Below are 57,671 nucleotides of genomic sequence, written 5' to 3'. Positions count from 1 at the left end.
GTTCGCAGCGACGTCCACAAACCGCTGGTGACCAACAATTCGGTCAACGCGGCCGCGTCCATCGAATTGACGTCACCGACTTCAAATTTGACCGCGTCGGATTCCGAAGGCGAGGGATCGACGTCGATCACCACCGCTTCGAACTTGCGCTTTTCACCGCGAATCACGTCCGCAACCGTGCCGGCCGCGGGAGACGTGTAGGTCACGCCCTCGGTTTTTTTGTCGGTAAACAGCGGCTGGCCCAGCTTCACCTTGTCTCCCGGGGCCACCAACATCGTGGGCTTCATGCCGATGTAATCGTCGCCGACCAACGCCACTTTCGTGACCGGCTTGGCAACTTCGATGTGCTGGGCGGGGGTGCCGAGGATCGGGAGATCCAATCCTTCTTTGATCGTGATCATAGGCTTCGAAAAACGGTTGGACGCGCACGGAGACTAAAAAACAAGCGCCGAAACAAGCTCAGGCACTGAAAAACCAAGCAGACAATATCCAGCTGACGAAAATCGAACTGACAAAGATCTCACCGACAAGGGACACTTTGTGATTTTTTTCACAAGCAAGCCGCGAGCAAATGCCCACATCAGTGGGCGACGAAAACTGCCATGTCTTTGGTCAGGGAATATTACATAGCTGACCATAACTCGCAACGGTACACCGATCAGCGGAAGGGCGAGCGACCCTGGCGATCTGTTTAGGGTCCACGAAACGCCAGTGCGAACGCCTAGCGAAGCTGACAGACACACGACGGGAAAGGTCTAGCGAGAAATCGCCCAACCGTATTCACTATCTGTCAGAAAAGGTCTTTCTTTTCCTCGCTGCGACTCCAACGGTTGTTGCAAATCTTCAGATCGTACTGAGTTGTCTCCCACCCCCTGCAAGTGTTATTTCGTGACCCAATCCACTTTGGCCGATCGCCGCACCGATATTCGAAACGTTGTCATCATCGCCCACGTTGACCACGGAAAAACCACGCTCGTTGATTGCTTGTTGCGGCAAAGCGGGCAGTTCCGCGATGCCGAATTGAAGGGCGAACGGATTTTGGATTCGAACGACTTGGAACGGGAACGTGGGATCACGATTCTGTCCAAAAACATTGCGATCCCCTATCGCGACGTGAAGATCAACTTGATCGACACCCCCGGGCACGCGGACTTCGGCGGTGAAGTGGAGCGTGTGGTGACGATGGCCGACGGATGCTTGGTGTTGGTCGACGCGGCCGAAGGCCCGATGCCGCAGACACGTTATGTGTTGGAAAAGGCGTTGGCCGCCGGTGTCAAACCGATCATCGTGGTCAACAAGATCGACCGTCCCGACGCGCGCTCGCCCGACGCGTTGGATGAGGCGTTGGAGTTGCTGGCCGATCTGGGGGGGGAAGACCAACTGGATTCCGTCGCGTACGTGTTTGCCAGTGCGAAAGAAGGCTACGCGACAACCGACCCCGACCAGCCGACCGAGAACATGCGGCCGCTGCTGGACTTGCTGGTCGACCACCTGCCAGGTCCGGAAATCGACGCCGAGTCGCCGCTGCGGATGTTGGTGACGACGTTGGACTGGAGCGAATACGTCGGCCGAATCGCGGTCGGACGGATCGAAGCGGGACAAATCCGCGCCGGACAGACGATCGAGCTGCATCAAAAGGACGGCCCGGTCAAACAGAAGGTCGCCGGCTTGTACGTTTTTAATAACTTGGGCCGAGTCAAAACCGACGTCGCCAGCGCCGGCGACATCGTGGCGATCGAAGGGCTGGAAAACGTCGAAATCGGTGACACCGTTTCCGCAGTCGACGCGGACAACGCCTTCCCGCGGCCCGCCGTCGATGAACCGACGCTGGAAATGGTGTTCGCCGTCAACTCCTCGCCGATGGCCGGCCGCGAAGGCAAGTACGTGACCACACGGCAGATCAAGGCTCGGCTGGAAAAGGAACTTGAACGCAACGTCGCCCTGCGGGTGGAGATGATTCCGGGGACGGAGGCCTATGCGGTCAAGGGACGCGGCGTGCTGCACCTGGCGATCTTGATCGAAACGATGCGCCGCGAAGGGTTCGAGTTGAGTGTCGGCAAACCGCGGGTCATCAACCGCGATATCGACGGAAAGCCCCACGAGCCCTTCGAATCGCTGCGGGTGGAAGTTCCCACCGAAGCGATGGGCCCGGTGATGGAGTTGGTCGGGTTGCGACGCGGGACACTGGAAGAAATGAAGCAGCGCGGCGAATACAGCTTGCTGCGATTCACGATCCCCTCGCGCGGTCTGATCGGGTTGCGAACGCGATTGCTGAACGCTACCCGCGGGACCGCCGTGATTCACCATCGTTTCGACAGCTATCGGCCGGTCGAGCCCGAAGTGCCGCGGCGCGCCAACGGCGTTTTGATCTCGATGGTTTCCGGAAAAACGATGCCGTTTGCCCTGTTCGCCCTGCAGGACCGCAGTGACCTGTTCGTCGGCCCCGGCGTGGAGGTCTATGAGGGCATGATCGTGGGCGAAAATGCCCGCGACAACGACATGAACGTGAACCCCTGTCGCGAAAAGAAACTGACCAACATGCGGGCCTCGGGAAGCGACGAAAACGTGATCCTGAAACCGCCACGCGACATGTCGCTGGAAGCAGCACTGGAATACATCGAGGATGACGAATTGGTCGAAGTCACCCCGGAAAATATCCGCCTGCGCAAGATCCTGCTCAAGGAATCCGACCGCCGACGCAACAACCGCAAATAGTTTCGACCGGGTCAGGCAATCTGGGAAAGAAAGAAGGCAGAATGATACGGGGCAGAATGATCAAGTCATGATCCTGCCCCTCAGTTTCCCAGCCGACACGATCTGAACGGCAGGCGAAAATCCTACCATTGTCTTGCCCCCATCATTCTGCCCCGAATCATTCTGCCTCCCACCCGATTGCCGCACACGCAAACCGGCGAACCGATTGGCCACGGCGGCGTAGTACGTGATAATGTAAAAGGCACGCGAGGCCGCCCCCTCTTTACTCCCCGGAACCCATTTCCATGACTTCCAAATCGTTCTCCCTGACACTGGGACTTCTTGCCGCTTTCGGTTTCGCCGTCCTGCCGGGCTGCCAAGACAAATCGACAACGACGGTGACCGAGGCGTCTGATGCCGATCACGATGGTCACGATCACGGCGACCACGATCACGGCGACCACGATCACGGCGACCATGATCATGGAGACCACGACCACGGCGATCACGAAGGCCACGACCACGGTGACGATCACGCCGATGATCACAGCCATGATTTCGAATCACTGGCCGAAGCGCTCGAAGAAATCGAATCGTTGCGTGACACGATTCGCGATGAGTTTGCCGACGGCGATGCCGACGCGGCCCACGGCCCGCTGCACCACATCGGCGAAGTCCTGATCGCGACCGAGAACATGATCAACGCGATGGACGACTCCGAACAAAAAACCGCGGCGGCCGCCGCCGTTGAATCGCTGCTGGATGATTTCACGGCCGTCGACCAAGGGATGCACGGCAGCGAAGAAAGCAAGAGCAAAGGCAAGACGTACGACGACGTCAGCGAGTCGATCGACAAGGCGATCGAAACCTTGAAAAAGGAAGCCAAGTAATGTCTCGATTTTTCTCCACCGCGATCCTGCTGACGTGTGGCGTCTTGATCTGCGTGCTGGCGACCGGTTGTGGCGACGCCCCTGACCCGGTTTCCCAGGACACCACGATGACCAGTTCGCAGCCCGCGCAAGCGACCGAGACGTCGTTGGTGCTGGCGGAAATGCCTGAGGGAGAAATCTCGACGCCGACCGAGGTCATGGAATCGGGACAGCAAGCGGTCTCGGTCATCTTGGGTGGCCGGATTGACGCCGGCGACGCTGATCCGTTCCAGCCGGGACAATTGTCGTTCATGATTTCCCAATTGCCCGACGAGGGACACGGCGAAGGCGATCCCGACCATGCCGACAATTGTCCGTTCTGCAAACGCAAGCTGGAAAACGCGCCGCGGGCGATCGTGCAGTTCAAGGGCAGCGACGGGAACGTGCTGGAAGGCGATTCGCGGCAGAGGCTGGCTCTGGAAAAAGGCGACATCGTTTATGTCACCGGAATGGCCCAGTACAACCCAGCCGTCAACACCGTGATGGTCAACGCCACAGGCGTGTTCCGAAAGTCCGACCCGTAAATTTTGGTCTCTCCGATCGGGTTTGCTAGCCAGAGAATTGCGAGCGGCCGCGGACGCTGCTAATCTACAGCGGCTGGACGGGGGCGGTTTTCACGACCGGCCGTCCGGCTTCTGCTCGTCACATCCCTCTCAGAACCACGCGCAATGTCGGCCACCACTACGGAAAACAACGGCGAAATCTTGGTTGTCGGATTCATGGACAGCAAGATTTTGGACAGCCAACGGATCGAACAAGTCGGTCGCGAGCTGCAAGACGCCGTTCCCCAAGCCATCCACAAAAAGTTGTTGCTGAACTTTCGTGGCGTCTCCTTCATGTCCTCGGCGATGATCACCAAACTGGTGATGCTGAACAAAAGCTGCAAAGCTCAAGGCGTGGCACTGAAGTTCTGTGAGGTGTCCCCGAACGTCTTGGAAGTGTTCAAGATCACCAAACTGAACAAGCTGTTCGACATCCAGGGCAGCGAAGACAAGGCGATCGCGAGTTTCGAAAAGAAAGGTTGGTTCGGTTGAATTCACCCGGCGACGTGACAGGAAACGGCGACTCGACGGATCCCCAATCGCAATCCTCGGGTTTGACCGCAGCCCAGATCATCGACCTGGAACGGGCCCAGATCGGTCACGATTTGCATGACCTTCTGATCCCGTTGATCTTTGCCGCGTCGGCTAACCTACAAGCCGCCCTGCGGACCTCCGGTGACCAGCCCTCCAGCGCCGAAGACGTGCCCGGGCTGCTGGAACGGATCGCCAAGTCGGACGATTGGTTGCAACAGGCGTTAACGCTCAGTCGCAACCTGCTGACCCAGATCTATCCGCCCGAGTTGAACAACCTGTCGTGGCTGGCCGCGGCAAAGGACACCGCCGGGCGAATCGGCGGCGAGGACTGCGAGGTCACCTGGACGATCGACGATTCCAGTCCGGTTTGCGATCCGAATTGGGATCACGACGTGGCAACGACCGCCTATCGCGTGATGATCGAAGCCTTGCGAAACGCCACCCGCCACGGCAAAGCCAAAACAATTTCCATTCGCTGCCGGCCCGACCGACTGGAGATCGTCGACGACGGCAGCGGGTTTGCCCCCACCGCAATCGATCCCAGCCGTTTCGGGATCCGATCGATGCAAGGCCGTGCGATCCTGGTCGGAAAAACCGTGACGATCCAATCCGCCCCCGGCGGCCCGACCACCGTCACGATGACGCTGTAGGGTCCAATCGGACCCCACCGATCCACCGACGGGCGGTTTCCCAAAGTCACCCTACCTGGCAGGCAGCATCGCGGAGACGTTTACGCCCATCCCCCTCCCTCTGGGAGGGTCGCGGAGGAGTCTGCGACGACGCGGGGAGGGTTGCCTGTGGCTCAAAAGCACTTAAACACCACGAACCGACCCTCCCCTCGCTGCGCTCGACCCTCCCTGCCAGGGAGGGTTAATCTCAGCTGCGCGCCGATGCCCCCGCCGCACTCACCTGGCGGTCGGGACGGAATCGGGTTCCAGCAGCGGGCCGCGTTGGGGATAGCCGCCGTCGACGTTGATTTGGACCGTCAGATGGCGTCGCCACTGGTCATCGTTTTTCGCCGGATGATCGCTGCGGAAATGCACGCCGCGTGATTCGGTCCGCACCAGGGCCGAGGAAACCATGATGGCGGCAGTCGTCAGCAGATTCTGCAATTCCCAACCCGCTTCGTCTTCGAATTGATGGTTCATCGCATAGGCGGCAAACGAGCGAATCGTGTCGGCCGCTTTTTGCAACCCTTCACCGTCGCGTTCGACCCCGACCAAACGTCCCATCAAACTTTTCAGCGAAATCCGCACGTCATCGATGTCAAATGATTCGGTGGGCGAGGTGGCGGGATGGCGAATCTCCATCGCCCGCATCTCATGATTCCCCTCGCTGGCCGACCTGGACGCGGCCCCGCCGGCCGCGGCGCCGTAGACGAGGCCTTCCAACAAACTGTTGCTGGCCAGTCGATTCGCTCCGTGCAATCCGCTGCTGGTGACTTCGCCGGCCGCCCACAACCCCGGCAAACTGGTGCGTCCTTGCCGGTCCACCGTGACACCGCCGAGCATATAGTGTGCACCGGGACGCACCGGGATTCGATCACTGGTGATGTCCAATCCGAACTTGCCGCAGAGTTCGGCGATGCCGGGAAAGCGGGACACGACGTGCCGTCCGTCCAGGTGCGACAGGTCCAGGTACACACAAGGATGTGAGGTCGCCTGCATCTGTCGAATGATCGATTGGCTGACGACGTCCCGCGGGGCCAACTCGGCCCGCTCGTCATAGTCGGGCATGAATCGGTGGCCGTTGGAATCGACCAAGTGGGCACCTTCGCCCCGGATCGCTTCGGTGATCAATGATCGCGACGAGCCGGCGATGTACAGCACCGTGGGATGGAACTGCATGAATTCCATATCGCTCAGTTGAACGCCCGCGCGATAGGCCAACGAGGACCCATCGGCGGTGGCGACCGGCGGGTTGGTCGATTCACGAAAGATCTGGCCCGCCCCACCGGTGCACAAGATGGTTTCCTTGGCCCAAACCATCATCGGCGGGCTGCCATTTTCCGAAACGATCGCGCCGCGACACTGGCCGCCGTGGGTCAGCAAGTCGATGGTGAAGGTGTTTTCCAAGATGCGGACGTTCTTCAGCGAACGCGTCCGTTGGATCACCGCCCGCATGATCTCCGCACCGGTCGCATCGCCCTGGGCGTGGACGATCCGCTCGTGCGAATGGCCGCCTTCGCGACCGAGTTCCAATTCGCCTTCTTCCAGATCAAACTGGGTCCCCCAGCGAACCAGTTCCTCGATCCGCCCCGGCCCCTCGCGGACAACCATGTTGACGACATCGGCGTCGCACAGGTTTGCACCGGCGACCAGCGTGTCGCGGATATGGTTTTCGAAGCGGTCCTCGGGATCCAGCACGCTGGCGATCCCGCCTTGGGCATACGTGCTGTTGGATTCACGCAGCACATCCTTGGTGACCACCAGCACGCGTTGGTGCGAATCGACCGCGTTGGCCGCCCTCAATCCCGCCAGTCCGCCGCCGATGATCAAGACATCGGTGAATCTGTGAACCGCATGACGGGTGTCAAAGGGGACCAGATATCGCGGCGTCATCATCAGTGCAGGGTCCCGGGCGGGCGTAAACGAACCGGACGCCCAATGCGTCCCAACGGGCTAGTTTACGCCGACCGAGCCGGTTTTGAAACAACCCCCAAACGCTTCGTCCCGCCTAAATCTCCGGGTAAGTCGTAGTGGACGACGCGAACACCACGCTGACCGGGACGACTAGAGCGACTTGAGAAACCACGAGACTTTTTTGGCGAACTGGTCAATGTCGGTTCCCACCCAGCGCTCGAAGTCATTCAGCCGGGCCAGCCGATCATAGGGCTGATAGGTCCCCCGCGACGACGTCCCCGACAAAACCGCCGCAAATTGATCCGGTTCACGCTCGGCCAAATAGAACATCATCGCCCAGGCAACCGCGTACGCGTCGCCGGTGGTCTGGGGGTTGTTGAACATTGCATTGGCGCCCACCAGATCGCGAACCGCATCGGCAAATTCCGGCGATCGACCGCCGTCGTAACGCACGCGAATTTGTTGCAAACTGCCTTGGTTGGCACGGTCGCGGGTGTGCAGCCCCGATTGGCCACGCACCATCGCCTCGGGTTCGAACATCTGGCCGATGCCTTCGGTGACCCACCGCGGCGTGATCACGATTCGGCTGTGCACGTTGTAGTTGTACGCCGATTGGTGAGCCGCCTCGTGCCGGACCGTGTCGGCGATGAAACGCAAATGGCCGCCGTCGTGCGTGATCACACGATTGCTCTCTCGGGCATAGATCCCCGCCACGCGTTTGACGTCGACGTTCATGCGTTCCAGTTCCGAATACATCGCCGCCGAATCGGGCATCACCACCGCCACCATCGGAAACCGCCCACGGCGAATCTTGACGCCGCGGCGCGACATGTAGGCGATGAAGGCACGGTGAGACCGCTCGAACAGCTCGGGCCAGCGCTGACCGCGACCGCGGGGCTGGACCACCAGAAAATGCTGTGTACTGACAACCTCGAACTCACGCCCATACTCCTTTTGCAACGACACCTTCATCTCCATCGTCGTCGCGGGTTGGTACGCGGCGTCAAGCGTGCGGATGCTCTCTTTCGCTTTTCCCGTCAACGTATGAAGTTGTCCGTCGCGTGCCAGCACGATCAGTTCGGAGGGAAAGTCCATGATCGGGATTCCCAACAACGCGTCGCTGCCCCGGGTGAACTCGATCAATCCCGGCGCGGCGGCAGGGCAGTCTTTGGCCGGTGAAACAACGGTGGCGGCCAAGCCCAACAGGAGCGACATTGCGGCAGTCCGTTTTGCCGTGAATCTTTCAATGCATGACGAGAAGGCTTGGTGGCGCGCGAGGGTTCGATTCATCTTGGCGGCGTGATTCGACGTGTTGTGAAGCAGGGTTCGGCGAGCTCTGGTAACATGGAGCCTTCCAACCCTAGCTCAAAAACGCCTTCGTTCCGGGCCGGAACCCGTCGTGGAGAACAGATGAATCGAACGGTCGAAACGATTTTTCCGGCGACACTGCGTCGCCGCGCTACCGCCGCGGCCTTGGCGGCGCTGGTCACCGTTGCGATCCCCGGCATCCCCGACGCCGGCGGACAAACCGCTGTCGACGAAACCGCTGTCGACGAAACCGCTGTCGACGAAACCGCTGTCGACGAAACCGCTGTCGACGAAACCGCTGTCGACGAAATCACCGATGACTCGGCCGATGCTGCCACGGTTTCCAAAGACGATGTGCTCGATTGGGTCGATCAGCTGGACGCGCGCAAGGCCAGCGATCGCAGGGCGGCCGAAAAAGCGTTGATCGAAGCCGGCGCCGATGCCTTGCCCTTCCTACCCGAAGCACGCCCCGAGTTTTCGATCGAAGCCAGCGAGCGACTTTCACGCGTCAAAGCGGTGCTGATGACGTTGAAGACGAAAACGCAAGCCAAGGCGATTCGGATTCGGCTGGGCGACGCCAAAACCCTCGGCGAGGCCTTGGAGGCGATCAGTCGTGAAAGCCGGATCGAATTCGAACACGCCGCCGATGAGTCGCTGCCGATCCAATGTTCCAACGCCCCGCTATCGTTCTGGCACGCCGTCGACCTGGTGCTGGACCAAACCCAGCTGGACATCAATCACTACGGCGGCGATCGCGAAACCTTGCAATTGGTCCCACGCCAGGAGAATCGCCAATCCCGCGTCGACTCGGCCGCCTACAGTGGCGTTTATCGAATCGAGCCGACCGCGATCAGCGCCCGACGTGTTTTCAATCAACCCGGACAAAGCGGATTGAATCTGTCCATGGAGATCACCTGGCAACCCGGCATGACACCGATCGGGCTGACCATCCCCGTCGCACAGCTGTCGGGCAATCTGGACGACGGGCAAATGCTGAAACCGCAAACAACCGAAAACACCATCGACATCGCCGCCAACAGCGAATTGGCGTTCAGCGAGTTTTATCTGCCGCTGGAATTGCCGACCGAAACACCGATCAAGATCGATTCGCTGCGTGGAACGATCCAATCGCTGTTGCCCGGCAAACGCCACTCGTTCGAACTGCCGCTGTCCGACGTCGGCGCCGATCAAACCGTCGACGCCATGACCGTCAAATTGGAACGTGTCGCACGCAACGGGGGACTCTACGAAGTCCGCTTCTCGGTCGAACTGAAGGACGCCGACCGGGCACTGGAAAGCCACCGTCAATGGATCTTTCAAAACCCGGTCTATGTCCTGGATGCCCAAGACAATCGTGTGGAAAACCTGGGCTACGAACTGTATCGCCAAACCGAATCCGGCGTCGGCATGGGGTACCTGTTCGAAATCGAAAACCTTGAAGGCGCGAAACTGGTGTATGAATCTCCGACCAGCGTCGTTCGCAACGAAGTCGATTTCGTCCTGCAAGACATCCTGCTCCCATGAATGCGTCGCGTTTCGCTACATCGCTGGTTGCCGCTACCGCCGTCCTGGTCCTGGTGCTGCCGACGTCGCGGAGCGCCGCGCAAGAGTCCCTGCGGCCTTCCGACCCGATCGCCGCGATTGATGGTGCCCCAATCTTTCTAGGCGAACTCAATTACTTACTCTCGTCCAAACTGAAGGTGAAAGACCTTTCGGATGTCAACTTGGATGTCCAGCGGGCGTCGAGCGCGCTGCTGGTCCGCCAGCACTTGGCCCTCAAAACACTTCGCCAGCAAGGTGGGGCGGACTTGCAGGTGTTGCTTGACCGTGACTGGGAAGAATTCTTGGCCGCATTGCGCCGCAAGGGTTTGAGCCTGGACGACTATTGCAATCCGTTCCGATCGGATCAGCGCAGCGTTCGTCAATCACATGATTGGGACTCGGCTTGGCGACGTTATCTAAAAAGCAAGATGACCGATGCCAATTTAAGACGCTATTACGAACTCCATCACGAAAACTATTCCTCGGCCCGTTGGAACGTCTCGCATCTGTTCATCGCCGTGGACAAACAGAGCCGCGATTCCCAAGCCATCGCCGAACAACGAATCCGCGACATCACCTCACAACTGCAACAGGCGTCGGGTTCGGCGGAATCGCTGAAGACAAAATTCGCCGAGCTTGCGGTCCACGAAAGCGAAGGGGCGACAGCCGCTCGTGGCGGCGGCATCGGCTGGGTCTCGGGCCCCGGCGATCTGCCCGCAGCGGTCATGAAAGCGATTCGTGAAACCGAAACAGGGTCGGTGACGCAGCCGGTCCTCAGCCCGCTCGGCTACCACCTGGTCTTGGTGCACGAAAAGAAGGTCGACCGCGTGGCGTTTGAAGACGTGTCGGACTTAACACCGCTGCGCCGCGATGCGGCGACCGCCCTGTTCGACGCCTTGGTCGCTCGTCAAAGCAACGCCAAGGTGGTCTGGTACGCGAAGCAGCTGCAGCCGCCGACACAGTGATCGGCGCAAAAAAAACGCGTTCAGGGGGTTGGGGCAAAACCACCTGAACGCTAACGGTGGCAACGGGTTGCCCTCGCTGGTGGAAAGGGTAATACGCGCGCCCACACTCGTCGAGTGGAAACTACTCATCTTTCCTTCAGATGTCCGTTTATTCTCGGGGCACGGACAACCCCGCCGCCACACAGTGCGGTCTGGGCACACTTTCCGGGCATTTCGCTGGCGGACAGCCGCCACCGATGGTGTCTACTAACGGTCGTGGACGACGCGAGAAGTCCTTGCAGCCGGCAATCCGAATCGACTCGTCGAATCGTCCACGACCAAAAGATCACGCTGCGGCGGAACACTAGCTGGACAGCGCCACTTTGCTCAAGAAACACCGTAAATCGCCAGTCGAACGTAGCTACCTTCGCCAGAAGGTGGATCCCCGGGGTTTTCCACGCTCGCATCGAGCGTAGCTACGCCAAAGTGCCGCTTTCCTGCTAGGCCATCAGCCCGGACAAAGCGCCCTCGCCACAGAAATCCGGATTGCCGAACGTTTCCTCGGGCATTCCCATGCCCTCGAGCAGACTGAGCAGCAAGCGGTTGTGGGCGACCTTGCCAAAGTCGTACGCCTGGCCGAATTGGAAATCCAATCCGCCGCCGACCATCACGAACGGGATGTCGTTGCGGGTGTGCGAGTTACCCTTCCCCAGTTCGTTGGTCCAGATGATCGTGGTGTTGTCCAACAGCGATCCATGACCGGACGGATCCGGCGTTTCCTTCATTCGTTTGGCCATGTACGCAACCTGTTCGGCATACCAAGTGTTGATCCGAATCAGTTTCTCATAGGCTTCTTCGTTGCTGTCGGGTTCATGCGACAACCCGTGGTGCCCTTCGTTGATATCCAACCACTTCATCCGCGGTTGCCCGACGCTGTTGGTGATTTGGAAACTCGCCACGCGGGCAAAATCGGCGACGAAACTGTTGACCAACAATTCGGTTTGCATCTGCGTGATCTGGGGCATGTTGTCATTCTGCTCTTCGATGTTCGGAGGCAGCTTGGGGACGGCATGTCCGGCGGAATCATTCTTGGTCGCGGCGGCAAACTCCGTCTTCAGGTCCTTTTCAACACTGCGGACCAGATCCAGGTGAAGATCCAGCAAGTGACGGTCTTCGCTGCTGAGCGCCTTGCCGACACGTTTGAAATCGCCGGCCAAGTCGTCCAGAACGCTGGCAAGCATCTGACGGTTCTTGGTTTGTCCGTACAGCTTGTCAAACATCTGGTAGGGATCGCTGATCGGCGCGACGGGTTGGTTGGGGCCGGCGTAAGACATTCGGGTCCAGGTGTCGGCGCGGTCGGGCACCATCACCCCGAATTCCAACGACCCGAATCGTGTTCGCGTCGCCGCATCGGCTTGCAAGCGATTCTTAATGTGCTGGTCGACCGAGATCCCCATCGACCATCCCGCCGGCGTGTCGCTTCCGCCCTGGATATCGCCGGGGAACAATTCGATCCCGGTCAACAGACATCCGATCCCGCGCATGTGGCCGTCGCCGTCACCTTGGATCCGGTTGCAGATCCCTTTGACGGTCAGCATCTGGTCTTTGAACTCACCCAGCGGTGCCAGGATACGTTTCAGGTCGTAATCCTTGCCGGCCGAATCGGGCCAAAAGTGTTTCGGGATCACACCGTTGGGGCTGAAGACGAACACCAATCGTTTTCGCCGCGCCGACGCATCGGCACCCGACGAAAGACTGGGAAGCCCCATCAGCAGGCTCGCTGCGGCAGAACTGACACCCAACTGTGCAAGAAACTCACGTCGATTCATTGAAGCTCTCCTTATTGAACTCTTCTGTCGCAACCACAACCGCGATCTCGACAATCAGGCGGCGCATCTGGAATTCGTTCTCGCGAAATCGTCTCACTAATTCATCGGCAACCCCTTCACCGTAGGCGGCGAGCGGTTGTTTTGCAAAATGTTCGAACACGCGTTCGACAAACGCGCGGTGGGCGTCGTCGTTTTCTGCCAAAAAGCGTGCCAAGTCGGCCGGCGAGGCAAACTCCACCTGCCGACCGTCCCGCGTCACGTAACCGCCGGAGGCATCGATCGGATTGCCTTTTTCGGTCTCACGATAACGGCCGACCGCATCAAAGTTTTCCAGCGGAAAACCGAGCGCGTTGATCTTTTGGTGACAAACCTGACACTTCACCTCGCCGGTTTGAAGCTCCACCCGCTGTCGCGTCGTCAAATCCGGATGCAGCTCGGGATTGATCGGCGTGAAGGCCTCATTGGGCGGCCGCAGTGTACGGCCCAGGACACGTCGAATCAGGAACACGCCGCGATGGATCGGCGACGTCGTGTCGTAGTAGCTCAGGTGCCCCATGACCAGCGGATGGGTCAGCACGCCGAACGACTTTCCCTGGGCCGGTCTGCTGCGGACCATTCGGTTGTCTTGCGTCTCTGATTCGGGTTGCCAACCGTCGCCGTAAAATTCGGCCAGGCGCCCGTTGGTCCAATTCCAATCACGCAGAAACAATTGTCGATAGTCACTCGAATCAGACCAGAACACGTCGCTGATCGCCAACTCCAAGGAGCGACGCAAATCCAGCAACAACGCGGCATCGAACCCGGCGTATTTCTCGGGGTCCTTGGACACTTCGGCCGCCGGGTCGACGTCCAGCCAATCGAAGAACATCTCCATCGCTTTGCCGTGCAGCCGTGGATCATCGGACATTCGCAGCGCGGCTTGACGGACACGCTGTTCGGCTTGCTGCCGGGCCGTTTTCGGATCGGCTTTCGGATCGACGGCAAAATTTCCCTTGTCGGCTTGATCTTGCAACCAGGCATCCGAGGGCAATGAATCGTACAGCGTCAACGCCAACCGATTCGCCACACGCCGGCTGACCGGGGCTCTTTCATCCAACGTCGGGTACAAGAACCGCGGCGATTTGATGATCATCAAACACGCGCGTGCGATCGCCATCTGATCGTCTTCGACCGCGTCCACCTGGGCGTCCACGTACAACCGTTTTGTTTCTTCGTCGATCGCCCCGCGAAAGGCCACCGATGCCAGTTCCTCCAGAAACCCACGCAACCGGCCGCGGTTTTCGTCAGAATCCTTGCGGTGTTTGCGTTTGTATTGCGGCCACAATTCTTTTCCGGCGATGTTGCCAAACTCCAACGCCGCGGCCGTGATCGCGTCTTCCCACTGGCGATCGACCCGCGTTCCCCGATCGTAACCGTAACTGCGATCATCCGGCGGCAACTTGGTTTGCAAGGCGAAACCGCTGGGCAACGTCGACGGCAACAAGTACTCGGTGGGAATCACCGTTTCCGTCCCGCCCGGCGGAACCCAACGCAACGCAAATCTTGCCGGCGGTTGTTCCGTCTTTCGTTTTCGTTGGGTGAAATCGATTTGAATCGCGTATTGCCGCCCGCCGATCAAATTCAACGTCCGGCGAAACTCCGTCTTTCCCTCGGACTGGACATGGTTGTCGATCAGCACGCTCTGGTGATGGCCGAATCGGACTTTCATTGAACACGTCGACTGCACGACGATTTCGTACCGCCCCGAATGTTCGACCTGCAGCGAACCGGACCAGTTGATGTAAAACTCTTCCGGCGTCACTCCCTCGACCGGCGCCTCACGGCCGAAGTCAAAGTCCAAGACCGGGTCGATGCGTTCGACTTTCAGATGCTTTTTGTCCCAGCGGCCGCTGTTGAAATAGGACGCACTCAGCCCCCGCTTCTCGACTCGAAACGGCGATCCGAAAAAGTGCTGGTACAGATCCGCCAAACTCTGTTGCAATTGTGTCCCGGTGAGCCGCGAAAACTGCTGCTTGGCCGGCCGATTGCGCAGCTGGGCCGCTTCGCTGTAGAACGATTCGTAGATGAATTCCGCAACGGCCTTCGCATCTTCGCCGACGCATGCTTCGGGGTCTTCCTCCGGCATCGTGTCCGAGATGATGTCCGATAGCTCGCCGATCGAGGCATCGCCGACCAACGCGTCCGAGTAGCCATCCGTTCCGCCCCGGCCGCCTTCGCCGTGACAGGACAAACACTGCTCGGCATAGATCTGTTTGCCGCGTGCCAACGCATCAGCGGACGATTCAGCCGCCGATCCGTTCGACCATGGGGCAACCAACCCGATCAGAAAACTCCCCAGCCAAATGAGACCGGCCGCACCAGACGGCTTGAATCGCCCGAAGGACGGCCGCACGCCGGAGCGACGCGCGGCAGAAATCGCTTGAAAGCTCTTCATAAATGACGCTAATCAGGGTGTGGGACCAGTTTCAGATCCTGCCCAACCGTTTCGAATCATGAACGCATGATTCGGCGTGGGAGGATACCTCGGCGTAAACCGATCCATTGGAAATCGAGTGCCTACCCGTGTCGTGGCCGGACTGCGGAGGGGACCGATCGCAATTGGATCTGAATGCGGAGAAAACTGAATCGGGTCGCCGGCGTAGCTAGGTGGGTGTTTCACTACGCGCTAGGGGGTGGGAATCGAGCCTTAGCGACCCGATACCGTCCCATTAAAACAGATTGCGGCACGGAATTGAATGGTTTCCACCAGAAATCTCGCAAATTACGACGTGAAACGCCCCTTGGCTGATTTGGGGTGATTCTGCGATACTACGCGGCCCAAGTCGCAAACCAGTCACTTTCACCACTCTTTTTTTCAGGCTGCCAGACCACCCACGGTGACCACCCTACGGCGTCATGAGATTGCCGACGCGTCGCTGGTCCCCGGGGAACGAACGTCATCGGCAAACCATTGACAGGATCACGAATGCTCAAGAATTTCTCGCCCAAGTCTCTTGGAATTAACGGACGCCAAAGCGAACTGATCGAACTGGCGTTGACCTATGGGTTCGCGTCGATGGACATCGACATGTACGAGATCCTGCGTCGCTCGCAGCGGACCACGGCCGATGACGCCGCCAAATTCTTGAAAGCCGCGATGGGCGAAGGCATGGGCCGACTGGAACAGATCGGCGGATTCCAATTGGAAATCAACCTGGACGCCGACGACGACGCCTTCACCAGCCAAGTCGGTGCATTGCATCCCCTGACCGATCTGGCCGCCGACCTGGAAGCCAAACGAGCCTACATCACGCTGCCGGCCGCAACCGATCGCCTGCCGTACCACGAGTACTTCACGACCCAACAAAACCGTTTGGCTCAAGTCGCCGAGGTGTTGTCGGCCAAGGGAATCCGCCTGGGTGTCGGTTTCAATGCGACCAAAGAGCTCCCGGAATCCAAAGAGTTCGATTTTGTCCGCAACGTCGAAGGCTTGATCGCGATCGTCAAAGCGGTCGGCAACCCCAACGTCGGCTACATCGTCGACACCTGGGACTGGGCCGTCGGTGATGGCGGTTTGGATCAGTTGAGCGAAATTCAGGGCTCGGAAATCGTCGCCGTCCGTCTGGGATCGCTGGCCGAGGACGCCGATCCCGCCAAAGCCACCCGCGTGGACTGTGTTCTGCCGACCGCCGAAGGTGGGTTGAACCACGTCAACGTCGTCAAACACCTGATCACCAGCGGATTCGATGGGCCGATCAGTCCCTCCGCCTCGCCGACCCGCTACAAGGGCCAAACTCGCGAAAACACGGTCAAGGAAGCCCAAGAGGCGATCGATGCGATCTGCACCGCCGCCGGTGTCGAAGTCAAACCGCTGCCGATGGATCTGATCGAAGACATCCCCTACGAACCGACTCCGGTCGCCTAGTTATCGGGACACGCTACGTCTCTCTCGAAATGCCCCAGCGAGCGAATCCCCACCGCCGCGAGGGGCATTTCATCATTCTGCCCCGAATCATTCTGCCATCCCTCTGCTGATCCCCTGCGACATGCAGGGACGCGTTGGCACTGGGGAGGGGGTAGGAAGATTTTGGAGGTAAGAAAATTGATTCCATTTTTCAAATTACCCCTCCCTGGAAGAGGTCGTGCGGTTTCGCAAATTAACCCTCCTGGCAGGAGGGTCGAGCGCAGCGAGGGGAGGTCGATTGGTGGTGCTTAAGTGCTTTCGAGCCACAGCGAACCCTCCCCGCGTCGTCGCTCACTCCTCCGCGCCCCTCCCAGAGGGAGGGTGAAGTCGTAGACTCCCGTAATTTCAGAGGTTAAACACCGCACGACCTCTGCCAGGGAGTTTTTTTTCTAAACTTGATGCGCATGGCCCCATGAATTGCCGAGCAAGCATTCGTCGGGTCGGATCGCGAATCGCCCCCGTGATCAACACGCTTGGAATTCAAGCACCGCGTTCGACAACCGTCAATTTCCGAACAACCACTATCGGCCGCTTTGATCCGCCGCGACCGATCGCGAGGAAACAGACAACGGGATCGCGCCGAATTAAAGCGCTCCTAGGGTTGGGAGAGATTTCCGCCCACCCTTCGAAAAGCATGCCATGTCCGCTGCGCCGATCCCCTGGAAACACATTCGAAACGTCCTGGTGCTGTTTGCCCCACTTTGGATCGGTGCCGTCCTGGTCTTTGGCCTGATCGGGGTCTCCTATTCGTTCCTTTCGTCCGACATCTATGCGGCGCGCCAGCCGCTGGTCGTCAGAGACGAAGCGACTCGGGCGGTCGACCGGTTGGGCCGATTCGCCAGCCAGACGGAACTGAAAGCCGCCCAGGAAACCATTCTCGAAATGGCACAGAACCGCGAAGTGGTTGCGGCGGCATTGCGAGAGATCGGGTCGCCGGACGGTGGCCTGGACGAAAATTGGCCGCCACTGGCCGCGATCGACGGCGCCAGTTCTTCCTGCGTCAACATCCTCGCTCCCCAAGGTGCCGAATTCGGGAACACCGAAGTCGTGTATTTGGAAGTCAAGTCGGAATCGCCCGACCGCGCCGTCCGGTTTTGCCACGCCATGTTCGATTCGTTGACCAAGCACCTGCGCGATGTGCGTCGCGTTCGTGCTGACAGCGTGATCGTCGAATTGACGCACGCACGCGATCTGGCCAAGAAGAACTTGGACGAAGTGTCCGACCGCATGCGCGAGATCGAAGTTCGATTCGGGGCCGACCTGGGCGAACTACGCAACTTGAACGACACCTACGCCGGCGACAGCGGCTACCGCCGATCGCTCGCGACGACCAAAGAACAACTGCAGACGGCAGAACTGGAACTTGAGAAACTTCAATCGCTGCACGCCTTGCTGGTCGCCGGGGCAGAAGACCCCAACAAACTGTTGATCAGCGGCGGCGATCTGCTCAACAGCCAACCCTCGCTTCAACGGCTGAAAGACGGATTGATCGACGCCCAACTGCGTGCCAGCCAATTGTCGGGCGTGTACACGCTGCAAAACCCGAAACGCAAAGCGGCGATCGCGACCGAACGCGAGATTCGCGAACGCATCATCCAAGAAACCAACGCCGTCATCGCCTCGATGCAGCCCATGCTGGAACTGCAAGTCGCCCAGGTGGAACGTTTGACACAGAAAGTCAAGGAACTGTCCAGCAAACTGCAGATGCTTGCCGAGGCTAGGACCATGTATTCGGAAATCGATTCCGAACTCACACAACGTTCCGAACAGTTGGCCGAAGCGGAACAGCGGTTGGTCGATGCACGTGCCAGCCGGTCGGCGGCACTGTCCACCAACCTGGTCGCCGCGCTCGGTCCGCCGCAGGTCTCTGACAAACCGGTCGGCCCGGGCACGACAACGATGACCTTCGGGTCGATGATGGCCGGCCTGATCTTCGGACTGGGAACCGTCTTCTTGATCGCCCCCGGACCCACGCACTCGCACGGACGGCGTCGCTGGACCGACCACTTGGAAGGCCAAAATCGCCGGGCTGAGGACCGGGCCCGATTGGCTGAGCAGAAACGACGCAGCAGCGATTTCCAGCCGTCCCGAAACGAGCCGCCTCAAAACGAGCCGCAGGCCTCACCGTCGCAACATCGCGATCAATCTTGACCGGAATGCGGTGACGTTCACGACCGATCTTCCGGTATAACGGTTGTCGATAGCTTTGCGTTCTCACCGCCGTTCTTGACCCTTTTTATCTTGCCATGCCGGAGCAGTCGGATCAGACAGAGTCCATGCGCCGGATGGCACCTGGGCGGCGGCCGGTCAATGGCTTGTACGCGAAATTCGTCCGCCGGGTGGATCTGTCGACCCAGATTCTGATCGCACTCGCGCTGGGAGTTTTTGCCGGCTTGTTTGCCGGCGAACTCTGCGCCCCATTGGCGATCATCGGCGAAGCGTTCGTGGGTCTGCTGCGGATGACGATCTTGCCGTACATCTTGGTCACCCTGGTCGTCAGCTTGGGTCGGCTGCGGCTGCGGAATAGTCGACGATTGGCGCGGATCGGTGGCACGGTGCTGCTGGGTCTGTGGGCCAGCTGCCTGGCCGTGGTCTGGGTGTTGCCATCGGTGTTTCCGGCGTGGAGTTCCGGATCATTCTTCAGCACCGCGATGATCAAAGATCCCGAACCGCTGGACGTGCTGTCCTATTTCATCCCGGCCAACATTTTTGAATCGCTGACCAACAACCAGGTTCCGGCCGTGGTGTTGTTCGGAATCTGCTGCGGTCTGGCGCTTTCCCGGTCGCGTAATCGCGGGATCGTGTTGGACCAACTTCATGTCGTCGCCGACGTGTTGCTGAGTGTCAGCAAGTTTGTCACACGATTGGCTCCGATCGGCATCTTTGCGATCGCGGCCAGCACGGCGGGAACGGTTTCGCTGGCCGATGTCGGGCGTCTGCAAGCCTACCTGGTCGCCTACACCGCCGGCGCGGCTTTTCTGGGGTTCATCGTCCTGCCGCTGTTGGTGACGACCTTGACACCGTTGAGCTATCGCCAAGTGCTGTTCGTCGTCAAAGAACCGATGCTGACCGCGTTTGCAACCGGCAAACTGATCATCGTCCTGCCGATGCTGATCGAGAACACCGAACGGCTGTTTCAATCCCAAGTGCGGATCGATGGCAACGACGAATCACCCGCGATCGACCTGCTGTACGGCACGGCCTATCCGTTCCCCCACGTCGGCAAGCTCTTGAGCATGCTGTTCATTCCCTTTGCGGCCTGGTTTTTGGGGGCGCCGATCAAGCCGTCGGACTACCCGACCTTTCTGGCGTCGGGCTTGTTTTCGTTTTTCGGCGGCCCGATCGTCGCCATCCCGTTTCTGCTGGATCAAATGCAGCTTCCCCACGACATGTTCCAGCTGTTCCTGGTCTCGGGAGTTTATGGGGAGCGACTCGGGGACGCCGTCGGCGCGATGCACCTGTGTGTGCTGACGTTGATCTCGATCTTCGGCTTCAATCGACTGCTCCGATTCAATCTGTTGGCGATCCTCAAGTACATCGCAATGGTCTGCATCTTCGGAGGCATCCTGTTGGTCGGCGTGCGACTGGTTCTGTATCGTGTGATCTCGATGGCCGACAACAAATACGACGTCATTGAACGCATGCAGTTGCTCGAAAAACCGGTTCAAAGCGTCGTCATCAAACAGCCCCTTCCCAATCCCGAACCGCGTCGCGAGGGTGAATCGCTGCTGCAACGGATTCGTCGCCGCGGTGTGATCCGCGTAGGCTATAACGAAGACAATCTGCCGTTCGCCTACTTCAACAATCGCCGCGCCCTGGTCGGCTATGACATCGAAATGGCCCACTCGTTGGCCCGCGACCTGGGTGTCACGCTGGAACTGGTCCGATTTGATCGCGCCACGCTGGTCGATCAACTCAATGCCGACCACTTCGATCTCGTCATGTCGGGTCTGGTGGGAACGCTGGAACGCGCCCAAGCGATGGCCCACACCGAAAGCTACATGGACGTGCACTTGGCCTTAGTCACACGAGACTATCGATCCAGCCACTTTCGAACACGCAAACGCATCTTGGCCCTGGACGATCTACAAATCGGATTTGCCGACCTCAGCCGTGGCTTCGTCAACCGCATCGAAGCCGCCTTGCCCGACGCCACGCTCGTTGAAATCGCCGACAATCGCGATTATTTCAACGACAAGCACCCCGACCTGGATGCCTTGTTGATCAGTGCCGAAAGCGGCTCCGCGTTCACATTGATGTACCCCCGATTCGAAGTCGTGATCCCCAACGAACTCAACGCCAGCCTGCCGCTGTTTTACGCCGTCGGAAACCGCGACGCTCAGATGCGAGATTTCGTGGAATACTGGGTCGGTCTGCGGCAGAAAGACGGCACCGCCCAAGAGTATTACAACCACTGGGTGCTGGGCAAAACCAACGGCGAAAACGAACCACGCTGGTCCATCCTCCGCGACTACCTGCACTGGATCCCCTAGCCCGGCGGCCTATTCGGTCGGTTCGTTTCGTCGCACCATCGCATCCGCGATTTCAATGCGAAAATCTTGGTTGGGATTACAGACGTCGACATCGCCGGAAAAGTGTCCTTCCTTGACGGCAAGCAACGTAAAGCGAATCTGCAGAGAAACTCCCAGATCGAGTTCGTCGCCAAATTCCCAACTCCGCATCACAAACACGTGCATGGTGCCGCTCGGCTGGGGATCAACGAGGACGTCTAGACATCCAAAAAGGTGAGCGGCTCACTGCCGGAAAAGAGGCCCCCGCGGAGGCGCGCCCATTTGCGTGTCCCATCGGGGAACACGACGAGAGCCCAACAGTCACCCTTCCGATTCTTGAACCAGTACTTCAGCGGTGGCATCCCTGACTTCTCGATCTCGACGTTGGTTCCATTTTGCTCGTTGTACTTCGCGATCGCTTTGTAAATATACTTTCGTTTCAGCCGAAACATAAACGGCACGAAAACAACAACGAACAACACAAATCCGCCTACGGCTACGACGCCTTCCATTTGCTTCCTCTTGAGTCAATCGTTACTGCCAGTCGGTGACTAGTGAAGTCTGAATTATCATGAGTTTTGGAAACGCCGCAATCTCCGGGGCAACCCACGCCCCTCCTTTGAAGAGCTCTTGGAGGGCAGCGTGCTGTGGATTCAGTTCCACTGCGAGGCGATGCCAACACGAGGTGGCGGTGGAATGTCCGGTGCCCGCTGCGCGGACAACGCAGAACAGCTGAGGACAGCGGTTACATTGGCAGTGTAGAACCGTTGTCCTCAACTGTTCCCCCCTCAGCCGTCCCGGCTGAGAGGATCTCACAGTTGACCGCTGCGCGGACAACGCAGAACAGCTGAAGACAGCGGTTCTACATTGGCAGTGTAGAACCGTTGTCCTCAACTGTTCCCCCCTCAGCCGTCCCGGCTGAGAGGATCTCACAGTTGCCCGCTGCGCGGCCAACGCAGAACAGCTGAGGACAGCGGTTCTACATTGGCTGAAACGACGTCGTCGTTATTCACGGGCCCCGCGGACGACGAAGTAGATCGCCACCGCGACCAGCGCGATCGCGACAAAGGTTTGAAAACGCCGCGTCGAAAGACGACGGCTGAACATCGCCCCGACTTGGATGCCGACGATCGCCATCGGCGCAAGAGCCGCCGATTGCACCAACGTCTCCTGATCGATGAACCCCCGCACCGCCAGCCCGGCAACCTTGTACGACGCGACGGCGCAGAGAAATTGATTCAGGAACGCTTTGAATCGAGATTGTTCCCAGGGCTGTGACAACGCGTACGCGGCGACCGGCGGCCCGGCGATCGTGACCGCACCGGCCAGAAAGCCGCCCAAAGCGCCGGCGATCCATGACGACCCGGCTCGCGCCGGAATTTCTGATTTTGCCCTCCGCCGGTTGCGAATACTGATCGCGACCATCAACAAAATCGCCAGCCCCGTGCCTCGGATCAACCAATCTGGCGAAACCCACTCGAATGCCAACAACCCCAGCGGCATGCCGACCGCCGCCCCAACAAGTGCCCGCCACAGCGCCGACCAATCCGCTCCGTCGCGGTACGCCCAGGCGGCCATCATCAAGACCGGGACACTGGCCGTGGAAATGACCACGTGCGACTGGCGGACTTCAACAAACAACGGCAACAACGTCACCGCAACCATGCCGAATCCGAATCCAATCGCGCTGTGCACAAACCCGGCCGCCAGCGCGATCACGCCGATGTAAAGAAAGACGCTCGGGTCGTCAATCATCCTCCGTCCTCGACCAAGTCCCGCTGCTTCGTCTCTGGCAGCGTCAGCATCACGACAATGCCGACGATGAACAACGCCGACAACCACCAGACCGCATTCTGGATCGCAACGTCGTCACGCCCCTTCAGCCATCCCGAAAACAACAGCACCGGAACCGCCAATAAACGTCCGCCGTTGAAACAAAAGCTCGCCCCGGTCGCTCGAATGTGGGTCGGAAACAATTCGGGGAAGTAAATCGCATAGCCCGAGTGCATTCCCAAGGTCAGAAAACCGAACACCGGCAAAATGAACAACATCTGGGTGTACGTTTGCGGCACGAAGCAGACCACGGGAACGATCAACAACGCCAGAACGTGATAGGCGATGAACGTCGGCTTGCGTCCGAACCGCGCACACAGCGGGCCGAACGACAACAATCCCACACCGCCACCGGCCGCCTGGACGATGCCATACGCGAACTTGCTTTTCGCGCCCGCGGTCTCGGGATCCGTTCCAATCGACAACAACAACGCCCGGACCAGATCCTGCCCGGCGACCGTGACCGACCAAAACGTGCCCAATCCGACTGCGGCCAACAGCATGCCGCGGATCGCCAGCCCGTTCCATTTGGGGTTGAGTAGCAGATCCGCAAAACTGCCTGATTTCTGCCCCAATGCACTGTTCCGCGTCGCCTGCCATCGCTCCGGCTCTTTCACACTCGCCCGCACCCACACGATCAACAACGCGGGCAGCACGCCGAGCAGGTAGGCATAGCGCCAGTTCGATCCGACCAGAATTCCCGACAGCGCGGCCAACCACGTCCCCAGAATACTGGACGCATGAAAAATCCCCGCCGCCTGGGCGCGGGCCTTTTTGGGAAACACCTCGGCCACCAAACTTGCCGCCACGGCCCATTCGCCGCCGATCCCGAGGGCCACCAAAAAACGCAACACGCCGATCACGTAGATGTCGTTGGCGAAGTACGTCAGCCCTGAGAACAGCGAATACATCAAGATCGTGGCGATCATGATCGGTCGCCGGCCCAGCCGATCGGCCAACGATCCGAACAGCAAGCCGCCGATGGTCCCGCCGGCTAAGAAGATCGCCAGAAAATTGTCGCCCCACGCCTTGGCCGCGGCCTCATCACCGTCCAGCACTTCCAACAGCATGTCGCTGCGGGTGATGTTGAAAATCTGACCTTCATAGACGTCGAACACCCAGCCCGCGCAGGCGATGATCAAGATCAGCCACTGGTAACGCGTGACGCCGCTGTACCAGCGACCCGACGAACTGTCCCCCGGATCAAAATGAATCTCAGGCCCGGACGTTTCTGCTTTCGCGGGCTGGTAGGGATTCGGATTGTCGTCATCCATGTCGATTAACCCACCGCGTCAAAAGCATGGGTTCGCATTTCCGCCAGTGACGCGAGCACCTTGCGTGTTCCCGTGAACGGTCGCCGTGCGTGCATGGCGACGGTGTTGTCCAACAACACAATGTCACCGGCCTGCCATTGATGGTCATAGGCAAGCTGTTCGGCCAATTCGACCGCCACCTTGACTGCTTCCGGATCAAGCTTGGTGCCGTCGCCATGACGGATCGCATCGGACGGATCGTTGCGTTCGTCCTTCCACCCGCAATAGGCGGCGATCAATTGATTGAAAAACGTTTTCTTTCCGGGCGACGTTTCCATCACCGCCGGCAACTGGGGCGTCGTCGCTCTTAAGCAATCGTCGGCCAGCCACTGGAAACTGTAGCCCAACTCGCCCAGCCGAGCTTCGGCTTCCGCCTTCGTCTTCACACCCAATGTGCTGTGCCAGCTGCGTCCCATCCCCGACTGGGCGTCGTCGATTCCCGGCATCACATTCGTGTAACGCAACCCCGTCGATTCACACTTGGCGGCAAACTCCGGACACTGCTCGGCCAACTTCGCATACAAGATATCGCTTCGGCAAAGCGGCGTCGCGCCACCGGACTGCGGTGCGATCTCGCAGTAAAACAGAATGTACTTCGGGTACAACGGGGTCTGCGCCATCTCGTGATGAAAAAAAATCTTGACGTCCGGCGGGGCTTCGTTAGCGGAAAATACCCGCGGCGTCCGGTTGATTCGCACCGCGTTGGACAGCGACTTGGCGTACGGAAAGTTGTCGAGATTCAATGCTTGGATAAACGCGTCAAAGTCTTCCACCGTCGGCGTAGGAAACCCACGGAACGCCAACGCGCCGTGCTGACTGGCCAGTGCCAACAGATCATCACGACTTTCGGACACCCAGCCGGTGAACTGGTCCAACGTGACCGTGTCTTGGTCACAACTGTATGCCAAGGGAAATAACGAATCGCCTTCGTTTCGCTGGCCGTCGATCGACGCGCGACGCATGCCTTGTAAAGGAGTCATGGATACCGATGTCGGGAAGGAAGGGGAGGGAGAGGTGGGAGCAGAATCAAGTCGACTTTCGCATCAGCTTAGCGTATGACGACCAGCCTGTGTGCCTGTCCGATGTTACACTGTCGTCTCCGACTCGCCGTCACTCCCCCGGCGTTCGAATTCCATCTCCCCCCTCCTTCTGACCGTATCCCCACCATGTCAACGACACGACGTACGTTTTTGGCGAGATGCGTCTCCGGTCTCGCCGCCTCCACCGTTGCCTATCGCTGTGGTGACGCGACGGCGGCCAAGAGCGATCGCCCGATATTCGGATTGATCGGGGCCGGTTGGCAACCAGACACCAAACGCCAAGGTCGCGGTATCGCGATCGGCAGCCAGGCCGCCCGACTTGCCGACATCCCCGTGATCTGCGAACTCGACACGGTCGCGGCCGAGTTTGCAAATCAAAAGATCTGCGGCGGCAAAGCGACAATCGTGGACGATTACCGGCGTGTTCTGGATGATCCGTCGATCGAAGCGGTGTTGATCGCGACGCCGGATCATTGGCACGCGAAAATCGCCATCGAAGCGATGCGGGCGGGCAAGGACGTGTACTGTGAAAAACCCGTCGCGGTCACGATCCAAGAAGGCCAATGGCTGCGCGCGGTCGCGGCGGAAACCGGCCGCGTGTTCCAGGTCGGAACGCAGCAGCGCAGCGAATACGACCAGCGGTTTTTGAAGGCGATCGCGATGGTACGCAGCGGCCGCGTCGGAAACCTGCGGCGCATCCACATCGGGCTCGGCGCCGGATGGAAAGGCGGCCCGTTCGCGACCGCCACGCCACCACCGTCTCTCAATTGGGAGCGTTGGCTCGGCCCCGCACCGTTGACCGAGTACATCCCCCAGCGGACTCATCGCACGTTTCGCTGGTGGTTTGAATACGCCGGCGGACAACTGTGTGATTGGGGCGCCCATCACGTCGACATCGCGCAGTGGGCGATCGGGCAAGAAAACGGCGGCCCGATCTCAATCGGCGGAACCGCCACGATGAATCAACCCCTGCGATCCGGCATGCCGACCCGCAGCGACACCTACAACACGCCGATCGAGTTTTCGGTGACCGCCAACTTCCCCGGCGGAATCGAAATGCTGATCGATTCCTCGCGTAACGGCATCACGTTTGAAGGCGACCGGGGACGTTTCTTCGTCAATCGCGGAACACTGGAAGGAACCCCGGTCAGCCAACTGGACGATCGACCGCTGGATGACGATGCAGTCACGTCGCTCTACCACGGCAAACAACCGACGTCCCACATGCAGAACTTCGTCGATTGTCTGAAGTCGCGCGAGCAGCCGATCTCGGACATCGCCACCCACCACCGTGTGTTGACCACGTGTCATCTGGCCAACATCTCGCTGCGATTGGGGCGAACACTCCACTGGGACGCTAAAACGGAACAGATTTCCGGCGATGACGAAGCCGTCGGGCTGATGTCACGCGACTATCGCTCGGGTTACGAAATCAACGGCGTCTGATACCCTGGCGATCGCTTCCATGTTCGCCCTTCCTTCCAACACGCTACCTTCCCTCGATAAGCTCACAATGAATTTGGTTCGATACGGATTGATCGGTTTCGGCGCCTGGGGAAAACACCACGCCGATGCGATTACCAAAGCTCACAACGCCCAACTGGTCGGGGTTGCGGCGCACAGCGAGGCGACGGCTGCGGACGCCGCAAGCGCCTACCCGGACGCGTTTGTCACGACCGACTACCACGCATTGCTCGCCCGCGAAGACCTGGATGTCATCGATGTCGTCGTGCCCAGTTACTTGCACCACGAAGTCGCCACGGCGGTGCTGCAATCCGGCAAGCACCTGCTGCTGGAAAAACCGATGGGAATCGATTTGCCGCAATGTGACTCGATGATCGCGTCGGCCGAACAGCACGATCGGTTGTTGTGCGTCGGACACGAACTGCGTTTGTCGTCGATGTGGGGCAAGGTCAAGGAGATGATCGACGACGGGTTCATCGGCACGCCGCAGTACTGTCTGGTCGAACTATCCAGAAACCCCTATCGCCAGGGCGCCGGCGGATGGCGTTACGACATCAACCGCGTCGGCAACTGGATTTTGGAAGAACCGATTCACTTCTTCGATCTCGCACGCTGGTACCTGGAACCGGCCGGATCGCCCCAATCGGTCTACGCGACGGCCAACTCTCGCGATCCGTCGCGGCCCGAATTGCAAGACAACTTCAGTGCGATCATGCACTTTTCCGGTGATGCCTACGCGGTCGTTTCCCAGACACTCAGCGCATTCGAGCACCACCAAACCGCCAAAGTCACCGGCAGCAAAGGCGCCTTGTGGGCCTCCTGGAGCGGCGCGATGGATCGGACACGGCACCCGACGTTTAAACTGCGCGCCTTCGACGGCAACGAAGTCGTCGACGTGCCGATCGAGAAGCCTACCGGGGAATTGTTCGAGCTGGAGGACCAGATCGTGCGGGTGGCCGAGGCGATTCAGAACGGTCGACCGTTGCACTGCACGGCCCAAGACGGTCGTTGGTCCGTCGCGATGTGCTTGGCCGCGTCCGCGTCCGTCGCCAGCGGCGCCAAAGAACCGATCGACCAAGGATGAACCAGCAGCCGGACATCGTCGGCATCGGCGTGTCCGTTTGGGACAGCGTCATGTTGGTCGACGTGTTGCCCGAGCGGGGAACGGTCGTGCGGGCCAAACGACACGTCGAAGGAATCGGCGGCGGCATCACGGTCGCGGTGGCCACCGCGGCACGCTTGGGTTCAGCAACGGCAATGATCGATTCGCTCGGAGACGACGCGGCGGCAACGCGAATTCTGGACGTGTTGACGCGTGAAGCCGTCGACACGCGGTGCGTCGTCCGCCAAACCGGCCACTCCAGTTCGCTCGCCTCGATTTGGTCGGAAACCCAGGCGGCCGAGCGGACGATCGTGTTCTCACCCGGCTCGGCTTGCAACCGACTCCAGTGGACGCCGCAAATCGAAGCCCTGATTTCCGGCGCCAAACTGCTGCATCTCAACGGACGTCACCCCGAGGTGTGTCGGCGGGCGATCGAGGTCGCCAACGCCTCGGGCGCGAAAGTCTCGTTTGACGGCGGCGCGTACCGCTACCGCCAGGAAATTCTGCCGCTGCTGGCGACGGCCGACATCGCGATCGTGGCCCGGCAATTTGCCCAGTCGCATTATCAGCGGCAACGTCGATCCGACTCGCCAAAGAGTTCGATGGAACTGGCCGAGTTTTTGATTCAGGACCTGGACTGCGAACTCGTCGGCGTCACCGATGGGGCCGATGGCAGCTCTCTGGTCGGCCGCGACGGCGCTCGTTTTCACCAGCAAGCGATATCACCCGAGCGGGCGATCGACACGACCGGGTGCGGAGACACGTATCACGGCGCGTTCCTGCACGGATACGTTCGCGGACTGACGATTCAGCAAGCGGCCCGATTGGCGGCTGAGGTCGCATCGGACAATGCGCGTCGGCTGGGGGGATTGGCGTTCGACCACACGCCATTCGGATCAGCACACGACGGATCGGACAGCCCTTCGTCGAGCGGTACTACCAACCCATGACCATGTTGGATTCGATCATCTTGCGGGCCTGATCGAGGTCGCTACCGGTCTCCATGCGGTACAACCGAATCGCGTTGACCTTGTCGCCGGCGGATCGATTCAGACATTCACGGGCAACCATGCAAGGGTCGAGCGTCGTGTTGGTCAGACCCAGGGCGCCTTTGCTGATCACCCAGGTATCGCGGGGACGTTTGGTCAACCGCACCAGCTCGTCGTGCGGATACGCCTCATGCACAACATTTCGCGCCGCGTCTTCGTCTTCCGCCCACGTGATGATGATGTGGGAGTTCGTTTCGATTTCAAAAAGTGGCATTTCCAGTTCTCCGTGCGAAGCGGTTTCGCCGGTGGTGGGCCGACCGAACCGGTCAAAGGTCGGACCCAGCAGATGTCTCGGGGGTCTCAGGTGATACTACGTTGCCAAGGAGTTATCGGTTTATTCCGGTCCCCTTCAAGCACAAAAACCCGAACGCGACGGCGCAACCGGCGACAATTCCCCAGTGGGTGGTCGTCATTTGCGAGGAATACGCAGTCAATTCGTTGCCGACGTCTCGGATCAAGTCGCTGACCGAACCCAACAGGGGCGGAGGGGAGTCAAAAAACATGGCGATATTTTCTAGGGCTAGAGAACGGGGGAGCAACCGTCAAAAATTAGATCCCCGGTACAGGTCGAGAGAAAAATTCCGCCCCGAGCGGGGAAAACCACGGCCCGGGGGGCATGCTTTTTTTGGCAAAATGCGACCAGCAGAAATAATCCGAACCAGAAGGTTAAAGAAAGATCTGCGAATGAGCCGAAGGATGGTCTTGCGGCGGGAGAGACCGTCGATATAATTCCGCCTCCACGAAGGATGGAACGCAACATTCAGCGAACCAAACTTCGGCGCGGTAGCTCAATTGGTTAGAGCCCCGGACTGTCGATCCGGAGGTTGCGGGTTCGAGTCCCGTCCGCGTCGCTACCCGAAAAATCGCCCCGTTCATCACGGGGCGATTTTTTTTTTGGGGCGTAGGAGTTCGAATCGATTGTCAACGCAAGTGCTCGGGTGCCTAAGCACATCGTTGCCGGCCCGGCGAAATGGAGACGTCGGTGCAACACTTTGCTGCAACGAACCAATGCGAACGCGGAGGTGATTGTGATCGACGTTTCCAACACCGTACCGCTACGCCTGGTCCTCTTTGACATAGGGCTGCCAAGCTCACGTCAAACGGCTAACCGTCGCGTTGACGGCGCGACCGAGTTTGTGCCTTCGATCAGTCCTTCGACAACAGCGGAAATCGAATCACGCCGACGTTCCAGGGAGCCTCGATCACCGTCGCCCCCGAAACATCCGCGATCGCGGTTCTGTGCGCCGCAGGCGGAGCGATGATGTTCCTGCGACGCAGACGCAAATCCCACCGTTGAGAAGACAGTTGAGAAGATCGTCGTGGTTGCGCGCTCCGCGGCCGGCAAAGGACAGCGGTTCTTCATTGGCCAGCAGTGTCGGACCTTTGTTCCAAAGTGTTTCGTTGGCTGCTTGCAGCTGAGCCGCGTTGTCCTCTGACCGCGGGGCGGTCACGGGGAACAGCCGGGGACAGCGGTTCTACAATGTGACGATTACCCCGCGATGTGGCCTCGTCGGGTTGCGATGGCCAGTACCAGCACGGCACCGAGGATCGATCCGATCCATCCACTCGCTTGGAATGCGTTTCCGCCAAATAGCAGGTACCCCAAGAAGCCTCCGACAAACGAGCCGACGATCCCCAACAAGGTCGTTCGCAACAGCCCGATGTCCTGACGCCCGGGATATGCCAAGCGGGCAAGAAGACCGACGATCAGACCAAATAGGATCCAGCCAATGATGGGAATCAGCATGAAGTTTCTCCCTAGGAAATCAGAGTTTGCAATCGAAAACCGGTAGGGTTCCTTTGCGAAGACCGTGCCAATTCGAAATCGTCTGGACCTGGCGTTGGAGAAACCGCGGGAGCAACCGCTATCGCGATCGTAACGCTCGGCAAAACACGACCATGTCGGACGACAGTTTCGTTGCGGACGGTTGAACGAAACCCTGTCGCGTTGACCGCTTACCGACCAAATGCCGGTTAAACGGGCGACACATCCATCAACGGATCAAGTGGGCGCCGGTTGGCGCGATGTTTGCATCGCCGAACGTCTTTCGACTTCCACGATGTGTTCCCCGCTTCGACCACCACCATCACCAGTTCACCCGCCCATGGCAACTCAGCTCATTCAGCCGCAACGGATCAACCACCTCAACGACCGCGACGTTTGCCAGGGTGACTATGTGCTGTACTGGATGGAGCAGAGTCAGCGTGCCCAGTGCAATCACGCCTTGGAGTTTGCGATCCGTCGTGCCAACGAGATCCAGCAACGACTGCTCGTTCTTTTCGTGATCGCCGATGATGACGAACAACTCACCCTGCGTCAGGCGACCTTCATGATAGAGGGGCTTCGGCAAACTCAGACTGAACTACAGACCCGCGGGATCAAACTGGTTGTTCGTTGCGGAAATCCCACCGACGTCGTCTGTGGCGTCGCCCGAAACGCTTCACTCGTCGTCTGCGATCGAGGCTATTTGCGGCATCAGAGATCCTGGAGGCAATCCGTCGCGTCCGAAGCACCGTGTCAGGTGGTGCAAGTGGAATCCGACGCCATCGTTCCTGTCGATCTGGTGTCGGTTCACCGAGAGTACGCCGCACGCACCCTCCGGCCCAAACTCCACGATCACCTGGACGAATTCCTGGTCGAATTGTCAACCACTCCGATCGAGAAAGACTCCATGAACGTTTCCGTTCAGGGAGAAGACGTAGCGGAGTTGGATTCCGAAGCTGGAAAGTTCCAGGTTGACCGAAGCGTTCCGGCCGTGCCCGAATTGTTTCGGGGCGGAACGTCGCAGGCCAACGCGAGACTGGAGCGATTCATCGAAGACAAATTGAGTCAATACGAAGACGATCGAAGTCGTCCGGAACTTCAATCGCTGTCTTACATGAGCCCCTACCTGCACTTCGGCCAAATCTCTCCGCTGGCGATCGCACTGAAAATCCAAAACACTTCCGCGGGGACTCAGAGCGATCGAGAATCGTACCTGGAAGAGCTATTGGTTCGACGTGAGTTGTCACAGAACTTCACTAACTTCACTGAAGACTACGATTCGTTTTCATGCCTGCCGGATTGGGCAACCGAGACGCTTGAGCACCATCGCGACGACCCCCGCGAACACCACTACACGTTTTCGGAACTCGAAAATGCTGAAACACACGATGACTACTGGAACGCCGCGATGCGCGAGATGCGTTGCACCGGGTACATGCACAATCACATGCGGATGTATTGGGGCAAGCAAATCTTGGCGTGGACCAACACGCCGGAGTACGCGCACCGAGTCGCGTTAACATTGAACAACAAGTATTTTCTGGACGGTCGCGATGCCAATAGCTTTGCCAACGTCGCCTGGATCTTCGGCAATCACGACCGCGCTTTCGGGGAACGGGACGTCTTCGGAAAAGTCCGCACGATGACGCGATCGGGACTGGAGCGCAAGGCGGACCCCGACCAGTACGTCCGCCGGGTCAACAAACGCTGTGAAACACTCTCCGAATCGTGATTCCGTTTCAATCGATGCGAACGGCCCACACCCGAAAACTCGGATCGTGAGCCTTGGTGCCTTCCAAGACGCGCCCATTGGGTGAAAGCGAGACGCGATCCGGCGGAATCCGTTTCCAGCGAAATTCGTAGGTTCCTTTTTCAGGATCAATCAACCGCCAAGTCCCGGCTCCGTTGGTTTGTCCGTGGTCAAGATTCTTGATGTCGACACCGTTGTTCCAACGCCATGTCCCCAAGATGGCTTTGTCTCCGGCAACCGTGGAAAGAGTCTGTTTCGTTGACTGCCGATTCGGGGGAACGATTTCGGTCGCTCCGATGCGTTCCATGTGATCGCGAAGGGTAACGGCGCTGTCCAGTTCCCCTTGTTCCATGTGGGCCTTCTTTCGCTTGCCCAACCGCTTCATCAGCGATTCGCGAAGTGCCTTTCGTTCTTCGATGTACGATTCCTCCAAGCGGGTCCGCGCGTCCTGGTACCGTCGATCAATCGACCGGATATCGGTCGCATGTTGGTCCAGCTCGCTGGCAAGCTGACTATCGGAAGACTGCGTCTCCGGGAGATTCTCCTCCGCGAACGACGTGCCCATTGGAAGCAGAATAACAACCACACTCGCGAGGATTAAGAGGGTCCGCCGACTCACTGTCCATCTCCCTTGTTGCGTTCACGCTCGACACACGAAAGCCTATTCAGGCCACTTTGGGACCAACATTCTAACAGAAAACACAACCAAGCAACGAAAAGAACGTCGTCAGATCGACCCCATCAAGGCCTGGTCGGCCTATTTTTCCTAAGCGGCCGCTCGATCGCCGCCCCCGCTTCGCCGCTTGGGATTGAGCCGACCGCCAGATCCAGTGTCACTCCCCCGCAGTCGCGGCGATAGGCCGGTTCGTCCCATCTCCAAGCACCGTTTCGATGATGCTGGCCGCCTGGCCGACTCCGTCTGTCGATGCAATGGTCCGCTGAAATGTCTTCGCGTTTTCGGTGTACAGCGGGTTTTGCAACAACGTTTGCAGCCCCTCGCGGATCTTGCCGGCGGTCAGCTTGTTCAGGCCGATCACCTGGCCCAGACCGTGGTGCCGGATCCTTGCGGCGACGCCCGGCTGGTCATTGGTGATCGGAATTGCCAACATCGGGACTCCATGGGCGATGGACTCCAGCGCCGTGTTCAGTCCCGCGTGCGTGATGCACACCGAGGCCCTCTGCAGCAGTTCCAACTGCGGGGCGTAGTCGACGACGATCGGATCGCCCGGCAGTGCTGCGAAGTCGTCGGCGTTGTCACCGCCACCGAGCGAGAGGACCAGCTGCACCGGTAACTCTCGACAAGCCTCCGCAATCGTCTCGAACACGTGACGGATCTGGTTTTGCAATGTTCCCATCGATGCGTAGATCAACGGGACATCGTCCGACAACCGCTCCCAAGGAAACTCCACCGGAGGCCGTGAATTGCGATTGTGGAACGGGCCTGTGTAGTGAAAACTCGGCTCGATCTGACGGCGGGGAAAATCCAGTGCCGCCGGTAGTTGAACCACTTGGGCTAGATCGGACCCCATTTCCGACACCGTGTTGTATCGGGGCAATCCGTTCTGCCGCTGGTATCGGTTGGCGATGGCCAACAGTGGCGTTGCCAAACGATTCTGCAATCCGTTCAGCATTCCGATCGCAATCCGCCCCAGCGGACCACGCCCCGGGCCAAGATTGCTGAATACCGGGGGGACGATGGCGTCCAGATTCAACGGCAGTGCGTTTGACAACGTCACGTAAGGGATCTGTTCGGCTCGGGCGACCACCGCTCCGGCGGGCACGACTTGATCAATGATCAACCCGTCGATTTGATCCGCTTCGAAACACACCGGCAGGTCACGCAGCCCGACGGTGATGCGACGCTTTAGCAATTCAACGGTGAAACGCACCGCAGCCAACCCGGCCAGGTTCCCCAGCTGGCGATAGCTTTCCTCGATCGCGTCCGCTCCCAAGTCGTCCAAACCATAGGGTCGCACGCGAAAGCCGGCCGCCCGGATCTTCTCCACGCCGTTGACCAGCGTGTAGAACGTGACTTCGTGCCCCCGCCGATCTAACTCAGTTGCCAGCGTGATCGACGGGTTGATGTGCCCCGGCGATGAAAACGTCGCGATCCCGATCTTACTCACCAAGTGGCCCCCGTGTTGATGTCCAGCAAGGCCGCCCAGTTTACACACCTGAGCCTCCTGTCAGCAGGTTTCTGCGAAGCGAAACTTAGCTGAACAGCGCCATTTTGCACAAGAAACATCGTGAATCGCCGGTCAAACGTAGCTACCTTCGCCAGAAGCCGGGTCCTTGGGTTTTTCCACGCTCGCATCGAACGTCGCTACGTCAAAGCTTTCATGCGTGACGCCCGGCCAGCGGTTACACTTTGCGGGACGCCCGGGTGGCAATCGCAGAAAGCAACACCACCTGCATGTCACACTGGTCTGATCAACCGTTCCCTTCCCTCAACTTCTTGCCAAATCCATCATGAAACGCCGCGTGTTTTTGTCCGCCGCCGCTTCGGCGGGTACCGTTGCCTGCCTGACCCCGTCCCCTCTGTTTGCCGCCGAGAAACTTACCTTGTCCCAAGGCGACGTGATTCTGTTCCAAGGCGATTCGATCACCGATGCCGGGCGGAATAGAAAATCGCCCGTTGCCAACGAGGGCCTCGGACGCGGATACCCCAAATTCATCGCCGAATCGTTGCATCAGGATTACCCCGACCTGGACCTGCAGATCCACAACCGCGGGATCTCCGGCAACAAAGTTCCCGACCTGGACCGCCGCTGGCAACAAGACTGCATCGACATCAAACCCAAGATCCTAAGCATCCTGATCGGAGTCAACGACATCTGGCACATGCTTAACGGTCGCTACGACGGAACGTCGGAAACCTATCGCGACGGTTTTGCCGCGTTGCTGGAGCGGACGCGGGACGCGCTTCCGAAGACGACCTTTGCAATTTGTGAGCCGTTCGTGTTGATGAGCGGAACGGTGAAAGAAAACAAAGACAAGTGGTTCCCCGAATTCGACGTCCGCCGCCAGTATGCCAAACAAGTCGCACAGAATGCCGGCGCCATCTGGGTCCCCTTTCAATCCATGTTCGACCAGGCGGTTGCCGAGGGAACCGAACCCGAATCGCTTGCCGGCGACGGCGTGCACCCCACGCAACTTGGACACCAGCTGATGGCCAAGACCTGGCGCCAGACGGTGGGCGTTTGACGCACCGGGCGGCCGAATTGATTCGCATTCGCCGCACAGCCCTTGACTGACGGCGTTGCAATGTGATCATCATTCCGCCAGTGTATTTTTCTTTGGATCGCCCCTGATGAATTTTCGCCGACGCATCGCGGAATCTGTTCTCCGCCAGACACTCCTGTGGGGTGTCTTCGTCGGCTTTTGCGGCGGCATCTTCGCAACGCCCTGGGCGGCGTTGCTGCCAGACGACCACCATCCGACCTCGCTGGTCGTGGCGGCACTGGACCAACCGGCCCTGCCGTCCGAGTCGATCAGCAGGGTCGGTGGCGAGGGCTCCCAACCGCTCCAGCCGACCGCGACGGCTTTCCTCAATGCCGATCGGGTTGGTTCTGGCGCGGTGGAACGCTGCGGCCGAGTGTTGGGTCCATCCAACACACCGCCCGCCCCATTCTCTCTCGTCGCATGCGGAGTTCGTTTGCAGATCTAGGCGCGACGACGTCGGTCCGTCACGCCCATTTGTTTCTGCAACTCTTTCCGCCCAACGCTCCGGTGATCCGCACGCATCGTGCCACCGGTCTGCAACGAGATCCCTATGTCAAACTCAAAAACATCCAATCCCGTCATCGAATCGGCCGTCAACCACGCCGCCCCCTCACCCTCGGCCGATACACTTCCCGATCGCATCAGCCAACAGATTCAAAACGGAAATTACGCCGCGGCCTATGACGCCCTGCGGACGATGCCACGCTCCCCCGGGAACCTAAGCTGCCTTGGCGTGCTCGCGATGCGGATCGGCCACACCGACGAGGCCATTCGAATCTTTCGCGGCATGGTGCTTTGCCCCGGAACCACGATCTGTCGCCGCGACGCCGACGACACCTTGCTGATCAATTACGCCACCGCACTGCTGTTGGGCAACCTTCCCAGCGGTGCGATCGACGTGTTGGGAAACTTGAACAACCGCGACGCGTTGCCGGCGATCCAGATCCGATCGGCGATTAAACGCTGGGCTTCCGGGCTGTCGTTCTGGAGACGGCTGGATTGGAAATTGAATCACATCGAGCCACCAAACTGCTCGGTCCCGATCGATTTCGCCCCCGGAGTGTTCCCGATTGCCATCCAGTCACATGGGGTGACTCTCGCTGCAGGGGAACTCAGCCGCCCGACTGATCCAGTTACCCGTCGCTCCACGACGCATTCGCGGAACGATTGACAGCAGACCGCTTACCGCAACCGGCCATGGCGCCGGTTGCGGACAAGCCCCGATTCATTCTGCCCCGATTCATTCTGTCATCCCTTCCCGACCCTCACCCCCACGACAGCACACAACAGCCGGACAGAGTAGCAGCCCCCCCAACTCTTCATCGTACAACGCCCGATCGCACACCCCCAAAAAGAGCGCAAGGCTCAGGCGGGACGTCGATTTGCCGCACGTTGGTTTTACGACCCAAGTTGCAACCACGCAGGACGAAGAAGCATGACCAGACCGAGCAACAGGATGACCGCACCGCTGAGCAGCTTCAGCCAACGCCCCTCGCGTTCCTGCAATCTGCGATGCGATAGTGTCGCGACCACCACCGTGACCAGCAGCGCGTCGTCAAACATGTAGGCCACGATGTAAAGCAACAGATAGGAATAGTTCTTCCACGCCGGATACTCCTGGATCGTCAACACTTGTGTGTACAGCGCCGGCAGTCCCGCGGTACACAACAGCTCAATCATGTTGACGATGACCGCCAAGACCACGGCGCCGGCCAGTGCTACCGTCAAGTACTTGGCACCGACGATCTCTCGGACGCGGCGATACAACCCCGGCTTGCGCGACTCGGGAATCGACAGCGAAATCCCTTTCTTGAACGCGAAAAAGTCTTTGACGTTGACCGCGCCGATGAACAACGCCAACAACCCCAACGCGATCTGCACCGGGCGGGCGATCCCGATCAATAAAAACAGACTCAGCCAAGCCGCCATGAACGCGAAATAGGCCAGCCCGCTGATGAAGACGAACGTACCGGCGATGATCAGGATTTTGCGTCGATCCTTGATGTTGACCAACACCGAAAGCAAAAACACCAACACCCACATTGCGCAGGGATTGAACCCGTCGATCAAACCGACCGCCAGCGTGAACAGCGGCATGCCCAGCTCCGAGGCACTCAGCGGCCCCAGCATCGGAACATCGATCGTGTCGCTCGTCACCACTTCCAACGGCACCTCGCTCGCCCCCGTCTCCGCCGCAGTGGCCTCATCGGGAAGCTCCAACATGTCCAGCGAGATCTCCGGCGGGGAATCCACCTGGGAATCTGCGTCCGCTGAATCCAACTGCACCGAATCCTCCCCCGGCGGTGGTTGCGCCGCCAGTAAGACCGTCGGCAACCACACCGCTCTCGGCAGCACCAAGGTCGACCACCACGCTGCCTGGGCGTTCAGCGTGCGATCGGCGTCGCTCACCAGTCGATCGCCTGCGCCCTCAGGACGTGTCCAACCCAACGGTTCGTCCGATTTCACTCCGGACACGTCTCTGATCAGTTGGTCCAGTTGCGCGCCCGTAACGTCGTCGCCCTGGTATCCGATCAGGATGCGTCCGGCGAAATCGATCGTCGGCAATCCCGGCGGGCTGCCCGCTTTACGACACAACGCCTCCCATGCCGACCTTGCTGTCCCAGAGCGGTCAACATCATGAATGACAAACCGAACCGCCGGCCAGCGTTTCTTCAGCGTCGGTAGAAACGATTTCAGTTTCTGGCACTTGGGACAAGTCGTGCGGGTGTAAAGATTGGCGGTGAACAGTTTTTCGATTTCCGGTCCGGTTCGAACCGCATCGTCGAACCCGAAAAACATTCGGTCGCAAACAAAAAACGCGGGCAGCACCGGCGTCGGCCGTCCCGATCGCTTGGACAGCTGGTACAACCGCAACAATTGCGATTTATCTTTCAAGACGTCATGGATTCGAATCTCAAGCCCAGTGGTCCGTTGTTTCAGTTGTCCACAGTAGGCATCGACGGCTTCGGCGGAATCACGGTCGCTGCGGACGAACACGTCCATTCGTATGACACCGACCGCCTCGCTACCGCGAAGTTCTTCGGCGCGTACTATGGTCGACGAACCGGTCCACCACACAAGAACACTTAGTAGCAGAAGTCGTAAAAGCATCGTCGCATGCCCTGTTGTCCACTCAACGGAAGACAGGCTGGAAGCCTATCCCACTGTATTTCCGCTCGGTCTGTCCCTCGGCAACAAGTGCACGAACCATACCAATGCCATGCAACGAATCGTCACAGTCTCACGCCGACTCTTCTGCTTGGCCGCGGAGCTGGGTGACCGAGTAGCGGCGTGACGGCGTCGAGTAGGTAGTCGGCCAACCACGCGTCATCATGCGAATCGTGGATCGGAGCCCCGACAATCACCGCGTCGTACGCATCCAGCGCGATCGGTGTTTCGGGGTCAACCGCAAGATTGTGGCGATCCGATCGCAAATCCCTACTTACGAGGCCGCTTGCTGATTCCAACAGCGACCTTTTCGGTTTGACCCTCATCGCTGGCAACGAGAATCAATGTCCGCATCCGATCGGTCCTGGCTGGAACATCGGATCATCAAAGTAAAGCGTGAAGGGTTCCGGCCACGGTTTTGGCAAAAATCAGCAGCGACATGATGGCGATCACAATCACCGAAACCCAGAAGATTTTCTCGTGTGGGGAGTCCTTCCAATTGATACGGCTCATCGTTCTGCCTCGTGGTTTGGAGAGCGACGTGATGACGGAAGCACGACTCAACGCCTTGGATCGTCCGTGCAGACCGTAAAATGCACTTCGCGTGCCAATTTGGAAGTGTCACGATTGCCCGTCACACTGTGCGGCAGCGTCTCGCATGTCGCCTTCCACAGCCGTTTTCGCACACCCAACGTTTGAGTTCAGTATGTTGCTCTGGTTTCTCGTCTTTGCCCAATTTCTTCTCGCCGCGGCGCTGGTGCTGTCGGCACGGTGGTCGCCGCTGCCGGTGGTGGCCCTCGCGGCCGCGGCGCCGGGGATCGTGTTGGCGGTCTGGGCGTGGGTCAAGGTGGGATGGAACAAGATCCGCATCCATCCTTCGGCGACCGACGACACACAGTTGCTGACCGACGGGCCGTACGCGATCGTCCGCCACCCGATGTACACCGGCCTGCTCTGGTTCACCGCGGCCTTGCTACTGACTCCCTTTCAATGGTGGCGCCTGGCCAGCTGGGGCGCCTTGCTGTTGGTGTTGTCGACCAAAGCCAACCACGAAGAGGTCTCGATGCAGGATCGTTTCGAAAAATACCCGGCGTACCGGCGACGCGTGGGCCGTTTGCTCCCACGTTGCCAACGGCACACGAAATGCCCGTCTATAATGGATTAAACCCGACGGGGTTTTCTGGTGACGATCGGACAACCACGAAACTGCAGGCGGTGTGTCATGGAAAATGCAACTTCCCAGGCGTCGCTCTTTCCCGTCGACGATCCCACCCAGCGGCAACAGGCCGGACTGGATGAGAACCGGCGGATCGCCAATCACCTCGGCGAAATCGCCAGTCTGTTGGAATCGCAACACGCCAGCGAGTTCCGCGTGTCGGCCTACCGCAAGGCCGCCGGGACGCTACTGAACCTGCAAACGCCGGTCCGCTGGATCGATCAAAAGCACGGCATCGACGGACTGATTCGAATCGAAACGGTCGGCCAATCGATCGCCAATTTGATCGACCAGTATCTGCGAACCGGTCGCGTGCCCCTGCTGGATCGTCTGCGTGGTGAAGCCACCGCCGAAAAAATCTTTACGACCTTGCCCACGATCGGTCCCGAATTGGCCCACCGAATCTACGACGCCTTGCACGTGGAAACCTTGCCCGAACTCTACGGCGCCGCGATCAACGGCAAACTGGATGAAGTCCCCGGGATCGGAAAGAAGCGTGCCGCGGCGATCCAAGAAGTACTCGCCGAACGTTTGCGTCGCTCCCCCGGTCCAACGACACCGCTGTACCCGGCCACCGACCGCTCGATTCCGGTCCGAGAACTGTTGGACATCGATACGGAATACCGTCAAAAGGCCAATCAGGACAAACTTCCGAAGGTCGCCCCCACCAAGTTCAACCCCGGCAATGTCGCCTGGTTGCCGATCTTGCACACCGAGCGAGAAGGTCGCCACTACACCGCCCTGTTTTCCAACTCCGCCCGGGCTCATGAATTGAACACGACCAAGGACTGGGTCGTGATCTATCGCGACGACGATCAACAACACGGTCGATGGACGGTGATCACGTCACAATTTGGTAAACTGCACGGCTGCCGAATCATTCGCGGCCGTGAAGACGAATGCCGCGAGATTTATCTAAGACAACCACAATGACCGCCCGATCCACGCAGCTCTAGTAATAAGGCACAAAGGGCGTCGGAACGTAGATCTCGACTTCGTAATGCTGCTGCAAAAACGTCACCAAGTCCGCCAACTGCGTGACCGTCATCTCGTCGTTGTACAGCCGCATCTTCGAAACTTCGCCGTCCTTGATCTGCTCGGATTCGTAACCGAATGCAAATCGGTGCGACGGGTTGATGATCGACGTGACGAGCTCTCCATAGGTCACGACGTAGCCCTTCTTGCCCCCGAGGACAACCGTGCCGACCTCTTCGGAGTGCACCGGATCCAGTTCTACACCCGCCACGGTGTGGCAGGCATTGCACTTCAGCTCGACAAACGTCGCTTTGCCACGTTCGGCATCCCCTTCGGGCAACGTGAATCCCCAACCGGATTTCGGATCCGACGTACAGCCTGCCATCGCCGACAACAAAACAATACCCAAGACCATTTTGACAGAATTGACCATGGATCCGTTGGGATGCTGGAGGAAAGAAATGCGCAATTGCGTTTGTCGGTCACCCGAGTTGCAACCACTGTGCCAACGGAACAGAGCATCAAATTCACGCCGCACCAAGCCGTCGCCACCATGCCGTCACCGCACACTCCCGATCCGTCTGTGCGGTAACGCGCAGGATCCTCACGTGCAGGATCCTCACGTGCACCAGCCTCACGTGCACCAGCCAACACACCAGCGGTTGCAGCGCCCTTGCCGATCGCGTTACCCTTCCCAACACCTGCACATCACGGCGAGGATTGACGAACGCGGGGGGAGTTCCCTATCGAAATGAATTCATCGAATCCCCCAACCGCGCGTCAAAGCGTTTTTCGGGCCGTCGACATCGCCAAAATCTATCAAATGGGCGAGGTCCAAGTGCACGCGCTGCGGGGCGTCAGCGTGGAGCTGTACGAAGGCGAGTTCGTCGTGCTGCTGGGCGCCTCGGGCAGCGGAAAGTCGACGTTGCTGAACATCCTGGGCGGACTGGACGCGCCCAGCTCGGGCACCGTTCACTATCTGGACCGAGAGCTGACCGCCAGCGATCCGTCACAGCTGACCCGCTACCGTCGCGACAACGTGGGGTTCGTGTTTCAGTTTTACAACCTGATCCCCAGCTTGACGGCGCGAGAGAACGTCGAATTGATCACCGAGATCGCGACCGAGCCGATGGATGCATTGGACGCGTTGGACTTGGTGGGACTAAAAGACCGGTCCGACCACTTTCCCGCGCAGCTGTCCGGCGGGGAACAGCAGCGGGTCGCGATCGCCCGCGCGATCGCAAAGAACCCCAAGGTCTTGCTGTGCGACGAACCGACCGGCGCGTTGGACGTGCAAACCGGCATCGTCGTGTTGCAAGCGATCGGTCAGATCAATCAACAACTCGGGACCACCACGGCGGTGATCACGCACAACGCGGAGATCGCCAAGATGGCCGATCGGGTGATCTTGCTGTCCGACGGCCACATCGCCGGCATCGAGCGGAATTCGACCAAGGTCGCGGCGCAGGACCTGAGGTGGTGAGCGATGCGCAAACTGGACCGCAAACTGCTCCGTGACCTCTATCAGTTGCGTGGTCAAGCCTCGGCCATCGTGTTGGTCATCGCCGCCGGCGTGGCGACCTTCGTGATGTCGATGTGTGCCTATCGTTCCTTGACAACAACCAAGGACGCATTCTACCGCGACTATCGCTTTGCCGACCTGTTTTCATCGACGCACCGCACGCCCGATGCATTGCTGCCACGACTGCGGGACATCGAAGGGGTCGCGGCGGTGGAACCACGGCTGGTGTATGACGTCTTGCTGGACGTCCCTGGAATGTCCGAACCGGCCACCGCCCGGTTGATCAGCATTCCCGATCGCGGGCAAAGCGAACTGAACCAAGTCTACATTCGGCGGGGGCGGATGATCGAACCGCTCCACAGCGGAGAAGTCGTCGTCTCGGAGGTCTTCGCCAAAGCCCATGGTTTTGTCCCCGGCGATCAGGTCCGTGCCATCATTAATGGCAAGACCCAAGTGATGAGAATCGTCGGCATCGCGCTGTCGCCCGAGTACGTCATCCAAGTGCAACCGGGCAGTATCTTGCCGGATGATAAACGGTTCGGCATTTTCTGGATCGGACGCCGCGACCTGGAAGCGGCCTTTGACATGACCGGGGCCTTCAACAACGTATCGGTTCGCTTGGCACTGGGGCACGAGACCGACCACGTCATCGATCAGCTCGATCGCTTGCTCAAACCCTACGGCAGCGTCGGTTCGTATGACCGCGACGAACAGCTGTCACATCGCTACCTGTCCGATGAACTGTCGCAATTACGTGGCATGGCGGTGATGGCCCCGGCAATCTTTCTGGGCGTCGCCGCGTTTCTGCTGAACATCGCGGTCTCGCGAATCATCAGCCAGCAGCGCGAACAGATCGCTGCGCTCAAGGCATTCGGCTATTCCGATTTCGAAGTCGGCGCGCACTACTTGAATCTGGTCTTCGTGATCACCGTGGGCGGGTCGGTCGTCGGCTCGATTTTCGGTTTCTGGATGGGTGCCAACATGATGGGGATGTACGAGGAATTCTACAAATTCCCGTCTTTGGAGTTCCTCGTCAATTGGCCAGCCGTCGCGGCGGCGTTTCTGATGACCACCGTCGCCGCCGTCGTGGGGACGTTCGTTTCGGTCCGGTCGGCCGTCACCTTGCCGCCGGCCGAAGCGATGCGGCCGGAAGCCCCGCCCAGCTACCAGACGTCCTGGTGGGAACGTTTGCTGCCCAAACGCTGGATCGCGCCAGAGATGCGAATGGTGATTCGCAACGTGACCCGGCGACCGCTCCGCGCCGGGCTTTCCATCGTCGGGATCTCGATGGCCGTCGCCGTGATGGTGCTGGGCAATTTTTCGCTCGACGCGATGAACTACATGATGCACTTTCAGTTTCGCCTGGCACAGCGACAGGACCTCACCGTCACCTTTGTCGAACCGGCGACCGAATCGGTGATGTACGAAGTGCAAAATCTGGATGGCGTTCTGGAAAGTGAAACCATGCGGAGCGTCGCGACTCGGATCCGATTTCAAAATCGTTCGCGGCGGATCGGCATCATGGGACTGCTGCCCGATCCCCAATTGTATCGCTTGCTCGATGCAGACGAGCAGCCGGTTCGCGTCCCCGAGTACGGCGTCATGCTGAACAGCAAACTCGCGGAGATCCTGGGGGCGACGATTGGCGATCAAGTGATCGTCGAAGTGCTGGAGGGGAAGCGGCCGACGTTGACGTTGGAGGTTTCGGCGATCGTGGAGGAGTACGCGGGGCTCAATGCGTACATGAACAAGACACGTCTGCACGAGGTCCTGCTGGAATCGAACGTCGCATCGGGCGCGTTTTTAAAAGTGGATCCGAACCGCATCGATGCCGTGTTTGCCGAATTGGAAGAACGGCCTGGCGTGGGCAGTGTGACGATCAAAAACGCCATGATGCAAAGTTTTGAACAAACCGTGGCGGAGAATATCTTGGTGATGCGGTCGTTCATCGTCATGTTTGCGGCGGTGATCGCGGTCGGCGTTGTCTATAACACCGCACGGATCTCGCTGTCGGAACGCCAACGCGACTTGGCGACGATGCGGGTCATCGGATTCACCAATCGCGAAGTCAGCACCGTGTTGTTGGGCGAGATTATCATTTTTACCGCACTTGCGATCCCGCTGGGCTGCCTGATCGGGTACGGTTTGGCAGCCATCACGACCGCCGGGCTGGATACCGACAACTACCGGATTCCGTTGGTCGTCAGCCGCAATACGCTGCTGTTGGCAGCCTCGGTCGTGGTGGTCGCGACGATTCTGTCGGCCACCTTGGTGCAACGACGTGTCAAACGCCTGGACCTGATCAGCGTCCTCAAAACAAGGGATTAGCGGTGCGATTCTCGTTGAAGACGTTGCTGTGGGGAATCTTGGCGATCGCGCTGGCCATGGTCGCTGCCGCAGCGCTGTTTCCCGATCCCGTCGCCGTTCGCGCGACCCCGGCTGCCAGCGGTCCGCTGCGGGTGTCGGTGGTCGAGGACGGCAAGACTCGGATTCGCGAAAAATACACCGTCTCCGCTCCCGTGTCCGGCCGCTTGTCACGCATCGAACTTCGCGAGGGCGACCACATCGATGTCCAGAGTTTGCTGGCCGTGATCCTGCCCAGCGATCCCGAGTTGCTGGACCAACGCTCGCTGGCCGAGGCACAGGCGCGGGTCCAGGCCGCCGAAGCCGCCGTGCTGCGAGCCGATTCACGCGAGCGCCAGGCCAAAATCGACTTTGACTTGAGCCGAACGAAATTTGAACGCGCCCAACGCCTGTGGCCGAAAAACGGAATCTCACGCGACGAGTATGACATCGCCGAATCCGTCATGCTGGCCGACAAGCAAGCCATCGAAACGGCCGCCTTTGAGGCCGAAATCTCGCGATTCGAATTGAAACTGGCCAATGCCGCCCTGGATCAGTTCGAAGGCGAAGACCCCAGTGTCCAAGTGTCTCCCTTTGAAATCGATTCGCCCATCGATGGACGCGTGCTCCGCGTGCTGGAAAAAAGCTCGACCGTGGTCACCGTCGGCACGCCGCTGATCGAAGTCGGGGATCCACGTAATCTGGAAATGGAGATCGACGTGCTGTCGACCGATGCGGTCAAGATCCGCCCCGGTGCCGAGGTCACCATCGAACACTGGGGCGGTCAAACTCCGCTCAAAGGCAGCGTCCGTGTCGTGGAGCCAGGCGCCTTTACCAAAATCTCCTCGCTCGGGGTGGAAGAACAACGCGTCAACGTGATCGCGGATTTCAACGAACCGCCCCAGCGGATCGCCTCGCTCGGCGACGGCTATCGGATCGAAGCACGGATCACCATCGAGCACCTCGATCGCGCACTGCGGATCCCCAACAACGCGCTGTTTCGCTACGAGCAGCAGTGGCACGTGCTGGTCGTGCAAGACGGGACGGCCCAACTACGCAAGGTCGACGTGGGCGTTCAGAACGAATCGCATGCCGAAATCGTTGCCGGATTGGTCGAGGGAGAACGCGTGATCGAATACCCCAGCGACCAATTGGAACCCGGAACCCCCGTCACCGTCGTCGCCAAGTAGTTTTCCCCGGCCGACCGGCCGCGTCGTCAAAAAGGCTTCGAGTCCTTTCCGGAGTACGCTTTTCTGGAGATCGAGCCGGGATTTCCCGAGATTGATAAACAAATCCTTGCCGCTGAACCATCAACCTCCGGTAGACTTATCTGACCGGCCCGGCAAGACGATTTCTCGCGCCCTGATCTCCGATCGTCGGGGCCTGATGACAATTGCCGCTCGAGGCCTTTCTTCTCCATTCACGACGTTTAGAGCACGGGGAGCGTCCGTATGACAACGACCACTCTGGTACCAGGTGTCACTGAGGATTCCAACATCGCGGCGAGAGCGAAATCCACGAGGCATTCCCCCTCACGTGTGCGGCCGTCAACGGTCGACCCACGAACCGCCAAACCGTTTACGCTGGACCAAGAACTGGAACCCTTCGGGACCTGGACCAGCGATCCGATTTTGGTGCCGCCCAAAGACGCCAGCAAAGAAATGGCGGAAACGATGCTTCGCCGATCCGGGATTTGGACCTCCAAGGAGAAGAGCTGGGCAGCGGTCCAACAGGAACATCGTGGACAATTCACCCAAGTCCGTGAACTGGAACTTTGCAAGGCATCGATCCGGCTGCCCAAGAGCAAGTTGTTCTTCACCGTCACCGAACAACAACATTTTGACAAAATCACCGATCCCATCCCGGCCTGTGTCCAAACGCGACTGGACGAGTTCTTGGCCGGCCCGGGCCGCAAGCATGGCGTCAAAGTCTACTACCTGAAACCACTTTGCATCGAAGTCGACGACCAACTGGTTTTCACCCCCGAAGCAGGCCTTCGCGCGGCCATCGACAAGGTCCAAGAAGAGGTCTATTCGGAATACCGACGGATGTATTTGTTTCGGCGTCCGCAGCATTTGTTCCGCCAGGCCGCCCATGCGGGGATGGCGGTGCCCCGGGCGATCGCCAATCGCGCGCTCGCGCGTCGCCAAAAAGCGATCGATGCCTACCATGCGAAATTGGAGTTCCAGCGTCGCAAGACGGCCCTGCGAGCGACCAGGACGCACCAAAAGAACCGCACCGACGGATGCACGTTCGACGAGATGTTGGCGTTGACTAACCCGCTGGCGCGGCACGATGTGATCGAACAATACGGTGTCGAAAATGAACTCTCACGCGCCAAACGCGATCAGCTGATTCGGATGGCTGCCGGGCAAGTCCCCTGGTTCGTCGCCTTCACCGTCGGGATGTCCTACCTGGTTTCCGTCGGGATCACCATCGGCACCTCCTTGTCGCCGCCGGTCATGGTCTGCGACCCGGCGTTCGTTGCCGAGATGCCGGGATCCAAGGGCCAAGTCCTTAAGATCGGCCACTTTGACGAAGTCGCCGGGGTGACCCACGTCGAAATCTAGTGCCCCATGTCAGCTCGGCCGCGCGTACGGCGGTTAAAATAACAGCCGTTCCCAATGGGTGGGGACCGTCACCTCTTCGTCAATGAATACCGGATTGCAACATGGCCACGCGATTTCATTTCAACCCGCCCGTCGATGCCGTTAAATTTGATGAGCTGATTTCTTTGGACCGACATCCCGAACATCGGATCGTAAAACAGGACGGGGCGACGGTGATTGATGCCTTGGCGATCGCGACCGACTCGGATGCGGAAATTTTGAATCTGCAACAGGAGCTGGCGCGACTGTTCGGAACCGTGACCGTTCAGCGGGGCGTCGAACTGGACGCGACCGACTGACCTTCGTCGCCACGCACCCACCCGTCAAGACTTTGACCAGAAGGTGGATCGCGAACACTCCCACGCGCTGGCGCGAAGAACCTTTTAGAGTGCCGAGAGTTGATGGCAGGGGGACGTCGGGCCCGGCCACCACCTACCATCATTCCGGGTACCGACGACTCACCTAAACAGTAATCCATAGCTTAGGGGGAACTCGCATCACACTGATCAAGCAGCTTGAAGATTTGATGATCGCGATTTCATCATCATCCCATGCTGCCCTACGGAGCGTTATTCTCTTTTATGAAGATTGTTACGCTTGAATCCGCAACTTAGCTGTCCGACCGAACCACCGGCCATGCTAAATCTCTTTTTAATAGCGTGAATCTCAATCGCGTTAACTATGCTATTAGGGCTGATCACGTCATCTAAGTTCTTAGGTCCGGGATAATTCCATTAGAGACCCTTGACGTAGCGATTGGTTTGGAAAGTATCTATGGCCAACATTGCCGGCGTCAAAGCGGCCCGGCTGCCCACCATGGAAGTACACCATGAACACCATGTGGTTGCAGCTGAGTCCTGAGCGACCACGGCGTTGTTTTCTTTTTAATTTGCCAGCGGATTGACCGAAACTTGGCCATCAAGACGTAGGTTCATTCTGTTGTCTTTGCAATCCACCGTTAGCACTTTCTCTTGAGATCTTTAAATGAAGCGACCCGCTCGGATGAGCAACGGTTTCACGCTTGTGGAACTTCTGGTTGTCATCGCCATCATCGGAATCCTCGTCGGACTGCTACTCCCTGCAGTCCAAGCAGCACGTGAAGCAGCTCGCCGAATGAGTTGCAGCAATAATTTCAAGCAACTGGGGTTGGCGATGCACAACTACCACAGCGCTTATAAACAACTGCCGATCCACGGAGTGGGGACGGGCAGCTCGGACGGCGGTGCCGCCCCCTTTGGCGTCACCGACGCCACCACCAACTGGTGGACCAACTACGGCGACTCCAACGCATGGCGTCTGAGCGCGCTGGTTGGCCTCACCCCTTTCATGGAACAGCAAGCGTTGTGGGACGAGATCTCCAACCCGAGCTACGTCGACGCACTCAGCCCGGGGACACGGCTGTCGGTGCCCTGGCCCGCGATGGGACCGACCGTTCAATTCATCCAGTATCGGCCTTGGGTCACCGAGATCCCGATGCTGCGTTGCCCCAGCGACCCCGGCGTCGGTTTGCCGGCCCAAGGCCGGACGAATTACGCGGCCTGCCTGGGCGACTCGATGGAGTGGTCCGTTCGTGGCCCCAAGCAACACCAGGCGTCACAGGGCGGTGAGTGCGTCGCCAACTCCGGTTGGGCGCAACGTTCCCTCGCCGCCGACCGGGGAACCTTCGTGCCGCACAAGGACTCCAAGTTCCGCGATATCTTGGACGGCCTGTCCAACACCATCGCATTCGCGGAAATCCTGACCGACCTCGGCGATCGCGATACCCGCGGCACGCAGAGCATCAACGGCAACCCGCCCAACGAAATCCGCTTGAACCCCAGTTACTGCATCGACAACAACCAAATCGACCCCGATCGACCGCGCTATTGGGCACCGGGAACCCCCACCGAAAACGCGAACAACGGACGCGGTTTCAAATGGGCCGACTTCCGCCCCAACTTCAGCGGTGTTCACACCATCCTGCCCCCCAACGCACCGATCGGTGGCGGCAACAACTCCGGGCAAACCGGAATGTTCCCGCCGTCGAGTCGACACCAGGGTGGGGCTCATATCCTGTTAGCCGACGGGGCGGTGATCTTCATCACCGATTCGATCGAAGCCGGCGATTCGCACCACGAAATGGTGTGGCAGACGCCCACCGATCCGACATCGTCACCCGGATCGCAAAGCCCGTACGGACTTTGGGGGGCGCTCGGAACACGCGCTTCTCGTGAAACGATTCAAGAACAATTGAATCAGTAATCGAGCTTCGATTCGCAACCGTCGCGGCAAGCTGACGACAAAGAAAAACTCTCGGGCATCGAAACGCCCGAGAGTTTTTTGATGCGCTAAAGAAAATACAATTTCAGCAACCGTTGGTGTCTAGCCTTTAGGCGATTCCCCCGTCGCTGTAACGCTTGTCCGGCGAATCACCGTTCGACCTCCCCTCGCTAAGCTGGGCCCTCCTGCCAGGAGGGTTCATCTGAAGAACCGCACGACCTCGGAAGAAAGGGTGACCTACGACCTAACCAGAACGCCGTCGAGGCGATCTGCAACCGCGGCAGCCGTTACTTGCCAGCTTTCGCCGAATCCTTCATCTCGGTTTGCAATGATGCTTGCTCTTCAGCTTCGGTGGCCAAATAGGCGTCAATCGCCGATTGATCCGCATCGGTGACCGCGTCCGGACTGGGCGAAGGGCACCCGGTCAAGGAGAAAACCAACAGCGCCAACGGTAACGTTGCGAGTAAACGCTTCATCAACATGTCCTTATAATAGACGTTAGAACTTTAAACCGACTTGTATTATAGCTTTGCTCTCGATTTCGAATAGCTGCATTCGGCTTTGAGCGATCAACGTTCTGCTACGCCAACTTCCCAAACCGACCTCGTTCGTGTGTGCCAGCCCCTTCTGGCTGTGAGTTCATGATACATTCGGGTTTGCTGGCCCCGAATCGAGCATTCCGCCAACAACAGGATCATCGCCCCAAGATCGATTCGAATGAACACGTCCAGTTGATGATCTGCGAGGCTTGCACGCTGAACGTCGCCCCCAACGTCGCCCCCGGTTGGCTGTGATCAATCACGCCTTAGCGACGCACATCAATCCCCAAGCTCTTGATGCGTGACGCGAGCGTGGTTGGTTTCATGCCCAACAGCTCCGCGGCTCCGCCGACGCCGGACACCTTTCCATGGGTTCGCATCAGGGCGCGGCGGATGTTGGTCGCTTCCAATTCACGCAACTGGCCGACAGTCAACACGTCGTGTTCATCGCTCGGAACGGTCGTTCCGACCGTACGACTCGCTGGTCGGTCCGCGGGCGTGGCAGCCGGATCAAGCTGGAAACGCAATCGTCCCGACCGAGACGTGATCATGGCCCGTTCCAAGACATGTTGGAACTCGCGAATGTTGCCCGGCCATTCGTAACGCTGCAGATCGTGCACGTTGGCCTTGGTCAACCTTGGCATCTCCCGCCCCAGCTTGCGAGCGTGCTGGGACAGGATGTGTTCGGCCAGCAACGGAATGTCTTCCTTGCGCCGCCGCAACGGTGGCAACTCGATCGGAAACACGCTCAACCGATAATACAAATCACCGCGGAACCGCTTCGCCTCGCTCTCTGCTTTCAAGTCCCGATTGGTAGCCGCGATGATGCGAACATTCACCCGTCGTGTCTGCTCTTCGCCGACGCGTTCCAGTTCCCCCTCTTGAAGCACCCGCAATAGCTTGCTTTGCAACTCCAGTGGAATCTCACCGATCTCATCCAAGAACAGCGTCCCTCCGTCGGCAAGCTCGAAACGCCCGACACGATCACGCACCGCACCGGTGAAACTGCCTTTGGTGTGCCCAAAGAACTCGCTGTCATAAAGCTCGCGTGGGATCGCCGCACAGTTGACTTTGATCAGCGCCCGATCGCTGCGCGTCGAACGCCGATGAATTTCGCGGGCGACCAATTCTTTGCCGGTCCCACTCTCCCCGGTCACCAAAACCGTCGAATCGGTCGGGGCAACCAACTCGATCTGCTCGGCGACTTTCCGCAACGCCGCGCTATTGCCGACCATCTCGCCGAACGCATTTCGCGAACGCATTTCTTCTTGCAGATAGTCGTTTTCCATCTCCAATCGACGCCGCAGCGCGTTGATCTCTTCCCACGCCGATGCGTTGGCAATCGATGCGGCGGCGTGGTTGGTGATCGTCCGCAACCACTCCAGATCTTCTTGGTTGATCGTCGTGCGACCGAACACCGCCAACACCCCCAACACTTCGCCGCGATGGACCAATGGTTGCCCGCCGAACCCTCGGATGCCTTCGGCCTGTGCCCAATCCGGATGGACCAACCAATCCGGTCGGCCGGACAGATTACCGACCTCCAAAGCTTCCCCGGACGCCGCGATGCGACCGACCTTGCGGACACCGATCGGAAACCGCCGAAACGCGCCGTCGGTTCGTGTCAGGTCGCGATGTTCATCCACCAATGAAGTCCCCGCACTGGCGGCCAGGTGCAAGCAGCGGGTCCGGTCGGGACACTCTCGGCGCAGCGGACACGTCTCACAGCCCGCGCCCGGGCGGATCAACCAGATTCTCACCAACGCCACCGCCGGTGAGCCGGCGATATGGTCGACGATCAACTTCAGCGCGTCGTCCACGTTCAGCCGCTGGGCCATCTCCAACAGCAATCGCTTCGGCTCGCGAATCAGGGGGGACTTTTCTCCAAGCATCGACACAAAATACACGAAAACTCGCGAATCCGAAACGACATTTCGCAATTCACGAGTTTTCGCAACACCGATGGCCACAAAAAGGTTTCCGCAACTCCTTTCATGCACACGACTTAGGATTTTCTTTGCGGTTTGGTCCGCAACGTGCCTAAAGCGATCGTGACAAGCAACGACTTCTGCTGCTTGCAAACCATTTCACCTCAATCAAGGAAACGTAACGATGGCACGAATCAACCCGCTCAACCCCGCTGAAGCAACCGGCACCGCGAAAGAATTACTCGGCGGCGTTCAGTCCAAGCTGGGCATGATCCCCAACATGATGTCGACGATGGCCCACGCACCGGCCGTCTTGGACGCTTACCTGAAGTTCAGCGGCGCGTTGGCCGGCGGCGGTCTGTCGGCCAAGCATCGCGAGCTGATCGCGCTGGCGGTCGGCCAGGCGAGCGGCTGCGACTACTGCCTGAGCGCCCACACGGCGATCGGAAAGATGGTCGGGTTGTCGGCCGACGAGGTCCGCAACGCCCGTTTGGCGACCGCCGCTGACGCCAAGTCCGATGCGATCGTGAAGTTGGCGGTCCAGCTGGTCGAAACCCGCGGCCGAGTGTCCGACGATCAAGTCGCCGCGGCCCGGCAAGCCGGCTTGACCGGCGGTGAGATCGCCGAAGTGGTCGCCAACACGGCGCTGAATTTGTTGACCAACTACTTCAACCACGTCGCCGAAACCGAGATCGATTTCCCGGCCGCCGAACCGCTCGATGCGTCCGAGACCTGCGGATGCCACAGCGATCGCTGCAGCGTCGCCTGATCCGCTCCCCGAGTCGACCGCCCCCTCCGATTCATTTTCTTTCTTAAGGAATCCATCATGGCAAAGCCTACTGACATTCGGCCGCCGTTTACTCGTGAAACGGCGCTGAAGAAAGTCCGAGCCGCCGAGGACGCGTGGAACACACGCGCCCCCCAGCGTGTCTCCCTGGCCTACTCCCAGAACAGTCGCTGGCGAAATCGCGAAACGTTCGTCGAAGGACGTCCGCAGATTGTCGAGTTCCTGTCTGGCAAGTGGGACCGAGAGCACGAGTACCGTCTGGCCAAACAACTGTGGTCGTTCACCGAAAACCGGATCGCGGTTCGGTTTCAGTACGAGTACCACGACGACAGGGGCAACTGGTTTCGTGCTTACGGCAACGAGAACTGGGAATTCGACGACGACGGATTGATGCGACGCCGCGAGGCGAGCATCAACGACTACGCGATCGAGCCGTCGGAGCGGAAGTTCCACTGGCCACTCGGACCTCGCCCCGCCGACCATCCCGGTCTGGAAGAACTTGTCAAATAGACCGGTTTCCTATTGTCGCAAGGTCGGCGGCCCACTGCGGCGGTCGACGCGTCGTACGGCGGTAAGGTCAGCTTCTCGCTCAGCGCCCAAAATCAACTTGCGACGAACGTTCAGGTCCCCTATGACTAGCCCACCGCCCCCCGGCAAGCCATTGCTTGCCGGGCGGACGCGGCTAGCTGGTGGTGTGCCGAGTGCGGCACCTGCCGACGACACCAACGACTTCTTAGGACAACCTGATGACGCGTGTACTTCCGCTGATATGCCTTCTGATTGCTTCGTTGTCACTCGATGCGAGAACGACGAATGCCGGTTCGCCAACGATACTTTCGGGCGAGTTTCAATTCTTTCATCATGCCGTGAACCCCAACGACGCGACGATCTGCCTGACTCCCGTACCGGGGCTTGCGTTTCACGACGTGCCCGGTGACTTCCTGGGCCAAGCCACCGGGATCGGGAATTTTTCCGGGACCGGAATCGCGGACACCTGCGCCTTTTTCCAACCCATCTTCGGGATCTATGCTCAATACACCGGCTCGTTCGTCTGGGAAACGCAATCGGGGGCGATGATCCAGGGTGAATTCCTGGGATTCGACCTTGATCCGTTGGCCTACAGTCCCGATGGACAGCCGATCGTGTTCGAAACCTCGATCCTGGTCGTCTTTCGCGATCAAGTCGGTCGCGTCACCGGGATGGCCTCCGCCTCGGGAGTTGATGATCCGTTCGGCGTGCTCTCGGGAGACCCCACGATGGCAGGAGTCCAAGCCAGCATCAACGGTTTTCTGTTCTAGCCCGATCCAACGGTTGATGCGGGAACCGGCCTCGGTGCCAAACCGGCCTCGGTGCCAAACCGGCCTCGGTGCCACGCACCGATCCGTCCAGGGGTTGGACTAACAATCCAACCCCAGTTCTGGAAATCCAACGGATCGCAACCGTGATGTCACTCTCCACACACCGCAACGCGCGGTGCATGCCCGAATCGCAAAACGATCAACCAGCAGTTCATGGCGGCCGGTTACGATGTCCGCGGCGACGGAAAGATCTTTCATCACCCGCTCGGTGGTGCATTCCACGACGACGCTTCGTTCCACGATTTTCAACCGATGCGTCCGCAACGTTATCCATCGAAGAAAATCAATCGGGCCCCCGAGTACGGTTCACGCGACACGGATTGGGGACCATGGCCGCCGCGCGAAGATCAATCGTTCGACTTTCATAACGCAACCGACTGTGCCCAAGCGTTAGTTTTGGCAGGGCATGCAAAACGTCGAACAAAAAGCGAACGGTTCCAGCATCGTTCCGTTGTTGCGAGATCCAGAGGCACGCTGGGACCAACCCGCGGTGATGACCTGCCAATGCGGAAATCACGCCGTCCGCAGCGACCGCTGGCGCTACATCCGCTATGCCGACGGCAGCGAAGAGCTGTATGATCACAACGCGATCCGAACGAGTGGACCAATCTGACCACCGATCAACGGTATGTCGACGTGATGACGTCGCACCGCAAATGGCTTCCCGACATCGACGCCACTCCGGCACTCGAGTTGACCGTCACGTCGAATCCATGAGGATCCGCGTGGCTCACGGCGAGGCCGCAACGTTGACGCCCCTCGAAACTGCAGTCACTGATTCTTCGGCACGACGCCGCGGATCGGCTCCAGTCGGGAAATTCGCTGATCGAGGGAGAGAATCTCTTCGCCCATGCGATCAACTTTTGCCTCCAGCGACTGAAGCATCGTCGCAAAGTACTGCGGGTTCTTCAGCAGAACGAGCGACAGTCCTGCCAGTTCGTGTTTCAATTTCAACCGCTCCAGTTCCAGGTCACTCAATCTGCCCTTGTCGTGCAATTCCCTGCCGTTCACCAGGTTGATTCTCGCCAACCGGATCCTCTCTTGGGCATGACGCAGGCGGACGCGTTCGCTACCACCCACGGTAGCCATCTCGGCCTCTCGAAATTGTTGCTTCGCAATCTCCGCATCCGACCTCAGCCGCTCGACAGCCAACTTTGCGATTGTCCCCGGCGCTTCTTTGTTGACCTCAAGCACGCTTAGGAGCTCCGCTTCGGCCAGCAACCATCTTGTCTTCGCGTACCTGAGGTTGGTTTCATACCAGGACTGTTCGGCAGCGGGTGATTCGCTTGTCGTTTCGCTCTCTGGCGGTTGACCGAAGCAGGTCGCAGCGAAGATGACGCTCCAACAATACACGCCCGCAAAAACTTTGCACTGTGACATCATTACACCGGGTGCTGTGCGAGTTCGCGCGTTTTTCGCAGACGACAACGCGCTGAAAGCCATATTCTTCGATCTTGCTCAATCAGCAACTGGCGGGCCATCGGCAGACATTTTAACAGCAGCGGAGTGCACCGCTTCTCCGCCGGGGCGATGGGTCAACTACGGTTGGTGGCGACCGATACAAATTGGCTCCCTTCGACCTGTTAGTGTCCTGCTGTGATGGCCGAGTCGAAACCTGATCGAAAACGAACCGTTCAAAACCGAAAGATGCGCGAAACCTGCGGCAGGCAACGGGCACTGTGTTGACGATGGCCCATCCCGGATGGGCTGTCGCTAGCCCGCGACCGGGTCAAGCTGAAAACAGGAATTCTCACGATCACCAGCCCCGAAGTCGTCCATGCCGACCGATCCCTCAGCCGCAAAAGTTTCCCCCAAGCTTCCGCTTTGGATCAAATTGTCCTACACCGCCTTCGTTGCGGTCTTGGTTCCGTATTATTGGCACGAATACGGCCCCACAAACTTTCTCTACTTCTGCGACGTCGCTCTGTTCCTTGCGTTGCTGACGTGCTGGACCGAGCGTCCGATTTACGCATCGATGGCGGCGATCGGCATTTCCATTCCTCAGTTGCTTTGGCAAGTTGACTTCATTGGTCACGGACTCGGGTTTCCGGTTGCGGGCATGACGGAGTACATGTTCGACTCAGGCATCTCCCTGTTCGCACGCGGTTTGTCGTTCTTTCACTTCTGGTTGCCCCTGATGCTGATCTTTTTTCTCTGGCGGCTCGGGTATGATCGTCGAGCCCTGCCCGCTTGGTCAGGGCTCGCGTGGATTCTGATTTTGACCAGCTATTTCGTTCTACCGCCCGCCGGTGCCGTTCTGGATTATCCGAACCAGCCACACAACGTGAACTACGTCTTCGGGATGAACGATGCGGAGCCCCAATCATGGATGCCTCCGCAAGCTTGGTTGACCCTGCTACTCGTCGGATTGCCGACGTTCGTGTATCTTCCGACTCATCTGCTTTTTAGCAGGTTGTTTTCGGATCGTGACGCGTCTGGCATAGAACCAGATCTCCCCGATGTCGACGTTGGTGTTTTGACGGGATCGACCGATTCGTGGATTCGTCGCATTCGGAGTACACGGCGACCTTCGGATCGCATCGGATTGCACGAACGCTTATAGTTCCGACGCGAACAAACGCACCGCCGTGGCGAGCGTCGATCGGACGCTGGATCGATCGGTCGTGCCCCTCTCACAAACCTCGGCCAGATCCGCGTACCAGTCGCTGATCCGCTGAATCGTCTCGCGATCATGGACCAGCACCGACAATTCGTAGTTCAAGAAGAACGATCGGACATCGAAATTCGCCGATCCAACCAAGGCGACCAAATCATCGACGATGCCGATTTTTGCGTGAACCATCCGATCCGGGTAACGGTACACCTTGCAGCCCAATTCGATCAGGTCCTTGAAGTAGTCGAACCGAGCGTAGTCGACCGGACGAAGATCGCTGACCTGGGGCACCAATACGCGAACATCAATCCCCCGACGGCATGCCAATTCCAACGATCGCATCGCGTTGGGCGGAGGCACGAAATAGGGCGTGCAAATCCACAATCGTTCGGTCGCATGATGAATCGCGAACTGCCAATAGTCGTCTAAGATTTCCTCGGGGCCATCGGGTCCGATC

General features: G+C 59.1%; 53 protein-coding genes and 1 tRNA gene (2 of these 54 cut by a window edge). 32 read left to right on the top strand and 22 right to left on the bottom strand.

The features are described 5' to 3' along the window. Positions 1-401 carry the beginning of a Na(+)-translocating NADH-quinone reductase subunit A gene (locus tag H1B37_RS19365; RefSeq protein WP_182868308.1) on the bottom strand. It extends 949 nt beyond the left edge of the window, so the window shows 401 of its 1,350 coding nt (coding positions 1-401); its start codon is at positions 399-401; the stop codon falls past the left edge of the window. Positions 402-888: 487 nt separating this feature from the next. Between H1B37_RS19365 and typA the strand changes: the two genes are divergently transcribed. The 5 genes from typA (at position 889) to H1B37_RS19340 (ending at position 5,349) form a co-directional block, all read left to right on the top strand. After that, on the top strand, positions 889-2,715 hold the full coding sequence (typA, locus tag H1B37_RS19360; protein WP_353620867.1) for a translational GTPase TypA: 1,827 nt from the start codon (positions 889-891) through the stop codon (positions 2,713-2,715). A 284-nt stretch (positions 2,716-2,999) separates the two neighbouring features. Continuing rightward, positions 3,000-3,584 carry a hypothetical protein gene (locus H1B37_RS19355; protein WP_182868306.1) on the top strand — a complete coding sequence of 195 codons (585 nt, stop codon included), beginning with the start codon at positions 3,000-3,002 and terminating at the stop codon, positions 3,582-3,584. Continuing rightward, entirely contained in the window at positions 3,584-4,147 is a 564-nt protein-coding gene (locus tag H1B37_RS19350) for a hypothetical protein (RefSeq protein WP_182868305.1), read from the top strand. The genes H1B37_RS19355 and H1B37_RS19350 overlap by 1 nt, the downstream gene beginning before the upstream one ends. A 144-nt stretch (positions 4,148-4,291) precedes the next feature. Further along, positions 4,292-4,657, top strand: coding sequence for an STAS domain-containing protein (locus H1B37_RS19345; RefSeq protein ID WP_147868462.1), 366 nt, complete (start codon positions 4,292-4,294; stop codon positions 4,655-4,657). Next, the gene (locus tag H1B37_RS19340) at positions 4,654-5,349 is read left to right on the top strand and encodes a sensor histidine kinase (protein WP_182868304.1); all 696 of its coding nucleotides are present in this window, start codon (positions 4,654-4,656) and stop codon (positions 5,347-5,349) included. The genes H1B37_RS19345 and H1B37_RS19340 overlap by 4 nt, the downstream gene beginning before the upstream one ends. Before the next feature lie 255 nt (positions 5,350-5,604). Here H1B37_RS19340 and nadB read toward each other — a convergent pair whose 3' ends face one another. Then, the gene (gene nadB, locus H1B37_RS19335; RefSeq protein WP_182868303.1) at positions 5,605-7,263 is read right to left on the bottom strand and encodes an L-aspartate oxidase; all 1,659 of its coding nucleotides are present in this window, start codon (positions 7,261-7,263) and stop codon (positions 5,605-5,607) included. A gap of 168 nt (positions 7,264-7,431) precedes the next feature. Further along, the gene (locus H1B37_RS19330) at positions 7,432-8,496 is read right to left on the bottom strand and encodes a DUF1570 domain-containing protein (RefSeq protein ID WP_182868302.1); all 1,065 of its coding nucleotides are present in this window, start codon (positions 8,494-8,496) and stop codon (positions 7,432-7,434) included. A gap of 195 nt (positions 8,497-8,691) precedes the next feature. Here H1B37_RS19330 and H1B37_RS19325 point away from each other — a divergent pair, with 195 nt between their 5' ends. Together H1B37_RS19325 and H1B37_RS19320 are read left to right on the top strand one after the other, a co-directional pair. Next, a complete protein-coding gene (locus tag H1B37_RS19325) occupies positions 8,692-10,113 on the top strand; it encodes a hypothetical protein (protein ID WP_220498270.1) in 1,422 nt (473 codons plus the stop codon). Beyond that, positions 10,110-11,096: a peptidylprolyl isomerase gene (locus tag H1B37_RS19320; RefSeq protein WP_182868301.1), complete on the top strand. Its 987-nt coding sequence runs from the start codon at positions 10,110-10,112 to the stop codon at positions 11,094-11,096. Before H1B37_RS19325 ends, H1B37_RS19320 begins: the two co-directional genes overlap by 4 nt. A gap of 479 nt (positions 11,097-11,575) precedes the next feature. Here the strand turns inward: H1B37_RS19320 and H1B37_RS19315 are convergent, their stop codons facing one another. Further along, positions 11,576-12,904: a DUF1552 domain-containing protein gene (locus H1B37_RS19315; RefSeq protein WP_182868300.1), complete on the bottom strand. Its 1,329-nt coding sequence runs from the start codon at positions 12,902-12,904 to the stop codon at positions 11,576-11,578. Further along, positions 12,891-15,338, bottom strand: a complete 2,448-nt coding sequence (locus H1B37_RS19310) for a DUF1588 domain-containing protein (protein WP_182868299.1) — start codon at positions 15,336-15,338, stop codon at positions 12,891-12,893. The genes H1B37_RS19315 and H1B37_RS19310 overlap by 14 nt, the downstream gene beginning before the upstream one ends. Positions 15,339-15,869: 531 nt before the next feature. Here H1B37_RS19310 and H1B37_RS19305 point away from each other — a divergent pair. From H1B37_RS19305 to H1B37_RS19295, 3 genes are all read left to right on the top strand, one after another. After that, a complete protein-coding gene (locus H1B37_RS19305) occupies positions 15,870-16,808 on the top strand; it encodes a TIM barrel protein (protein ID WP_182868298.1) in 939 nt (312 codons plus the stop codon). A gap of 678 nt (positions 16,809-17,486) precedes the next feature. Next, positions 17,487-18,998: a GumC domain-containing protein gene (locus H1B37_RS19300; protein WP_182868297.1), complete on the top strand. Its 1,512-nt coding sequence runs from the start codon at positions 17,487-17,489 to the stop codon at positions 18,996-18,998. A gap of 134 nt (positions 18,999-19,132) precedes the next feature. Beyond that, positions 19,133-21,340 (top strand): cation:dicarboxylate symporter family transporter, encoded by a 2,208-nt coding sequence (locus H1B37_RS19295; protein WP_182868296.1) that lies wholly within the window; start codon positions 19,133-19,135, stop codon positions 21,338-21,340. 9 nt (positions 21,341-21,349) lie between these two features. On the opposite strand, the gene H1B37_RS19290 is transcribed toward H1B37_RS19295, so the two are convergent. The 5 genes from H1B37_RS19290 to H1B37_RS19270 form a co-directional block, all read right to left on the bottom strand. Beyond that, positions 21,350-21,544 carry a hypothetical protein gene (locus H1B37_RS19290; protein ID WP_182868295.1) on the bottom strand — a complete coding sequence of 65 codons (195 nt, stop codon included), beginning with the start codon at positions 21,542-21,544 and terminating at the stop codon, positions 21,350-21,352. Positions 21,545-21,576: 32 nt separating this feature from the next. After that, entirely contained in the window at positions 21,577-21,870 is a 294-nt protein-coding gene (locus H1B37_RS19285) for a hypothetical protein (protein ID WP_182868294.1), read from the bottom strand. Between the two features lie 493 nt (positions 21,871-22,363). Further along, on the bottom strand, positions 22,364-23,113 hold the full coding sequence (locus tag H1B37_RS19280; RefSeq protein WP_182868293.1) for a sulfite exporter TauE/SafE family protein: 750 nt from the start codon (positions 23,111-23,113) through the stop codon (positions 22,364-22,366). Next, positions 23,110-24,465 (bottom strand): MFS transporter, encoded by a 1,356-nt coding sequence (locus H1B37_RS19275; protein WP_182868292.1) that lies wholly within the window; start codon positions 24,463-24,465, stop codon positions 23,110-23,112. Before H1B37_RS19275 ends, H1B37_RS19280 begins: the two co-directional genes overlap by 4 nt. Positions 24,466-24,470: 5 nt before the next feature. Continuing rightward, a complete protein-coding gene (locus tag H1B37_RS19270) occupies positions 24,471-25,484 on the bottom strand; it encodes a TauD/TfdA family dioxygenase (RefSeq protein WP_182868291.1) in 1,014 nt (337 codons plus the stop codon). Between the two features lie 186 nt (positions 25,485-25,670). On the opposite strand from H1B37_RS19270, the gene H1B37_RS19265 reads away from it, so the two are divergent. The 3 genes from H1B37_RS19265 to H1B37_RS19255 all read left to right on the top strand — a co-directional run bounded on the left by H1B37_RS19265 (position 25,671) and on the right by H1B37_RS19255 (position 29,060). Next, positions 25,671-26,990, top strand: a complete 1,320-nt coding sequence (locus H1B37_RS19265) for a Gfo/Idh/MocA family protein (RefSeq protein WP_182868290.1) — start codon at positions 25,671-25,673, stop codon at positions 26,988-26,990. 67 nt (positions 26,991-27,057) lie between these two features. Then, positions 27,058-28,092, top strand: coding sequence for a Gfo/Idh/MocA family protein (locus tag H1B37_RS19260; RefSeq protein ID WP_182868289.1), 1,035 nt, complete (start codon positions 27,058-27,060; stop codon positions 28,090-28,092). After that, the gene (locus H1B37_RS19255; protein ID WP_182868288.1) at positions 28,089-29,060 is read left to right on the top strand and encodes a carbohydrate kinase family protein; all 972 of its coding nucleotides are present in this window, start codon (positions 28,089-28,091) and stop codon (positions 29,058-29,060) included. The genes H1B37_RS19260 and H1B37_RS19255 overlap by 4 nt, the downstream gene beginning before the upstream one ends. On the opposite strand, the gene H1B37_RS19250 is transcribed toward H1B37_RS19255, so the two are convergent. Continuing rightward, a complete protein-coding gene (locus tag H1B37_RS19250; protein WP_147868446.1) occupies positions 29,047-29,373 on the bottom strand; it encodes a DUF6793 family protein in 327 nt (108 codons plus the stop codon). The two genes, H1B37_RS19255 and H1B37_RS19250, sit on opposite strands and share 14 nt — an antisense overlap. Positions 29,374-29,485: 112 nt before the next feature. Next, positions 29,486-29,662 carry a hypothetical protein gene (locus H1B37_RS19245; RefSeq protein ID WP_182868287.1) on the bottom strand — a complete coding sequence of 59 codons (177 nt, stop codon included), beginning with the start codon at positions 29,660-29,662 and terminating at the stop codon, positions 29,486-29,488. Positions 29,663-29,936: 274 nt separating this feature from the next. Between H1B37_RS19245 and H1B37_RS19240 the strand changes: the two genes are divergently transcribed. Next, positions 29,937-30,010: transfer RNA gene (locus tag H1B37_RS19240), tRNA-Asp, on the top strand. 638 nt (positions 30,011-30,648) lie between these two features. Here the strand turns inward: H1B37_RS19240 and H1B37_RS19235 are convergent. Beyond that, on the bottom strand, positions 30,649-30,906 hold the full coding sequence (locus tag H1B37_RS19235) for a GlsB/YeaQ/YmgE family stress response membrane protein (RefSeq protein ID WP_182868286.1): 258 nt from the start codon (positions 30,904-30,906) through the stop codon (positions 30,649-30,651). 358 nt (positions 30,907-31,264) lie between these two features. Between H1B37_RS19235 and H1B37_RS19230 the strand changes: the two genes are divergently transcribed. After that, complete coding sequence (locus tag H1B37_RS19230) at positions 31,265-32,656, top strand: deoxyribodipyrimidine photo-lyase (protein ID WP_182868285.1); 1,392 nt, start codon at positions 31,265-31,267, stop codon at positions 32,654-32,656. A gap of 7 nt (positions 32,657-32,663) precedes the next feature. Here H1B37_RS19230 and H1B37_RS19225 read toward each other — a convergent pair whose 3' ends face one another. Together H1B37_RS19225 and H1B37_RS19220 are read right to left on the bottom strand one after the other, a co-directional pair. Next, on the bottom strand, positions 32,664-33,239 hold the full coding sequence (locus H1B37_RS19225; RefSeq protein ID WP_182868284.1) for a hypothetical protein: 576 nt from the start codon (positions 33,237-33,239) through the stop codon (positions 32,664-32,666). 268 nt (positions 33,240-33,507) lie between these two features. Then, positions 33,508-34,800, bottom strand: a complete 1,293-nt coding sequence (locus H1B37_RS19220) for a glycosyltransferase (protein WP_182868283.1) — start codon at positions 34,798-34,800, stop codon at positions 33,508-33,510. A gap of 343 nt (positions 34,801-35,143) precedes the next feature. On the opposite strand from H1B37_RS19220, the gene H1B37_RS19215 reads away from it, so the two are divergent. The 3 genes from H1B37_RS19215 (at position 35,144) to H1B37_RS19205 (ending at position 37,067) form a co-directional block, all read left to right on the top strand. Further along, positions 35,144-35,878 carry an SGNH/GDSL hydrolase family protein gene (locus H1B37_RS19215; RefSeq protein WP_182868282.1) on the top strand — a complete coding sequence of 245 codons (735 nt, stop codon included), beginning with the start codon at positions 35,144-35,146 and terminating at the stop codon, positions 35,876-35,878. A 106-nt stretch (positions 35,879-35,984) separates the two neighbouring features. Continuing rightward, the gene (locus tag H1B37_RS19210) at positions 35,985-36,341 is read left to right on the top strand and encodes a hypothetical protein (RefSeq protein ID WP_182868281.1); all 357 of its coding nucleotides are present in this window, start codon (positions 35,985-35,987) and stop codon (positions 36,339-36,341) included. Positions 36,342-36,446: 105 nt separating this feature from the next. Next, positions 36,447-37,067 carry a tetratricopeptide repeat protein gene (locus H1B37_RS19205; protein WP_182868280.1) on the top strand — a complete coding sequence of 207 codons (621 nt, stop codon included), beginning with the start codon at positions 36,447-36,449 and terminating at the stop codon, positions 37,065-37,067. Positions 37,068-37,294: 227 nt separating this feature from the next. Here the strand turns inward: H1B37_RS19205 and H1B37_RS19200 are convergent, their stop codons facing one another. Both H1B37_RS19200 and H1B37_RS33930 read right to left on the bottom strand, forming a co-directional pair. Beyond that, positions 37,295-38,899 carry a glutaredoxin family protein gene (locus H1B37_RS19200; protein WP_182868279.1) on the bottom strand — a complete coding sequence of 535 codons (1,605 nt, stop codon included), beginning with the start codon at positions 38,897-38,899 and terminating at the stop codon, positions 37,295-37,297. A 549-nt stretch (positions 38,900-39,448) separates the two neighbouring features. Beyond that, complete coding sequence (locus H1B37_RS33930; protein ID WP_261344625.1) at positions 39,449-39,577, bottom strand: hypothetical protein; 129 nt, start codon at positions 39,575-39,577, stop codon at positions 39,449-39,451. 193 nt (positions 39,578-39,770) lie between these two features. Between H1B37_RS33930 and H1B37_RS19195 the strand changes: the two genes are divergently transcribed. Continuing rightward, a complete protein-coding gene (locus H1B37_RS19195) occupies positions 39,771-40,229 on the top strand; it encodes a methyltransferase family protein (protein WP_182868278.1) in 459 nt (152 codons plus the stop codon). Positions 40,230-40,286: 57 nt separating this feature from the next. Continuing rightward, positions 40,287-41,213, top strand: coding sequence for a helix-hairpin-helix domain-containing protein (locus H1B37_RS19190; RefSeq protein WP_182868277.1), 927 nt, complete (start codon positions 40,287-40,289; stop codon positions 41,211-41,213). A 19-nt stretch (positions 41,214-41,232) separates the two neighbouring features. On the opposite strand, the gene H1B37_RS19185 is transcribed toward H1B37_RS19190, so the two are convergent. Then, positions 41,233-41,688 (bottom strand): c-type cytochrome, encoded by a 456-nt coding sequence (locus tag H1B37_RS19185; RefSeq protein WP_182868276.1) that lies wholly within the window; start codon positions 41,686-41,688, stop codon positions 41,233-41,235. Positions 41,689-42,006: 318 nt separating this feature from the next. On the opposite strand from H1B37_RS19185, the gene H1B37_RS19180 reads away from it, so the two are divergent. From H1B37_RS19180 to H1B37_RS19155, 6 genes are all read left to right on the top strand, one after another. Continuing rightward, the gene (locus tag H1B37_RS19180) at positions 42,007-42,738 is read left to right on the top strand and encodes an ABC transporter ATP-binding protein (protein WP_182868275.1); all 732 of its coding nucleotides are present in this window, start codon (positions 42,007-42,009) and stop codon (positions 42,736-42,738) included. Positions 42,739-42,741: 3 nt separating this feature from the next. Next, the gene (locus tag H1B37_RS19175) at positions 42,742-45,105 is read left to right on the top strand and encodes an ABC transporter permease (protein ID WP_182868274.1); all 2,364 of its coding nucleotides are present in this window, start codon (positions 42,742-42,744) and stop codon (positions 45,103-45,105) included. Between the two features lie 2 nt (positions 45,106-45,107). After that, positions 45,108-46,310 (top strand): efflux RND transporter periplasmic adaptor subunit, encoded by a 1,203-nt coding sequence (locus H1B37_RS19170; RefSeq protein WP_182868273.1) that lies wholly within the window; start codon positions 45,108-45,110, stop codon positions 46,308-46,310. A gap of 261 nt (positions 46,311-46,571) precedes the next feature. Further along, the gene (locus tag H1B37_RS19165; RefSeq protein WP_182868272.1) at positions 46,572-47,690 is read left to right on the top strand and encodes a hypothetical protein; all 1,119 of its coding nucleotides are present in this window, start codon (positions 46,572-46,574) and stop codon (positions 47,688-47,690) included. A 101-nt stretch (positions 47,691-47,791) separates the two neighbouring features. After that, entirely contained in the window at positions 47,792-48,028 is a 237-nt protein-coding gene (locus H1B37_RS19160) for a hypothetical protein (RefSeq protein ID WP_182868271.1), read from the top strand. Between the two features lie 685 nt (positions 48,029-48,713). After that, on the top strand, positions 48,714-49,970 hold the full coding sequence (locus H1B37_RS19155) for a DUF1559 domain-containing protein (protein ID WP_182868270.1): 1,257 nt from the start codon (positions 48,714-48,716) through the stop codon (positions 49,968-49,970). Positions 49,971-50,275: 305 nt separating this feature from the next. On the opposite strand, the gene H1B37_RS19150 is transcribed toward H1B37_RS19155, so the two are convergent. Beyond that, positions 50,276-50,464: a hypothetical protein gene (locus H1B37_RS19150; protein WP_286177903.1), complete on the bottom strand. Its 189-nt coding sequence runs from the start codon at positions 50,462-50,464 to the stop codon at positions 50,276-50,278. Positions 50,465-50,629: 165 nt separating this feature from the next. On the opposite strand from H1B37_RS19150, the gene H1B37_RS19145 reads away from it, so the two are divergent. Further along, positions 50,630-50,782, top strand: coding sequence for a hypothetical protein (locus tag H1B37_RS19145; protein ID WP_182868269.1), 153 nt, complete (start codon positions 50,630-50,632; stop codon positions 50,780-50,782). Between the two features lie 11 nt (positions 50,783-50,793). Here the strand turns inward: H1B37_RS19145 and H1B37_RS19140 are convergent, their stop codons facing one another. Beyond that, positions 50,794-52,419, bottom strand: coding sequence for a sigma-54-dependent Fis family transcriptional regulator (locus tag H1B37_RS19140; RefSeq protein WP_182868318.1), 1,626 nt, complete (start codon positions 52,417-52,419; stop codon positions 50,794-50,796). Positions 52,420-52,639: 220 nt separating this feature from the next. Between H1B37_RS19140 and H1B37_RS19135 the strand changes: the two genes are divergently transcribed. The 4 genes from H1B37_RS19135 to H1B37_RS19120 all read left to right on the top strand — a co-directional run bounded on the left by H1B37_RS19135 (position 52,640) and on the right by H1B37_RS19120 (position 55,213). Further along, positions 52,640-53,224: a carboxymuconolactone decarboxylase family protein gene (locus tag H1B37_RS19135; RefSeq protein WP_182868268.1), complete on the top strand. Its 585-nt coding sequence runs from the start codon at positions 52,640-52,642 to the stop codon at positions 53,222-53,224. 57 nt (positions 53,225-53,281) lie between these two features. Next, on the top strand, positions 53,282-53,752 hold the full coding sequence (locus tag H1B37_RS19130; protein ID WP_182868267.1) for a nuclear transport factor 2 family protein: 471 nt from the start codon (positions 53,282-53,284) through the stop codon (positions 53,750-53,752). A gap of 236 nt (positions 53,753-53,988) precedes the next feature. Further along, positions 53,989-54,540: a hypothetical protein gene (locus H1B37_RS19125; RefSeq protein WP_182868266.1), complete on the top strand. Its 552-nt coding sequence runs from the start codon at positions 53,989-53,991 to the stop codon at positions 54,538-54,540. A gap of 466 nt (positions 54,541-55,006) precedes the next feature. Then, positions 55,007-55,213, top strand: a complete 207-nt coding sequence (locus H1B37_RS19120) for a hypothetical protein (protein WP_182868265.1) — start codon at positions 55,007-55,009, stop codon at positions 55,211-55,213. Positions 55,214-55,371: 158 nt separating this feature from the next. Here H1B37_RS19120 and H1B37_RS19115 read toward each other — a convergent pair whose 3' ends face one another. Then, complete coding sequence (locus H1B37_RS19115; protein WP_182868264.1) at positions 55,372-55,821, bottom strand: hypothetical protein; 450 nt, start codon at positions 55,819-55,821, stop codon at positions 55,372-55,374. Between the two features lie 556 nt (positions 55,822-56,377). Between H1B37_RS19115 and H1B37_RS19110 the strand changes: the two genes are divergently transcribed. Continuing rightward, entirely contained in the window at positions 56,378-57,163 is a 786-nt protein-coding gene (locus tag H1B37_RS19110) for a hypothetical protein (RefSeq protein ID WP_286177901.1), read from the top strand. On the opposite strand, the gene H1B37_RS19105 is transcribed toward H1B37_RS19110, so the two are convergent. Further along, positions 57,158-57,671, bottom strand: the 3' end of a protein-coding gene (locus H1B37_RS19105) for a phospholipase D-like domain-containing protein (protein ID WP_182868263.1). It continues 872 nt past the right edge of the window; the window shows 514 of its 1,386 coding nt (coding positions 873-1,386); its start codon lies off the right edge, out of view — the gene reads right to left on this strand; it ends in the stop codon at positions 57,158-57,160. The genes H1B37_RS19110 and H1B37_RS19105 overlap by 6 nt on opposite strands.

The organism is Stieleria mannarensis, assembly GCF_014154935.1.
Classification (GTDB): domain Bacteria; phylum Planctomycetota; class Planctomycetia; order Pirellulales; family Pirellulaceae; genus Stieleria; species Stieleria mannarensis.
Note: the sequence above shows the minus strand (reverse complement) of the source record. Positions and strands in the feature narration are given on the sequence as shown.

Excerpts from the sequence above, each read along its gene's own strand:
- H1B37_RS19355 (WP_182868306.1), top strand. The coding sequence starts at position 3,000 with ATGACTTCCAAATCGTTCTCCCTGACACTGGGACTTCTTGCCGCTTTC.
- H1B37_RS19350 (WP_182868305.1), top strand. The coding sequence starts at position 3,584 with ATGTCTCGATTTTTCTCCACCGCGATCCTGCTGACGTGTGGCGTCTTG.
- H1B37_RS19345 (WP_147868462.1), top strand. The coding sequence starts at position 4,292 with ATGTCGGCCACCACTACGGAAAACAACGGCGAAATCTTGGTTGTCGGA.
- nadB (WP_182868303.1), bottom strand. The coding sequence starts at position 7,263 with ATGATGACGCCGCGATATCTGGTCCCCTTTGACACCCGTCATGCGGTT.
- H1B37_RS19330 (WP_182868302.1), bottom strand. The coding sequence starts at position 8,496 with ATGTCGCTCCTGTTGGGCTTGGCCGCCACCGTTGTTTCACCGGCCAAA.
- H1B37_RS19325 (WP_220498270.1), top strand. The coding sequence starts at position 8,692 with ATGAATCGAACGGTCGAAACGATTTTTCCGGCGACACTGCGTCGCCGC.
- H1B37_RS19320 (WP_182868301.1), top strand. The coding sequence starts at position 10,110 with ATGAATGCGTCGCGTTTCGCTACATCGCTGGTTGCCGCTACCGCCGTC.
- H1B37_RS19315 (WP_182868300.1), bottom strand. The coding sequence starts at position 12,904 with ATGAATCGACGTGAGTTTCTTGCACAGTTGGGTGTCAGTTCTGCCGCA.
- H1B37_RS19310 (WP_182868299.1), bottom strand. The coding sequence starts at position 15,338 with ATGAAGAGCTTTCAAGCGATTTCTGCCGCGCGTCGCTCCGGCGTGCGG.
- H1B37_RS19305 (WP_182868298.1), top strand. The coding sequence starts at position 15,870 with ATGCTCAAGAATTTCTCGCCCAAGTCTCTTGGAATTAACGGACGCCAA.
- H1B37_RS19300 (WP_182868297.1), top strand. The coding sequence starts at position 17,487 with ATGTCCGCTGCGCCGATCCCCTGGAAACACATTCGAAACGTCCTGGTG.
- H1B37_RS19295 (WP_182868296.1), top strand. The coding sequence starts at position 19,133 with ATGGCACCTGGGCGGCGGCCGGTCAATGGCTTGTACGCGAAATTCGTC.
- H1B37_RS19290 (WP_182868295.1), bottom strand. The coding sequence starts at position 21,544 with ATGCACGTGTTTGTGATGCGGAGTTGGGAATTTGGCGACGAACTCGAT.
- H1B37_RS19285 (WP_182868294.1), bottom strand. The coding sequence starts at position 21,870 with ATGGAAGGCGTCGTAGCCGTAGGCGGATTTGTGTTGTTCGTTGTTGTT.
- H1B37_RS19280 (WP_182868293.1), bottom strand. The coding sequence starts at position 23,113 with ATGATTGACGACCCGAGCGTCTTTCTTTACATCGGCGTGATCGCGCTG.
- H1B37_RS19275 (WP_182868292.1), bottom strand. The coding sequence starts at position 24,465 with ATGGATGACGACAATCCGAATCCCTACCAGCCCGCGAAAGCAGAAACG.
- H1B37_RS19270 (WP_182868291.1), bottom strand. The coding sequence starts at position 25,484 with ATGACTCCTTTACAAGGCATGCGTCGCGCGTCGATCGACGGCCAGCGA.
- H1B37_RS19265 (WP_182868290.1), top strand. The coding sequence starts at position 25,671 with ATGTCAACGACACGACGTACGTTTTTGGCGAGATGCGTCTCCGGTCTC.
- H1B37_RS19260 (WP_182868289.1), top strand. The coding sequence starts at position 27,058 with ATGAATTTGGTTCGATACGGATTGATCGGTTTCGGCGCCTGGGGAAAA.
- H1B37_RS19255 (WP_182868288.1), top strand. The coding sequence starts at position 28,089 with ATGAACCAGCAGCCGGACATCGTCGGCATCGGCGTGTCCGTTTGGGAC.
- H1B37_RS19250 (WP_147868446.1), bottom strand. The coding sequence starts at position 29,373 with ATGCCACTTTTTGAAATCGAAACGAACTCCCACATCATCATCACGTGG.
- H1B37_RS19245 (WP_182868287.1), bottom strand. The coding sequence starts at position 29,662 with ATGTTTTTTGACTCCCCTCCGCCCCTGTTGGGTTCGGTCAGCGACTTG.
- H1B37_RS19235 (WP_182868286.1), bottom strand. The coding sequence starts at position 30,906 with ATGCTGATTCCCATCATTGGCTGGATCCTATTTGGTCTGATCGTCGGT.
- H1B37_RS19230 (WP_182868285.1), top strand. The coding sequence starts at position 31,265 with ATGGCAACTCAGCTCATTCAGCCGCAACGGATCAACCACCTCAACGAC.
- H1B37_RS19225 (WP_182868284.1), bottom strand. The coding sequence starts at position 33,239 with ATGGGCACGTCGTTCGCGGAGGAGAATCTCCCGGAGACGCAGTCTTCC.
- H1B37_RS19215 (WP_182868282.1), top strand. The coding sequence starts at position 35,144 with ATGAAACGCCGCGTGTTTTTGTCCGCCGCCGCTTCGGCGGGTACCGTT.
- H1B37_RS19210 (WP_182868281.1), top strand. The coding sequence starts at position 35,985 with ATGAATTTTCGCCGACGCATCGCGGAATCTGTTCTCCGCCAGACACTC.
- H1B37_RS19205 (WP_182868280.1), top strand. The coding sequence starts at position 36,447 with ATGTCAAACTCAAAAACATCCAATCCCGTCATCGAATCGGCCGTCAAC.
- H1B37_RS19200 (WP_182868279.1), bottom strand. The coding sequence starts at position 38,899 with ATGGACGTGTTCGTCCGCAGCGACCGTGATTCCGCCGAAGCCGTCGAT.
- H1B37_RS33930 (WP_261344625.1), bottom strand. The coding sequence starts at position 39,577 with ATGAGCCGTATCAATTGGAAGGACTCCCCACACGAGAAAATCTTCTGG.
- H1B37_RS19195 (WP_182868278.1), top strand. The coding sequence starts at position 39,771 with ATGTTGCTCTGGTTTCTCGTCTTTGCCCAATTTCTTCTCGCCGCGGCG.
- H1B37_RS19190 (WP_182868277.1), top strand. The coding sequence starts at position 40,287 with ATGGAAAATGCAACTTCCCAGGCGTCGCTCTTTCCCGTCGACGATCCC.
- H1B37_RS19185 (WP_182868276.1), bottom strand. The coding sequence starts at position 41,688 with ATGGTCAATTCTGTCAAAATGGTCTTGGGTATTGTTTTGTTGTCGGCG.
- H1B37_RS19180 (WP_182868275.1), top strand. The coding sequence starts at position 42,007 with ATGAATTCATCGAATCCCCCAACCGCGCGTCAAAGCGTTTTTCGGGCC.
- H1B37_RS19175 (WP_182868274.1), top strand. The coding sequence starts at position 42,742 with ATGCGCAAACTGGACCGCAAACTGCTCCGTGACCTCTATCAGTTGCGT.
- H1B37_RS19165 (WP_182868272.1), top strand. The coding sequence starts at position 46,572 with ATGACAACGACCACTCTGGTACCAGGTGTCACTGAGGATTCCAACATC.
- H1B37_RS19160 (WP_182868271.1), top strand. The coding sequence starts at position 47,792 with ATGGCCACGCGATTTCATTTCAACCCGCCCGTCGATGCCGTTAAATTT.
- H1B37_RS19155 (WP_182868270.1), top strand. The coding sequence starts at position 48,714 with ATGAAGCGACCCGCTCGGATGAGCAACGGTTTCACGCTTGTGGAACTT.
- H1B37_RS19150 (WP_286177903.1), bottom strand. The coding sequence starts at position 50,464 with ATGAAGCGTTTACTCGCAACGTTACCGTTGGCGCTGTTGGTTTTCTCC.
- H1B37_RS19145 (WP_182868269.1), top strand. The coding sequence starts at position 50,630 with ATGATACATTCGGGTTTGCTGGCCCCGAATCGAGCATTCCGCCAACAA.
- H1B37_RS19140 (WP_182868318.1), bottom strand. The coding sequence starts at position 52,419 with ATGCTTGGAGAAAAGTCCCCCCTGATTCGCGAGCCGAAGCGATTGCTG.
- H1B37_RS19135 (WP_182868268.1), top strand. The coding sequence starts at position 52,640 with ATGGCACGAATCAACCCGCTCAACCCCGCTGAAGCAACCGGCACCGCG.
- H1B37_RS19130 (WP_182868267.1), top strand. The coding sequence starts at position 53,282 with ATGGCAAAGCCTACTGACATTCGGCCGCCGTTTACTCGTGAAACGGCG.
- H1B37_RS19125 (WP_182868266.1), top strand. The coding sequence starts at position 53,989 with ATGACGCGTGTACTTCCGCTGATATGCCTTCTGATTGCTTCGTTGTCA.
- H1B37_RS19120 (WP_182868265.1), top strand. The coding sequence starts at position 55,007 with ATGCAAAACGTCGAACAAAAAGCGAACGGTTCCAGCATCGTTCCGTTG.
- H1B37_RS19110 (WP_286177901.1), top strand. The coding sequence starts at position 56,378 with ATGCCGACCGATCCCTCAGCCGCAAAAGTTTCCCCCAAGCTTCCGCTT.